Raw genomic sequence first — 41,389 nt, forward strand, 5'->3', positions numbered from 1 at the left:
CACGAAGGTTTTCAAAACATATAGCTAGGCATAACTGCAATTATACCTAGCTATAAAACATGTTACATTCTAACAACAAACATGGCATGTTCCAGGTTTTCACGTGAGCACATAACATATTTAAACAATCGTTTATTTATGTAAGTAAAAAAATATTAAGACAGGTATTCTTTTAGGAATCCTATAAGATCATTCTTTTTAAATGGCTTTGTCAGGTGTCCATTGAAGCCGAGTTGATGATATTCATCTAATTGTTCTCTAAAAACATTGGCAGTAAATGCGTAGACTGATGTTGGCCTAATCCCATTCATTTTCTCAAATTCTCGAATTTCCTTTAAGGCCTGGACACCATCACAGTCTGGCATCTGAATATCCATGAGAACCATATCGTAAGTATTTCTTTTGACCAGTTTAATTGCCTCATGTCCATTGCTGGCAATGTCTGGGCTAATACCTAGCTTCTTCATATAGAGTTCAATTAATTGCCTATTACTTTCTTCATCATCCACAACAAGAACTCTCTTGTCCTGGTACTCTCCCTCAGTTCTAGCTTTCGCTTGAGAGGTATCTTGCTCAGGGGCCTGGACCACATCAAAGCGAAGATCAAAATAAAAGAGTGATCCCTTGCCGTATTCTGATTCCACATGAATACTTCCATGCATCAGCTCAACCAGTTTCTTTGTGATAGAAAGTCCTAGACCTGTACCACCAAACTTTCGACTAATTGAATTATCGGCCTGGCTAAATTGGTCAAAGATTTGTGAGACCTGATCTTTCTTTAAACCAATTCCCGTATCCTTTACTGAGAAGCGAAGTGTTTGCGAGTCAACACCTTCTTTTCTCATCTCAACATCACAATGAACAGAACCGACAGAAGTAAACTTTATCGAGTTTCCAATGAGATTAATGAGAATTTGACGGATACGTATTTCATCACCATTAACATAGTCACTCACATTATCTGCGATCTTTACACTAAAATTGAGGTTCTTTTCTTTGGCCTGAAAGCGAAAAATCTCTTCAACACTCTTGCACATCTCTTTAATTGAGAAGTCCGTCATCTCAAGCTTGAAGTCCTCTGATTCAATCTTAGAATAATCTAGGATATCATTAATTAGGGCCAAGAGATTCTCACTTGAGTTAAGTGCGGTCTTAGTGAATTTATCCTGGCTCTTATCCAGAGATGTCTCAGAGAGTAAGCCTAGGAAACCAATAATTGATGTTAGCGGAGTACGAATCTCATGGGACATTGTGGCCAGAAATGAAGTCTTGGCCTGAGAAGCTTTACGGGCCTCGAGAGTTCTTTTTTCCAATTGTTCCTTGAACTTCTTCTCTTCATTAGTATTAATCGCAATAGTACAATAGAGATTCTCTTCCTTTTCGTTAATCGAATCGATCTCAAAAGAGATTGTTGAAAAGTGATCTTGATGATGTCCGTCGAGGAATTTGAATTCTTTCTTGACGACTCCGCTCCCCTTTTCAAGCATATTATCTATTTCGTAGAAGGCCTTATTCCATTGTGAGTGATAAGACTGCTTAGAGATTTCAGCGATTGGCACCACATTGAATTTTGTATTGAAACTATTACTCGTCTCAACGATATCACCATTTTTCTTTCTAATAACAATTCCCATAGGAGCATGCTCTAAGAAACTCTTAAAGATAATGGCCATACTTCTAATTGGATAAGATAAATTGTTGGCCAGTAGGAAGATAAGCAAGAGCCCGACAAAGGCCGCCACAATTCCCACCAGTGATATGAGAACAGAGTTCTTCTTCAGCTGATTAGCAGTTGAAAAGGTAGAGATGCCGGCCACGATAATACCGTTCTTTGAGCGATCCACGCTGACTTTGTAAGGCATTACGATTTCGTTAAATTGAATATCTGAACAGCAAGTCTTCTTCGTTATTTGATAGCTATCTTCTGTTAAGCGATTAAAAATATGACGATAGTTTTCGACATCAAATTGAAGTTCCTTTTGAAGATGGGCCCTTGTACTCTTGGCCACCGCACGACCTGTATCATTAATAATATAGATGTAGAGAAGACTCTCTTCCTTTTCTAGGAGACTATCGGCAAAGACTTGTGCATGATACTTACCCGAAAAAGAAATCCTATTGATTGAAATCTTAAGGATATTAGTAATACTTCGCGAGAGCTCTTTTTCCGAATGACCAAGAGTCTCTTTAAATAGAGAGCGGTTCACAAGTAGGATCACGAGAATAATAGAGATCAACAGTATGAAAAAGGATACTGCGATTTTGACGTTGATATTGTCGAATTCTCGGGTACTAAGTTTATTCATCTCTAGTAGGTCTTATAATTATTATTCCAGAAAACACCGCGTTTCCATGGTTTTTCGAATGCCTTGGGAACCTTTCCCATCCAACCGGGATAGCGAGACATTGTTTCTTTAGTAATTGGGAAGGTCGGGATCAGGATCTTGCCTGGAATCGATTTCCCAAGAAGCTTATCATAGGCCACGGCCATACTCTTTCTTCCAATATCCCCACAAAATTGAGCTGAATCTATTATAGTATTTCTTGAGGCCTTGATATTCTTGACAGATTTAGGATCACCATCAATTGTCGCGACTAAGACCTCATCTCTGCCCGCATTTTGTAGAGCATCTACGATAGGAAGACCACCGCCATCATTAACTGTGAAGATCGCATCAATACTTCCTTTCTTAGAAAAGTCATTGAGGATATCATTTCCGGCCTTACGGCCACTGATAGGCTCGACTGCTTGATAGGCCTTAAGAATCTTATAGGCCTGTTTATTATCGTTAAGAGCATCAAAGAAGCCATCAACTCTTTCAACTGTTGAGGAGACAAGAGGATACTCAACAAGGAGTAGTTTTATCATATGCTTGTTGGCAAACTTCGAAGCGAGATACTCTCCTGCAAGATAGCCGGCCTGGTAATTATTCGAAGTTATATAGCTGTCTAACTTTCCTGCAATGATATATTGGTCATAGGCAATGACAGGAATCTTTTTTCGGTTGGCCTTTTTTAATGGTTTAACAAGAGCGGCGTTATCAGTTGGCTGAACAATAATGATATCGACATTATCGTGATCAATCATTTTATGCATTTGCTTAACTTGCTTATCAACACCGGCACTACCATCACCAGCAACATATTTAATGAGCTTGACCATAGGCTTTCCGGATTTCTTAGCTTCAGCATTAATTCTCTTGGCCTCGGCTTCAAGCCCTCTGGCCATTTTGACTTGGCCCTCTATATTCATTGACCAATAAAGAACACCAACACGATATTCTTTCGCAAAAATAAATATTGGAAGTAGTAGTACTAGAAAGTACTTAAAAAGATATTGCATGCCTTATCCCTATATATGAACATTTCCATAATTATAGACTAAGACTAATATTTAAGCAGTAAATTTATTTAGCTGACCGCCAGTTCTCTTCCAAGCCCTACACCAGGGTAAAGCCTTGAATTTGCACCAGGATAGGCATAACCATTGATCAAAACTCGCCTTGGAGAGTCACTAAGATTCACCGATGAGCTATGGATTGTATAAGGGCCAAAAAGGGCCAAGTCACCAGGTTGAAGATTTAACGAGACCTTCTCCATTTTTTCAATCTTTTGAAGAAGCTCTTTATTATTTTGAAGGTCTAGGTGACCCTCTTGATTACTATGGGGAATGAAGACCAGTGGCCCATTATTTTCATTCATCTCATCTACGGCCACAACTGTTTGAACGTAACTTCCACGTCCATCTACATCCTTCCACATCTCAGTTCCATAACGTCGATGTTCACTATCTTGATGCCATTTAAATTCGATTCTTTCTCCAGGCATCTTGAAGTGGGCCTGATTGATAATTTGATTGAGAACCCCAGTGTTTAAAATATCACTGACTGGATTTAAAATCCTTTCATCCTTAGAAAAATCCAACAGATATTTTTCTTTCCCACCACACCAGACGATACGATTGAGCCCGCCTTTTTCAAAGACAAAGTGGCTTCCTTCTATCTCTTGAGTATTTCCATCCAATCCCTTGGCAAGGTCGTAGAGATTTTCAAAAGAAGACTGAACGCTCTTCATTTCCTCGGCCTTAAAGACACCTTTAATAATTAGAAATCCCTTATTGTAGAATTCCTGGACTTGTTCTTGTGTGAGTGATTTTAATTCCCAATTCTTTTTCATAGGGAAATTATAACATTCACCCTAGGCCAAAGCTTAGGGTGAAAAAATTGACATATTTTTTATTGGACTTAACCTACTATAACAGTATGTTAAGCATTCTTCTTAGAGGCTCTGCCGCCCCCCAAAGAAGCTGATCCCCAGAAGTGAAGATATTCAGGTATTCATCACCAAGATTCATTTTTCTAATTCTACCAACAACTGTCTTAAGACTTCCCGAGACATAGCGAGGACAGAGCTTTTCTCTTGTGGCCTCTGGTGTATTTTCTACAACTTCAACCCATTCACTTGAGCTTTGAATCATTTCTTCAATAGTCTTAATCTCAACTGACTTATTAAGTTTAATTGTTAGGGCCTGAGAGTGAGATCTCAGTGCTCCAACACGAACACATGTCCCATCAATAGGAATTGGATTCTCTTGTCTGCCTAGAATTTTATTCGTCTCGCTAAAGGCCTTCCATTCCTCTCTGGTCTGACCATTTTCAAGGGCCGAGTCAATCCAAGGAATAAGATTTAAGGCAAGTGGTGCCCCGAAACAATCAGTGTTGATCTCATGGGAAGAAAGTAACTTACTCATGGCCGCATCTAATTTTAGGATATCTCCATCCATCATATGAGCGGCGTTATTTCCGATCACTTGCATTTGAGTCAAAAGCTCTTTCATATGTCTTGCGCCTCCACCTGAGGCCGCTTGGTATGTCATTGAAGTCATCCACTCAACAAGATTTTCATTAAAAAGTGATCCCACTCCCATAAGCATTAAAGAAACGGTACAATTTCCTCCGACAAAATCTTTAATTCCCTTTTCAATGGCCTGATCAATCACATTTCGATTCACGGGATCTAGAATAATGACAGCATCTTCATTCATACGAAGAGAGCTAGCAGCATCGATCCAATATCCATTCCAATTAGATTGTCTCAGTTGTGGGTGAACTTGTTTTGTATAGTCGCCACCTTGACATGAAATGATAATATCCATTTCTTTAAGTGACTCAATTGAGTTAGCATCGAGAAGTGTGTAATCAACACCATCAATTGATGGCCCTTTTTGACCGGCCTGAGATGTCGAATAGAAATGTGGAGTGATTTTCTTAAAGTCACCTTCAGTCTTCATTCTGTCTAGAAGTACTGAACCAACCATTCCTCTCCATCCGATAATACCAACATTCTTCATTTTTCTTCCTTATTTAAAATAGTCTTAATGAGATTACTCTTTATTAAAACTCTAAAGCTATTTGAATGGCAAATGGAAAGTTGACGCATTCTGAATTGTCCCTTAGACTTATATTGTTCCGAAGGGGTGCATCTTTCAGATAACTGTGTCGAGGAATGTAAAGCATGTTTAGAACATGTTCTTAAGACACACAGTAAGGGGAAAGTTGCCGAAGCTTAATTTTGAACTTTACACAGAATCGAGCTGGTTACCAAGGGAGAAACCTTGGGACTGTCACTATTAAAAATAGTGGAGCACTTCGGGAATTGATTCTAATTTCGATTAATTCCCATACCCTTCACAAACATTTATTTACAAATTATTTCTTTATATAAAGGAAGTTTCGATGAGCGAAAAAATCATTGTTGCCAAATTTGGTGGAAGTTCTATGGCCGATCTCACGGCCATGAAAAGAAGTGCCTCTGTCTCACGTGATCAGAAGGCCAATGTCGTCGTTGTCTCTGCAGTCTATGGTGTCACAAATCTTCTCATAGCTTTATCTGAGAATGCTTGTAAACATGCCTGGGAAAATGTCGAACAAGTCTACGATGAAATCGTCCTTAAGCATCATAGCATTCTTGAACAAATGCAAGCTGATGATACCCTTTACTCGCAAGTTGATGAACTTCTCAAACAAGCAAAGACTCTCGCACACGGAATGTTTCTTTTAAGAGAGTGCTCACTCAAGGCCTATGACTCGCTAGTCTCACTTGGTGAGAGACTATCATCGACGATCTTTGCTCAGGTATTAGCTAATGAATATACTGGTAAAGATGTACAGTGGTTTGATGTTAGAAAGGTCATGCGTACAGATGATGACTATACTAAGGCAAAACCACAGATTGAAGAAATAGCACAACTTTGTAATAAGCATCTTATTGACGCTAAATATGGAAATACTGTCTTTGTCACTCAAGGGTTTATAGGTTCTACGAGTGATGAAATGACAACAACTCTTGGTCGCGGAGGAAGCGATTACTCTGCAGCACTTCTTGCTGAAGGACTCGGTGCGGACATTCTCCAAATCTGGACTGATGTGGCCGGAATCGCCACAACAGATCCACGCATTGTTCCTGAAGCAAGGCTCTTAGGAGAGATTACATATTCAGAAGCAGCTGAGCTTGCAACTTTCGGGGCCAAGATTTTACATCCAACAACTCTAACACCGGCCTTAAGAAGTAATGTCCAAGTCTTTGTAGGATCAAGTTATGAGCCAAATGAACCTGGGACATGGATTAAAACAGAAACAGAGTCGACACCACTAGTAAGGGCCATGGCCATGAGAAAGGGTCAGTCACTCCTAACGTTATCAACACCAAAAATGCTACATTCTCACGGTTTTCTCTATGAAATCTTCAAAGTTTTTAATGATTTTAAGGTCAGTATTGACTCAATCACGACTTCCGAAATCTCAGTGGCCCTTACATTAGATGATTCAACACTTTTAAATAGCAAAATCATAGAAACTCTTGGTACACTTTGTGATGTCAAAGTAGAAGAAGGGTTAAGTTTAGTGAGCCTTATTGGAAATGATATCAACCATACGCCAAATCTCGCCGCTAAAATTTTTAATTCACTCGAAGGCATCAATGTAAGAATGATTTGCCTTGGTGCTAGTAAGCATAATTTCTGCTTCTTAGTAAAAGAATCCGAAGCCACGGAATGTATTCAAAGGCTTCATAAGGAATTCATCGGATGAAAATAGCATTACTTGGTAAAGGAAAAACAGGTTCAAAGGCCTTAGAGTTAATCTCACAAAGAGATGATCTAGAAGTCACAATTTTTGACTCTAAGAACACTCCTACTAAAAGCAAATTAGAAGGTCATGATGTGGTCCTCTCATTTTTGACTGGAGATATATTTCTTCAATATATGGATGAAATTAGCCAGTCAGGAATATGCGTAGTATCAGGTTCTACTGGTTTTGAATGGACTCCTGAAAGACTAAAGCTAGTTGCTGATTCAAAGGCCGCTTGGATACATTCTAATAACTTCTCTTTGGGGATGAATCTCATCAAGCAGATGATCAATATACTCTCCAAAGCTGATGCCTTATTTACAAACTCTAACTTCTCTATTCACGAGATTCATCACACTAAGAAACTCGATGCACCAAGTGGAACAGCAAAGGCATGGCAAGATTGGCTTGGCCATGACTCACAGATGACATATGAGAGAATTGGTGATGTTGTCGGAACTCATGAGTTAACTCTAGAAACAGATAATGAAAAAATATTTCTTCGACATGAAGCCCTTGATCGCAAGATTTTTGCCGAAGGTGCACTTTGGGCCTGTGATCAAGTTCTAAGACTTGAGCCTGGACTTCATGACTTTTCAAACGTAGCTCTCAAAGCTTTAAGCGAGGATAAAAATGACTAATATTAATTCAACTCCCCTATGGACGGCGGTTATCACGCCAATGAACGAAGACGGAAGCGTCGATTACTCATCTCTAGAGAATATCCTTAAAGCGCAAGATAGCGCAGGTAATGGAATCCTCATTCTTGGATCTACAGGAGAGGCGCTCAATATTGATGAAGAAGAGGCCAGAAGTGTTCTTGAATTCACTTGTAAATTTGAAAGAAAAGTTCCCCTTATGTGTGGGATTGGTGGAATAAATTTAAGAGAAACGCTTAAATGGACAGACTACCTAAACACATTGGAAATCGACTGTTATCTCGTAGTGACTCCACTCTATGCAAAACCAGGAGATGAAGGACAATATCAATGGTTTAAGGCCATCCTCGATCGTGCGCAAAAACCATGTATGCTCTACAATGTTCCAAGTCGTACAGGAAAAGATATGTCATTCTCGGCGGTAGAAAGACTTAATTCCCACAAGAATTTCTGGGCCATTAAAGAGGCCTCAGGATCAGTCGAAAGATTTGCAGAATATGTTAAGGCAGCAGGAGAGAATCCTCGTGTTTATAGTGGAGACGATGGAATGCTACCAGACTTTGCAAAAATTGGGTGTGTTGGACTTGTTTCAGTGGCCGCGAATGTATGGCCAGAGCAAACTCATAAGTACACTCAACTTGCTCTCACACAAGAATTAAAAGAGATTGATCTTTGGGTAAGCGCTACTAATAATCTCTTCGTGGCCTCAAACCCAATTCCAGTGAAATGGTTAATGGCACAGGCAGGACAAATTAGTAACGGAACTCTTAGAGCTCCCCTAACACTAGATGATATGTGCAAGAAAGATGAGGTCTTGGCCTCTCACAATGAAATTAATAATTGGTTTAAGAATTATAAATAATCGGAGTAAATAATGGATTGGAAAGAAATTTTAAAAGGACTTGAAGAAGGAACTCTTAGAGCTGCAAATAAAGTTGACGGGAAATGGGTTGCTAATACTGAAGTTAAACAAGGTATTCTAGAGGCCTTTAAAAATGGAAATAATATTAATCAAGATGAATTCTCATGGCCTGGTTTTGTCGATAAACACAATATTCCAGCGAGGAAATTTACAACGGAAGATGGCGTAAGAATGGTACCGGGTGGCTCAAGTGTGAGAACAGGAGCCCACGTTGCAAAAGGTGTTATTATCATGCCACCGGCCTATATTAATATCGGGGCCTTCGTAGATGAAGGAACAATGGTTGACTCACATGCCCTAGTTGGATCATGTGCTCAGATAGGAAAGAATGTTCACCTCTCTGCAGGAGTTCAAATCGGAGGTGTTCTTGAGCCAATTGGACTTGCTCCCGTTATTATTGAAGACGGTGCTTTCATTGGGGCAGGAGCCGTTATTGTTGAAGGTATTCAAGTTCTAAAAGAAGCTGTTATCGCTCCAGGAGTTATCCTCTCTAAAGGTGTTCCTGTCTATGACTGTGTCCACGGAAGAATTCTCGATAAGGGAGAGCCAATCCCAGAAAGAGCAGTTGTTGTTCCAGGAACAAGACCTGTAAGTGATAAGCTTCCTTGGGCAAAAGAGATGGGGCTCAATATGAACTGCGCGATGATTATTAAATATCGCGATGAAAAATCAGACGCCTCACTAGAGCTTGAAAGCTTTTTAAGATAATTATAAGGATTTAAACATGCCAGAGTTTACTCAATTTCTAGCTAAGCACAAAGAAGACCTGCAAAAGATCATCAAGAGACTCGACTCTTCTTTTTACTTCTATGACTTAGATGAACTAGAAAAACATCTCACTTATATGAGAGATCATAAGGACGATGATGTGAAACTCTGGTTTGCCTGTAAGGCAAATCCCCTCTCATCTATATTAAAACTCATTCGCAATCTCGGCCTAGGTGTCGATGTTGCCAGCCTTGGCGAGCTTGAACAAGTTGTCAGCGCTGGAGTGAAATCAGAAGATATTATATCTACTGGACCAAGTAAGTCTCGCAAGTATATTAGAAGTCTCTTAAAGAATGAGATTAATAGTGTTGTTGTTGAAAGTCTCTATCAACTTGAATGGCTCGAAGAACAAGCGCGAGAAGAAGGTGTTAAGGCCAAGGCCCTTTTAAGGGTTCAACTTCCTTGGGATGAAGGGAAATCAGTTCTTGGTGGAAATGAGATTACGGCCTTTGGGATGGATAAGGCCGCTTGGGAAAAAGTAAATCTTAAGCACTACCCCAATGTTGAAGTTATTGGCTTCCACGTCTTTCAGTGGGGAAATATTCTCGAAGTATCCCAGCTAGAAAAGATTTGGGACAAGACCTGTCTCGAAGTCAAAGATCTTGCTCAAAAGATGGAGGCCTCGCTCGAGGTTATCGATCTTGGTGGTGGTCTTGGAATCCCTTATCAAAATGAAAGTAAGACAATCGACTTTAAAGATATCAACGATGTCTTAGTTAAGCTTAAGGCCAAGCACGGATTGAATAAGATCTGGATGGAACTTGGTCGCTTCGCAGTTGGAGAATGTGGATACTACCTCTCTCAGGTTATCGACAGAAAGACCGTGAGAGGGAGGGAAATTCTTGTCTTAGATGGTGGAACAAATCACTTGGCAAGACCTGCTCTTACTGGTCAGGCCTTTCCTTGTCATGTTCTAAAAGAAGATCCCTCAACTGAGACCAAGGAGTTTCATGTTCACGGCCCTTTGTGTACAGCGATAGACAAACTCGGAGTTTTCAAACTTCCAGAGAACGTCGACTATGGAGACTGGCTGATATTCTCACAGGCCGGTGCCTATGGCTTCACAGAGGCCATGCCGTTTTTCCTATGTCACAACCTCCCTGCTGAAGTCGTAAGTTATAAGGGAGATATAATGACTCCACGAGGAATAAAAACGAGCTCCGACTGGTTAGTTTAGAATTCTGTGCTATCATATTGCTATGAAATTAAAATTATTTCTTAGTCTCTTCTTAGTCTCGCAATTAAGCTGGAGTCTCACTCTAGCGGTTGAGGACTCATGGCCGCCATTTTCTGATAAGAATGGTAATGGTTACTCAAAGCAGATTATTCTGGCCGCCTTTAAAACAGTTGGTTTGACTCCAAAATTTAAGGTTGCCCCTTATTCTAGGGCCCTTAGCATGGCCAAAAATGGCGACGCTGACGGTTGTTTTAATGTGACGAAACAACATACAACTTCCCAGACCTATATCTTTGGTAAGACGCCTATCTTAAAGGCCAGTGCATCATTCTATGTTAGGGCCGGTGAGTTTTCGCAATTCTCTAAAATGGATGCGATTCCAAAAGACTTCAAGATTGGTGTCATCAATGAGTACGAATATGGAGATGAGTATGAGAAGCATCGCCACCGCTTAGATGAGATCAAAGTCAAGAACCAGGCCCAACTCATTCAAATGTTACTAAGAAAGCGTATTGATGGCGTCATCCTCTTTGATGAGGTGGCCAAGTACACTTTAAAGAAAATGAATCTTAAAAAGAGTTTGATTGAACCTAGGTTTACCAATCACACTTCAGAGATATTTGTGGCCTTCTCAAAACTCAATCCAAGAGCGACAGAATATGCTAGGAAACTTGATATGGGCCTAGAGAAGATTATTAAAGATGGAACTTATCTCGCAATCTTCTCTAGAAAAAATGATTATATTGATTAAACTTCTTCCATCCAAATAACATTGAGAGTTTTCTCATCATGGCAATTTGCGACAGCGTCCTTTGGGGCCTTCTTTACTTTGATAACTTTAAACTTCTTTTTAGGAGGAAAGAGAACTTCCTGCTCTGATTTATAAGCCGAAATCATTCCAATGAATTTTCCCGTTTTAGACTTGATCCTGAATTTAACATTGCCCTTCCAGCAGAAGTCTTTTTTCTTAGAAGTTGAAGTATAGGCCTTAAATGTTTTGATTTTTCCAACTCCAAATCTCGAAATAGACTTCTTCTTCTCAAATCTTACAACCTCACCTTTAAAGTTAGGAAGTTTATCAAGACCTGTATTGATAACATCAATAAGCTTTCCATACTTCTTCTTGTCGGCCACTTTCCCCGATCTCAAGGTTCTATTCAAGTGCTTATAAAAATCATTCGTCGTATAACCGTAGATTCCCAAAACCTCTTCAACTAAGAGTGTATTGTAGAGCTTCTTTGAGTAGTCTTCTAAGCTATCGCAGACAGAATCTTTTTTGTAGTTATAGTAACTATCAGCAGTACTCTCACTTAGGGCTTCATAAAAAGCTTCCTGCCCTTCGTTTGTCATATCATAACAAGCTTGAGTACTCGTAATTGCGCTCAAACCTAATAAAAGAATGATGAAGATTTTTTTCATTGTGCTCTCTCTATTGTTTCTCTGTTGTTTCTTAATTTTTTTTGATTTGCAGGGATATAACATAAATAAAAACCTGATGGATTTTTTTGCAGGATTTTGTAAAAGTTACTTCCACTATGCACTTCAAGACCGTAAAATTAATGAGTTCTAGGAGATAAAATGAAGAAGGAAATTATTAAGATCGATGAAGTCGTGAGCTCACCGCTGAATTTATATAAGTATGAACTCACAGGAATATCCGAAGGTAAAACAGTCTATATTCAGGCCAATGTCCATGGGGCCGAAGTTCAAGGAAATGCTGTTATTTACAAGCTCATTGAAAAACTCAAGAATATTTCATTTTCTGGAAAGATTATCTTCGTTCCCCAGGCCAATCCCTATGGCATCGGACAAAAGGCCGGAACATATACTCATGGTCGCTTCAACCCAGTCACTGGTGATAATTGGAATCGTATGTATATCGATTTCTTCAAATTGGATAAGGGTGCTGGTAAAATAAATTTAGATCAATTTGTCCTAGAGCACGGCCACAAGAGCGAAGAAGAAATTGTCTCACTCTACAAGGACCTCATCGCACAAAAAGTCTCTGAATACCGTGACTTCCATATGGCCTATGGCCCAAATGAGAATAAGAATGTCTTTATTAAGTTACAAGAGTTAGCAAGTCAGGCCGACATTGTCCTTGACCTACACACAGCACCAGTTGGCACTCGCTATATCTACTCCCCAGAATACTTACGCGACAAATGCGTTGATATTAATTTTGCACATTATATTATTATCCCCAATGAATTCGGTGGCGCCATGGATGAGGCCACATTCAATCCTTGGATAAAGCTCTACGATAAACTTAAAGAAAAAGGTAGAGTCCTCACTCACCTCTTTGAGGCCTATACAGTCGAGCTAGGTGGAGAAGAGTATATTAGTATGAGTGACGCAGAAGATGATGCCGACAATATCCTCAATCTTCTTAGTGCAAGAGGAGTTTTAAACGATTACAAAAGCACAGTCACAAAACCAAAGATGCACTTTTGTCCGCTAAAGGATTACAAGATGTATCGCGCTCCTCATGCAGGTCTAGTCGAATACCATGTTGGGCCAGGACAAGAGTTTAAGGCCAATGACTTACTCGCCACACTCTATCGCTTTGATAGACTCGAAGATCTTGAGGCCTCAAAAACAGAAATCAGGGCCAATACTCGTGGGATTGTCATTAACCATATTCCAACCAGTAATGTGAAGATGGGAATGGACCTTATCGAGTGTTTCACCTATCTAGACTAAGGTTTATTGAATTGCGTCAGCGACATTTACATTTCTTTTACAAAAGGATTGCCTTCATTTTGCTACCATAATTTTGGAGGCAATTATGAATGCAAAATATAATTTAAAGAATATTAACTGGCTCAACTCTATCTTTCTCCTAGGTAGTCCAATAGTCGCGATATTGGGAAGCTGGTATTGGCTGGCAACAGATGGTTGGTCATGGAGTATCTTCGCTCTGGCCTTTATCTTCTGGGTCATCACAGGACTTGGTATCACAATGGGATATCATAGACTCTTTTCTCACCGTGCCTACAAGGCCCATCCAATATTAAGGGCACTCCTACTCATTGCAGGAGGCTGCGCTGTTCAAAACTCCGCTCTAAAGTGGTGTAATGATCACAGAGTACATCACGGTAAGGTTGACACTCCAGAGGACCCTTACAATATCAATGAAGGCTTCTTCTATGCTCATATGGGCTGGATCCTTCTCAAGGAAGAAATTGGCGATTACCGCTATTCTAAAGACCTTCTCAATGACAAGATGGTGATGCTGCAGGATAAGTACTATATGCCCATGATCATCTTCTTTAGTTTCCTTCTACCAGGAATCATTGGACATTTTGTGGCCGATTCATTCTTAGGAGGATTCTTCTTTGCTGGATTTGCACGAGTCGTCTTCGTTCATCATGGAACGTTTTTTATTAACTCTCTTTGCCACGTTCTAGGATCTAGACCTTACGACAGAACCCAAACCGCAAGAGATAGTTGGTTCACAGCACTCTTTACCTTTGGCGAGGGTTATCACAATTATCACCACGCCTTTCAAAGTGACTATAGAAATGGAATTCGTTGGTACCACTTCGATCCAAGTAAGTGGTTAATCTTCTCTCTCCAATACTTCGGGCTAACATCTTCACTTAAGAGAATGAAGCCAGAAGATATTATGGCCAAGATGATTGCCGCCAATGTTGACAAGGCCACGGCCAAAGATAATTTCGCCACAGAGACGGCCCAGTACCTGTTAGAGAAATCTAAGGATCTTGTTAAGAAGATTAAAGGTCAACGAGGAATCGACAATTCAGAACTTCTAGAGCAACTTAGGCTCCTTCTTAATCAGAGCCGATACTTACATACTTAATATGCATAAATATGGTTGGCGGCCTCTCCCTGCCAACCATTCTTGCTAAAAATCTGTACCTTTACTCGCGTTTTCAACATTGAAAATTTCTTAAAACTCACCTGATTTCATCAAAATATTCACCAAGAAAACGACTCTTAATATTTTCAATCAAATTCAATTTAGAATGAATTCATTAATGGACATAGGAGAGAGTATGAGACTAACAAGAGCAATTATAAAGAAAGTTTTAATCACATCACTCATTGGGTCATTTACCTTTGCTCAATGTATCGTTCACTACAAGCGTGAGGCCTGTGGAGGGCAACACCGAAATGGTAAAACAAATCAAGTGATGAGTTTTAAGAAATGTGGGGGAACTGCTGAGTGTGACAAGGAAAAGGCCGCAACAAGTTTGAGTGAGTGTCAGGCGGCAGCGCTTAAGGCCTGTGCGAATAAGCGTTATGATATTACTAAACTTAAAGTCATTACTGCCACTTGGAACGGAGCTGCTATTCAGGATGCTCATGGTAATAGCGATTTCTGTTTAAAGTATGCCAATAGAGATAAGGAATTCAATCGTTGCTCTCAATAACATTTAAAACTGCTCCACTTCTGTGGTGTTAAAAATTTATCAGAACTAATCAAATATAAACAAGGAGCTTGAGAGCTCCTTGTCATTTTAAGTAGATACTCAAAACTCAAAATACACACCTTGCATAAAGCAGTTATGATTTATAACTGCCCAATTTCTACCTGTAATTCTTCCACTAAAACAAGCTTGTCATCAAAGATGGCCGCTACAAACGAGCCTGTGACTCTCGAAAAATTCAACGCTTCAGATGCAAGGCCTGTGGTAAGAAATTCTCTCGAGCGACTTTCAGTTTTGAAAGGTATCAAAAGAAGCGACGTGTGAATCACCGAATTTATCGCATGCTCTGTGATCGCTCCTCCATGAGAAGTATTTCTCGCGAACTCAATATCAACTACAAAACAGTCGCAAGAAAAGTTCAGTACCTAGCGGAAAAATCACGTAGAAGGCAGAGAAAGTTTTTGAAAAAACTAGAGAAGTCCCAAGTTCAAAATATGCAATTTGATGATCTGATAACTTTAGAGCATACCAAGATGAAGCCTCTAAGTGTAAGTCTTGCAGTAGACAAGAAGCGCCGCCTTGTCCTTGGGGCGGAGGTTTCAAGAATTCCCGCCTTTGGTCACCTAGCCAAAAAATCAAAGAAGAAATATGGATTTAGGGAAAATCACCATGAGCGAGGGCTCAATCGTTTGATGGAAAAAATTTATCGAACAATTGATAGAGATGCTTTGATTGAATCAGATGAGCACAATACTTATCCAAAAATAGTCGCAAAATATTTTAGCTCACAAGAGCACAAACGCTACAAGGGAGGGAGATCTTGTGTGGCTGGGCAAGGTGAACTCAAGCGCCAGCACTTTGATCCACTTTTTACACTGAATCATACGTGCGCCATGTTTCGTGCTCATATTAACAGGCTATCAGAAAGAGTTGGTGCTCAACAAAGAGAGTCGATATGCTGCAAGCGCATTATCGACATTCTTTATTTGTTTTTATAATCTGGATTATCTGGGTGGGCTGAACCCCACGTAAGTGGAGCAGTTTAAAAGCCCTTAATTAGTTTGAAGGCCTTCTGGGCCAAGCGCTCCGGTCGCCCTCCAACCGCGAGGATCTCCTGAGAGTCTTCAGACTCCTGAATAATCACAGGCCTTAAAAGACAGTGATAGTGTTGCTGAAGCCAAACAACCTTCTGCTGATCACTCAATTTATCAAACTTCTTCTTATTCTTTTTAAAGAGTGAGCTTCTATAATTGATAGGATACTCCTCTCCTTCAAACTCTCCCCACTGCTCAAGTTGTTCTTCACTTGGTGGATAATCGCGAAAGTCAAAGAATTCGTACTCGACTTCTGCCTCATCGAGAATTTCGAGGAGCTTTTCATTTTGCTCACAATTTCTAATGCCATAGATTTTATAAAATTCTTCCATGCCTTAGATTTAACATGACTTCTCAGAAGAAATCAAAACAAAAAAGGGAGGACAATGTCCTCCCTTCTTGGAATTTATTAGCACTTTCGATTCTAATTAGAATCTGAAACCAACACCAAGACCGATAATGTATGGGTTGATATCAACTTCTGCAGTTACAGTTCCATTTGAGAAAGTTTCTACTTCTACGTCAGTTGATAGGAATAGTTTCTTAACATCAACGTTGAAGTAAATATTGTCTCCAATCTTATAGTCTGCACCAACTTGTAGAGCATAACCTAGAGAGTTATCATAAGTGATGTTCTTTACAACACCTTGAGGCTCCTCTCCGTAGAAGATTGTGTAGTTTAAACCAGCACCAACATATGGCTTAAAGTTCCCCATTTCGTGGTGATACTGAGCTAGAAGAGTTGGAGGAAGTAGTGAAACATCTCCAAGATCTAGTGTATTAAGTGACGTGTTATACGCGCTTGCTTCATGAGTTGCTGTTGCAAGAATTAACTCAAAAGCAAAATTCTTATTAACAAAGTATGAGATATCAATCTCAGGAACTGACTCATTGTTTAGCTGGACTTCTCCACCAATAGCACTTGGTGTTCCTTCTTCATCTGGCATTACCTGGATTGCTCTTACTCTGATCATCATGTTTCCATCTTCAGCAGCAAGTGCAGATGGTGCGCTAGCAAAAAGTGACGCTGCCGTCATTGCTAAACAAAGTAGTTTTTTCATGTGTACTCCTTTTTTAATTTTCCTTGATTAGAAATTAATTCTTTGGAGTCGATTGCGATATTTGTTCAATCACAATCAAACATGATTTAAAACAGTTTAAGAACTACTTGAAAATAGCTTCAATCAGCGGCGCTTGATATATATCTCTTTCCCTAAACAGATCATGCTTAGCCCCTTTTAAAAGACGTTCATGACAATTGGGAAGCTTATCACAAAAGCTTTTCATCACTTCGATATCGACCACTTCATCATGACTTGCTCTAAAAATCATAATGGGCATCCTTAAGTTTTCCACTTGATCAAGATTTTTGGCCACTCTTTGATAGGCAGCTTCTACCCATGAAAAGGTATTGCCGTAGGATCTAAGCTCAGGTCTTCTTTGATAAATATACTTAGCATAATTATACCAACTCTTAGATGTCGTTGATTGATTTGTCGAACTAAAGGGCGGATAGTTATTACTGCCCTGGCCAAAAGCAAAGGCCTTAGAAAAACCAAGCCAATTAATAAATCTCACGGTTTGATACAAGAGGCTATCGGGAAGCTCTGGCCCCAAGAAGCGAAGCATTGGTGAGCTAAGAATGATTTCTCTTATATTAACAGTGCCACTGGCGGCTACCTTTTTGGCATAATCCAAGGCAATGAGACCTCCCATGGAGTGGGCAATGAATCGAACCCTCTTTTTCTTCAAATTTTCCTTATTCAAAAAAACCTGGTTTAAAACGAGATCTATTGTTTCTAGGTAGAGATCAAAATCTTTGATATAAATCTTCTTCTGATCGAGTTGACTCTTGTTAAGAATCCTTTGCGACTCTCCCTGATTAAGATGATCAATGACAAGAACACTTTCTCTTGTTGAGACTTTCTGCGCTAACTCTAGATACATAAAGAGTGGTTCTTGATTACCGGGTAAGATAATCGTTAAATCATCACCTGCTCTTTCAAAAAAGCAGTAATTTATTTTATAGCGAGTTTTTTTATCAGGTTTTAAAAAGGCCTGCCTTTGGCAAGTCTTGTAAAGCTCATTATTCTTTTCAAATCGTTGCTGATCATTATCGCTTGCAAGAACAGTTGCTGAAAAACTCAATACCATGACACCTATGGCGCCAATAATCAAAATCCCCTTCATAGGCCGCTTTCTCCGATGTGTAGCAAGTGAAAGTTCTTCCTACTTTTACCCCATATAATAATAGTGGACAATAGAGAGGTGGAAAACTTTCAAAAATCACAAAATGGACATAGCTTCTTACTCGATGATGAGTTCTTCGAAAACTTTACTTCTATTCACACTCGAAAGAATTATCTCATTGATATCAACCAATTTCTAGAATGGGTTGAGTTCTATTTTAAAGTCAGTGATTATGCAAAGATTCAAAGAATTCACGTCATTAAGTATCGTAACTACCTGGCAGAAGCTGGCTCATATGCAGGAGAGCCATGCTCACCAAAGACCGTCAACAGAAAGCTTGCCAGTCTCTCGACATACTTCAAATATCTAGTTGAGAGAAATTATTGCAGTTTCAATCCAGTCTCTAGTGTTAAAAGGCCAAGGCCGGAAGTCAAAAGCCCCACTAACGCTTTAAAGAAAGAACAGGTCTTAGAGATCTTTCACGAAATTTCAAAGAACCAAAACTCAGGTCCACTCCATATGGCCTTACTGGTCACCTTTTTTACGACAGGCCTTAGAAAGAGCGAGATACTCAATTTAAAGTTTAAGGACTATCAACGCCTAGGCGACAATATGGTCTTAGAATACCGCGGAAAGGGTGGAAAGCTTGGAAAGAAGCTCTTAAATCCTACCTGTATCAAGGCCCTTAATGACTATATTGAATGGATGGCCGAAAAAGAAAGAGCTCACACTGAAAATGATTGGCTCTTCCAACCGACTCGCAACCCTGCCAATCCAGAGCATCTAAATAAGCCTTTAAACCCCAAGACGATTAACGAGATGCTTGAGCGCTATGGAAAAAAGATTGGACTAGGCTTTAAAATCACCCCTCACTCGGCCAGGGCGACATTTATTAGTGAGCTTTTAGAGATTGGAGTTGATATTTATACCGTGGCAAGAGAAGTTAATCACGCCTCAGTTAAGACCACACAAGAGTACGATAAACGTAGAAAGAAGCTACTTGAGTCTCCTGTGATGAAAATTGATTGGGAATAATTAAGCGGCCTTCTTATCGGCCACTAACTCATGAACAGTCTCCAAGAAATAGGCTGATTGAAGATCTTCCTTTGTGAAAATATGTAAGAATCCAAGCGTCATTAGCTTCATTCTATCTAAATCATTGAATTTCTCAGAACTCACCATAATGAAGTTGCAATGCTTAAAGAGACATTCTTGCGATGATTTCACAATCATTTCATCCCCTCTAAGATCGGGCATAATATAATCGAGAATAACACAGGCCGGTTTTTTAGCGACAATAGCATCATGACCTTCATGAGGATCGTGATAAACTTCATACTTAAGACCTGTGTCCTTAAGAATCTTATCAAATACTGTTTTCATGAATTTATCGTCATCTACAACAATTATGTCCATACCTTCTCCGTTCACATAGGCTTTTCGGATTTTTGTGGGAAATCATGAGCTTAAAAAAGTAGATTTGTGTCATAATTATCATGCGCCTCGCACAAAATTACAATATCTTGTACCGTCATTTTTATGTCATACACTATATCTGGTATAACCACACCGCACAAAAGGGCTCTTTGACCCTTCTAAAAATTATATGTAAGAATTTTTAAGATGATAATTTTTGAGTATTCCTAGATTTGACAATGGCTAAAGCCCCTATCCATAAGGCTTTTCGATTTTCACGTTTTTTTTCTTCAAATTTTACGCTGTGCATGATATAACAAAATATCCCCTCTTTGACCTGTTGTATATTGTCTTTCAAGTTCTCAGGGCCTACTATTTTAATAGAACAACACACACAACACAGAAACCGTAAAACTTGATATTTTTAATTGACTATCACTCTTTGAAGAGACGTTTTTGCACGATGTAAGGAGGAAACTCGTGGATCCTATTTTAGCCCCAAATGAAGACAGATTCGTTCTATTCCCAATCAAATACCACTCTGTTTGGGAAATGTACAAGCAACACATGGCAGTGTTCTGGACAGCAGAAGAAATTGACCTAGTCCCTGATTTAGCAGACTGGGAAAAATTAACTGATAATGAGAAGCATTTCATTACTCACGTTCTTGCTTTCTTTGCTGCAAGTGATGGGATTGTAAACGAAAACCTAGCTCAAAGATTTTATAACGACGTACAAATTCCAGAAGCGCGTTGTTTCTATGGATTCCAAATTGCTATGGAAAATATCCACTCAGAAACATACTCTCTTCTTATCGATACATATGTAAAAGACGCTGTCGAAAAAGATAAGCTCTTCCACGCAGTTCAACACTTTGACTGTGTTGCGAAGAAAGCGAATTGGGCCCTTAACTGGATCTCATCAAAGAACTCTTTTGCTGAAAGACTTGTTGCATTTGCTGCCATCGAGGGGATCTTCTTCTCTGGTTCATTCTGCTCAATTTTCTGGCTTAAGAAACGTGGACTAATGCCAGGACTATGTACTTCAAATGAATTCATTAGCCGTGACGAAGGTCTACACTGTGAATTCGCAGTTCTAATGCACTCTCTTCTTTCTGATGAAGAAAAGGCCAGCAAAGAGACAATTAGAAATATCATGACTGAAGCTGTAGAGATCGAAAAAGAATTCATCACAGAAGCACTTCCTGTTTCACTTATTGGAATGAACAAAGATCTTATGGTTCAGTACATCGAATACGTTGCTGACTTCTGGATGGATAGACTAGGAGTTGAAAAAGTTTACAATAGCGACAACCCATTTGATTGGATGGAGCTTATTTCTCTAGAAGGTAAGACAAACTTCTTTGAAAAGAGAGTTTCTGAGTATCAAAAACCGGGTGTCCTTTCAGATAAGACACTTAACACATTCACACTGGACGCGGAGTTTTAATCATGTACGTAATCACAAGAAGTGGAGACAGAGAGCCAATCAAATTTGACAAAATTACAGATAGAATCAACGGCCTGGCCTTTGGTTTAGACAAGAACCATGTTGACCCAACTCTTATCACTCAAAAGGTAATTGAAGGGATTTACGATGGTATTACAACTAAGGAGCTAGATAATCTTGCAGCTGAAACAGCAGCATATCTAGCAACAAAGAACCCAGACTACACTGTGCTTGCAGGTAGAGTTGCAGTTTCAAACCTTCACAAAGAAACGAAGGGATGTTTTTCTGAAAATATTAAGGAAATGTACCACTGGGTAAACCCAAAAACAGGAGAGCATGCTCCACTTGTTTCTAAAGAACTTTATGAAACAGTAATGGCCAATGCTGAACGACTTGATAAGTCTGTTGTTGATAAGAGAGATTTCAACTACGACTACTTTGGATTTAAAACTCTTGAAAAATCTTATCTTCTAAAAATGGATGGAAAGATTGTAGAGAGACCAGGTCAGATGCTCATGAGAGTTTCTGTTGGTATCCACATGAATGATATGGATGCTGCGATTGAAACGTACAATCTGATGAGTCAGAAGTACTTCACACACGCGACACCTACTCTATTCAACTCGGGAACAACTAAGCCTCAGCTTTCAAGCTGTTTCCTACTAACAATGAAAGATGATTCAATTGAAGGAATCTACGATACACTTAAGCAAACGGCCCTTATTTCTCAGTCAGCTGGTGGAATCGGACTTTCAATTCACAATATCAGAGCGAAGGGTTCTCTAATTAAGGGAACGAATGGAACTTCTAACGGAATCGTTCCAATGCTTAGAGTATTTAACGATACGGCGAGATATGTTGACCAAGGTGGTGGAAAGCGTAAGGGTTCTTTCGCAATCTATCTTGAGCCATGGCACGCAGATATTTTTGACTTCCTTGAAATGAAGAAGAACACAGGTAAGGAAGAACAAAGAGCAAGAGACCTTTTCTACGCTCTATGGACACCTGATCTGTTCATGAAAAGAGTTGAAGAAGATGGACAGTGGTCACTATTTTGTCCACATGAGTGTCCAGGACTTGCTGACACTTACGGTGCAGAATTTGAAAAACTTTACACAAGTTATGAAGCTGCAGGAAAAGCAAAGAAGACAATTAGAGCACAAGACCTTTGGTTTGCTGTTCTTGAATCACAAGTTGAAACTGGTTCTCCATATATGCTCTACAAAGATGCAGCAAATGAGAAATCAAACCAGAAGAACCTTGGGACGATCAAGTCTTCAAACCTTTGTACAGAAATCCTTGAGTACACAGCACCAGATGAAGTTGCTGTTTGTAACCTAGCTTCAGTTGCTCTTAACATGTTTGTTAAGGAAGAAAACGGAGAAATGGTTTACGATCATGAGGCACTCTACAAAGTTGTTTACAGAATGACTCAAAACCTTAACAGAATTATCGACGTTAACTACTATCCAGTTATTGAAGCTAAGAACTCAAATATGAGACATAGACCAATTGGACTAGGAGTACAGGGACTACAAGATACATTCTTTAAGATGAGACTGCCATTTGAAAGTGAGCAGGCCCTTAAACTAAATAATGATATCTTCGAAACAATCTACTTCGCTTCCGTAACAGCTTCAAAAGATGCTGCAAAAATTGAAGGAACTTATGAGACTTACGAAGGTTCTCCTATTTCTCAAGGACTTCTTCAATTTGATCTTTGGAATCACAATGATCACTCAGGAAGATGGGACTGGGATGCACTTAAGGCAGAAATTAAAGAGCACGGTGTGAGAAACTCACTTCTCGTTGCTCCAATGCCAACAGCATCAACTTCTCAAATCCTTGGAAATAACGAGTGTTTTGAGCCAATTACTTCAAATATCTATGTAAGACGTGTTCTTTCAGGAGAATTTGCAGTTGTTAATAAGTACCTTGTTAAGGATCTTATCGATGCTGGAATCTGGAGTGAAGATCTAAGAAACGAGATCATCGCAAATAATGGATCAATTCAAAATATCCAAAGAATTCCAGAGGAACTTAAGGCCCTTTATAAAACAGTATGGGAAGTTAAGCAGAAGGCCGTTATCGACATGTCAGCAGGACGTGGGCCATATATTGACCAAGGTCAATCTCTTAACGTTCACATGGAAGCACCTAACTTTGGAAAGCTTTCTTCAATGCACTTCTACGCATGGAAGAAAGGTCTTAAGACTGGTATGTACTACCTAAGAACAAGAGCTGCAGTTAACGCTGTTCAGTTCACTGTTAAGAACCCAACAGCTGATAACTCAGCAGAGCTAGCAAAGAAGGCCCAAGAAAATGTTGAGGCCATGGTTTGTTCTCTAGACAATCCAGAAAACTGTGAAGCTTGTGGATCTTAATTAGAGCGTAGATTTTACGATTTAAAATATTTTGCGAGGACCCAATGTGGTCCTCGTTCTATTTGTGCGACATGAAATAGAGAAAGGACTTACGATGGAAAAAGAATTTTGGATGCAGGCCTGGGAAGATAGAAGAATTGGATTTCACCAATCTCAATACAACCCGGTGATGACTGAACACTATAAGGATCTTGAGCTAAAAGATAAGAATGTCTTGATACCGCTTGCTGGAAAATCAAAGGATATTCTCTACTTCATAGAAAGAGGCGCAAATGTCACGGCAATAGAGCTTAGTGAAATGGCCGTAAAAGAGTTCTTCGAAGAAAATGGTATTGTGCCACAGCTCTCAAAGACTGCGACCCATACTATATATGAATCACAGGGCCTTAAATTCGTCTGTGGAGACTTCTTTAGTTATAGTCCTGATCAAGGTAAGCACTTTGATTACTATTATGACAGGGCCTGTATTGTGGCCTTACCGATGGAGATGAGACAGAGTTACTATAAGAAAATTGAGTCACTTATTGCTATTCACACAGATATCTTCATTATCACCTTTGCCCACAATGGCCCAAAAGATTTTGGACCTCCCTTCTATGTTCCAGAAGAAGAGATTCTCACGGCCTACAAGAATATTGGATTTGACCTGAATTTCACTGTCTTCAATGAGAGCAAAGCTGAAGGTCGATTTAAAGAGGCCGGTATAGATAAAATGAAAAGACTTCATTGGAAGAAGCAAATATAAAAAAAGGGCCATTTCTGGCCCTTTCTTATTTTTAATATCTCAATTAGAGTTTGAAATTTGAAGGTAGTGCTTGGATCATTCCAGGAATCATCATTGGAGTCACAAAACTCTTCTTAGATGGCATATCGAGAATATCAATCTTGGCCTGATTAACAGAATCAGCAACATTCATCTTTAGAGAAAGAGTCGCCGCTCTTACCGCTCTATCAGTATTCACAATCCCAGAAGTTGTCACCTTACCAAGAAGGAAGTCCTTCTTATCAACAGTACCTTTAAGAATCATTTTGACCTCAAGTGGAGTCAATTCAGGATTAATATCAAGAATTCTTCCGGCAACACCGGCCACAAATGGTGCCGCCTGAGATGTCCCAGAAACTTCAATATACTCATTTCCTGGCGCGGCAGATCTGATAGCAACACCTGGTGCCGCAATATCTACCATCTTCTTCCCGTAGTTAGAAAAAGGGGCCAGTCCATCATAGTCGATAGTCGCAGCAACTGTGATAACATTGTCACCTTTTAAGTTTGCTGGAGAAGTTCCAAAGACATCATTATCTAAACCATCGTTACCTGCAGCAAAGACAAAGAGAGTTTTTGGAGCGGCCTTAAGCATTTTAGAACCATGCTTAACAAGTGAAGAAATAAAGTAAGTTGCATACTTCTTTACATCCTCTTCAGATGGATCTTTTCTAAGAACTTGCTTATAAACTGTTTCAACAATCATTTTCGCCTGTGGATAACCAGTACCAAAAGATCCATTTGCCACAGTCATTTTGTGAGAGTCAACATAAGCTGCAATCTCTTCCATCATCGTCATTTGTTGAGAAGCAAGAAGATCAATTCCCTTCTTAACGAGCTTTTCAATAAAACCCTTATTGCTTGGATTCTCCCCTAACATAAACGGTAATTTGACTTCTGTAGGAATGAGTTTTGCCGCAAGAATCTTCGATTCATCAGACATTCTTGCAGAGATCCCAGCAACGTGAGTCCCGTGCATAAAGTTTCCATAAATTGAAAGTTTCTTAATGAATTCTTGATCCTGAACCTTCGCTCTCATCCAAGTTAACTCTTCCTCACTAACAGTTCCTCTAATGGCCTTGGCCTGCACTGAGAAGAACTTCTTAATATCGTCATTAAGAGTTCCTAAGTAGCTATAGTCGATAACTTGAGAGTTAGATTCAGCAAAGTTCCAACCGTGAATATCATCTTGATATCCATTGCGATCTTCATCTCTACCATTGTCAGCGATTTCTAATGGGTTAATCCACGCCTTTGGTGCAATTAACTCATGTTTCATATCTGTTCCAGAGTCAATAATTGCAATATTCGCAGCATTTACTTGAAGAGCTCCCATAACCAGGGCACTTGCTAGTAGCTTTAAAGTCATCTTAGCCTCCTTGCTAAGCTAGTTTTGATTTACTATTATTTTTATCAATATTTAATCTTCCCTATTTCTATTTCAAAAGTAAATAGCTGAGAAAGTAAGAAAAATAATATTTTCTATCACGACTAGAGGACTCAACTTTATGGCAAAGATATTCTGCACTAAAACAATTCCAAAAGAATCATGGACAAAGCTTAAAGAGCAAGGTCATGAAATTAATATTTGGGATGATAAAATCCATGGACCCATTAGTTATGAGGAACTTCTCAAACAAGTGAGTGACTGCCAGGCCCTGGCCTGTATGCTGGGTGACAGAATAGACCGAAACCTCATTGAGCATGCTCCACAGTTAAAAGTAATCTCTCAATATGCCGTGGGACATAATAATATTGATACCAAATATGCCAATGAAAGGGGAATTATTGTCACAAACACGCCAGACGTTCTCACTCATGCCACGGCAGAGCTGGCCTTTGCCCTACTTCTTAGTTGTGCTCGAAAAATTATTCCTGCGGCCAAGAATGTAGAAGAAGATCAGTGGCTAGGTTGGGAGCCACTTGGTTTCTTAGGAAAGAGTCTTAAAGATTCTACTGTGGCAATCATTGGAGCAGGTCGAATTGGACAAGAATTCGCTAAAATGTGCCATGGGGCCTTTGATAGTAAAATCGTCTATGTCTCACGTAGCACAAAAGAGGGTTTTGAAAAGTCCTTCAACGCTCAAAGAATGGAATTAAAAGAAGCTCTCTCCCGAGCAGATATTATTTCACTTCATTGCCCCCTAACTGAGCAAACAAGGGAGCTTCTTAATAATGAAACACTCTCCTACTGTAAAGATGATGCCATTATCATTAATACCGCTCGTGGAGAGGTCATCAACCAAGAACATCTGATTGAGAATTTAAAAGTGGGAAAATTTCACAGTATAGGCCTGGATGTCACAACACCTGAGCCACTGCCTGAAAACCACCCCCTCAGACAGTTTGATAATGTCCTCATCGTGCCTCATATCGGCTCTGCCACCGAGATCGCGCGTAAGGAAATGGGCAGATTAGTTTGTCAAAATATTGAAAACGTTCTGAGCAAGATCTCCCCTATAACTCCCGTAACCAATTGAAAATATACAATTAACAAAAAAAAGGTAGCGTAAAAAGGAAATAGGCATATAATTTTAGTAGGTAAATATAAAATTTCTTTAATTAAATAGGGGTCAATTATGAAGCAAACAGTACTTATTGTAGATGATTGCGAGGATATGAGAGAGCTAGTGGCCAAAATCCTTGATGGTCAATATGACGTTGTGACAGTGGGAACAGCAGAAGAAGGACTTAATAAGGCCTGGCAACTTAAGCCACACCTCATTATCCTAGATATCATGTTAGATGATGCTTCTGGATACGAACTATGTAGCCAAATCAAGTCAATGGACGAGTTAAAGAATACTCCGATTATCTTCATCTCATCTAAGACTGGTTCAAACTCAAGAATTACAGGATATAAGCTTGGAGCTGTCCACTATCTTGAAAAACCATTTGAGCCTGAGGAGCTAAGAGCAATTATTCAGACCGTTCTCTCTAATTTAAAAACTGAGTCTGTGCTTGAGACAATTGACTATACTGATATTTCACTGAATATCCCTTCTCAAGAAGTGGCCATTCGCGGTGAAAAAGTTCACTTTACTTCAAGTGAGTTTAAAATCATTCACCTTCTTTTAAAGAATTCACAACGTGTTCTTTCAAGAGAATCAATTCTTAATCATATTGCCCCAGATAACCACAAAGTTAATGACCGTATGATTGATACATATATCAGCTCAATTCGTAGAAAGATCAAACCATCAAGCTATGCTATTAAGTCCGTCTACGGCGAAGGATATAAGATTATACAGCTTAGCTAAATGTGAATCAATTTTAGTTTAAATAAACCCCAATTAAATATCTTAAAAGAAGGACTGTTTTTAGACAGTCCTTTTTTTGTTTCATTATGTTCTTATCTTCACAGTGTTTTATAGTTTATTAAGCTTGTCTCTCGATAATTAGGTATGAAAACAAAACACGTCAAAAACCAAATTATAGTGATTGATGATAGCCACGACATTGGAAGACTTATGCTCCACTGCCTACAAGAAAGAGACGATAGCAATATCCTCTATTTTCAAGATTCTGTTTCAGCACTAGACTTTCTAAGCTTTAATAACTTTGAGGGAAATAAGTGGCTCATTGTCGATATCATGATGCCAAAGATCAATGGCCTTGAGCTTATCGTTAGGGCCAAGGAAATTGATCCGAGTTTTAATATCTGCGTCCTAACCAATAATCATGATGAAAAGACAATTAACGATGCCTTTAGACTCGGCATATGTGAGTATATTTTTAAGGACCGATCAAGAGATGAAATTATCTACAAGGTCAATTCACTCATTGATAATGAAATTGAACAGACACCTGAATATATAGAACTCTACGAGGTCAGTGAGGTGATCAATAGTTATAAAGTCAAAAATAGAATTGGAAAGAAATTAATTTTAGAAACCAAGGAAGAGCTTCCTCTACACTCCCTAGTCAATATCCCAGACCCAAAGGGAAGAGGACACTTGTATCGAGTTGAAAAATGCGACCTCATTGATCACGGCGCCCTCATCACCTGCAAGGGTGTTAAGAGTGCTTGAGCCTCATACGAGTGACAAAGCGGTGAACAAAGAAAACTGCGAGTAAAACAAAGAGAGCACCAGGGTAATTGCGATGGGCCTTATTAACATCCTCAATTGTCCCACAAGCTCCACCACCACCATTAGTGACCTGAACACGTGATTCAACATTTGAAGTCCCACCAGAGAGAACTGTGTCTTGATACTCAAAGCTAGCATCAGGAACTTCTCTACGGGCCTCTAAGACGGCCTCATAGGCATCAACAGTCCCCTTAGAGCAATTAATATTACGACAGTAAACCGACTGGGCCGTCCTCACCATAATATCTTTCACCTGATCAACATAGAGATTAGGATTAATAGAGAAGATCATGGCCGCGGTAGCTGAAATAAATCCCGCCGACATAGATGTCCCACTCATTGTCTTATAAGACTCTGATGAAGCAGTTGTATAACCACCATTAACCGTTGAATAGATAATATCACCAGGGGCCGAGATATCGATAATAGAGCCATAATTGCTATAGGTAGACTCTCCTCGATAAGTATTGACGGCACCAACTCTAAAAACACCACGACAGTTGGCTGGGGTATATTCTAGAGAGTCCACATTTGCCCCATCATTTCCAGAAGAAACAACAACAAGTGCTCCTCGAGAATTGGCAAAATTCACCGCCTCTTGCATATATTGACTACAGCTTCCACGACCACCAAGACTTAAATTGATAACTTTAGCAGGGCTCTGGTTTGTTCCCACACCAGAGACACTACCACCTGCGGCCCAACGAATAGCATCTGCAATATCTGATGTTTTCCCACCACATTGTCCAAGAACACGAATAGGTTGAATTTGAATATTTGTTCCAGCACCAGCAACACCGACACTATTATTAGTTTGTGCTGCCACAATACCTGAGACGTGAGTCCCATGCCATGAAGATGAGCTCATGCTTCCACAATTAGAGCCAAACCTAGCATAATCTCCTGTATCAGTAGGATCAGAATCTCTTCCATCACCATCTTGTGAGTTTGTTGAATCAGAAATAAAGTCATGCCCTTGAACATAAACCGCATTGAGATCACTGTGAGAAGTTCTTCCCGTATCAACAACTGCAACAGTTATGGTCTGAGCACCACTGACCTCTTGCTTGGCCATCTCAAAAGAGTCGTTCAAGTAATTCACCATGGCCCACTGCTGAGAGTAAAGAGGATCATTAGGAGAAGAATGAAGCTGTAAGTAGCGATCTTCCTCTACATATTCAATTTGATCATCACTATCACTAGTGGCCAGCGCTGAAAGTGTCGTAGGATCGATCTTACTCGTCACGACCTTCCCCGATCTGTATTTTACAATGAAATCAGCAAATACATGCTGTGTCCCTAATAGACATAATAGAAAAATCCATTTTCCCATTTCGCTCGTCCTTGATCTCTCTACCCTAGAACATCCTATCCCAGGGCCTTATCAAACATCCTGTCTGACACTGTTATATTAGCATATCTCATGCCAAGAATTGTTAACGTGATATCGGGGCACTATCTTCCGACTGGCCGATCTACAGGCCTTTTTGGCACTACTGGCGACAGCATTTTGACGCCAATAAGTCTTAACTATCTGTTTTCATGTGGAGTGGAAAATCTCAAAGCTGGAAATAAAAAAAGGCCGTCATTTTTAAGACGGCCTTTAATTATATATTCTATTTTTGTTTTTGATTAGATTCTAGTTAGCTAGGCTCATTAACTCAGTTACGTTAGTGATTCTTGTTACGTCCTCACCACGACAACCTTCATTTGTACACTGCTTAGGAACTCTACAACCTTTTGACCAGTCGTAAACATAGTCTTGCTCACCTCTTACTAGAATTCCTTCTACAACTCCTGTATCTGCGTTAAATACCGCTGATCCAGAGTTTCCACCGAAAGTATCTAGGTTAGCTGAGAAATAAACATCACCAGAATTATTTCTTACCCATGCATTGTCAGCAATCTTAGTTGGTAGCCCTGTTGGGTGACCAATAACAACGATCTTTTGACCGTTTTCAATCTTTCCTTCAGTTCTAAACTTTAGAGGCTCTCTATCAGTAACTTTTCTATCAAGTCTAATAAGTGCGAAGTCCATTTTATTTGTTCCGTTCAGTTCTTGTTGAACGATTTCTTTACACCCGTAAACAGCATCTTTATCAACAGTGATATCCTTAGTGATCTCAGCTGTTTCATAAGCGTAACCAAAAACCCACTTAGACCCACTACAGTCAGCTTGACTTCTCACACAGTGTCCAGCTGTTACTAACAGATCGTCTCCAACTAGGAATCCTGAACAATTCGCTGCAGTTGCATGGTTTGCAAATTTTGCAGAAGAACAAATCCCTCTATCTTCTAGAGTAGAACCTTGGATCGTTACAGAGTTATCCTGAGTTGTCATTTTAGGATTAGGAATCATTGCCGCAGTTGATCTAGCAAGATTTAAAAGATGTGGATTAGACTCTTGGTATGGGTCTCTTCTGTCATCTGATCCGTAGATTACCTTGTTGATAGCTTGAACTGGCGCAGAGAAAGTTAAAACAAGTAGCGCTAAGCTTATCATTCCTAATTTTGTCATTACATTTCCTTTTTAGTGCGTGTGAGATTTTTGACTCATGCATTAAACTACTGTCAGAATCGATTGACAACTGACATGATCTTACATCTGAGCGTGTAAGAACTTGTAAGACAATGATATAAAAGGGAAATTATTTAGAAAAAGTACTAACCTTCCAGCGACGGCCATCTGGGTCAGTCATGAAGAAGAACTTAACCTCACCTAAGTCTTTAATTTCAGGCTTCTTCATTTGCTGAAGAAGCTCTTGTGACTCTCCAGCGCTCTCTAGGCGATAATTTAAAAACTCAATCTTATTGTTGAGCTCTTCTAACTCTTCAAAGTCATTAACGTAGAAATCAATAAGAGTACTTGAGCCACACTCTGCCAAGCGCGGGCGTTCAATGATGAGGAAGTTGATATGTTCATGGGCCAAAGAGATAGAATCACTGTGAATCTCCATCTCCAATTCAAAAAGATCACATAGAAATGATGCGAGTTTTTGTTTGTCTTTACTAAATAGAACGATTTGACCTAAACGAACCATGGCAATATTGTATTAATGAATGGCCCAAACGCGCAAGGGAAAAGTTTTTCTAACTGCTACACAGAAATGGGGTTGCTCAAATAGGATTTGGGTAAAAAAACAACACCTTGCTTATTAACTTTATTAACAGTTAAGAAAATTACGATAATTCAAAAATGATTTCATGGAGATGAGTGAAGCTCACCCCCACTAAAGAGGAGCAGTTTCTACGCCCTGCCTTTGAAGATCTTCTAGAATACTCTCAATTTTGACTATATCTTCTCCACGACAATCATCATTATCGCAAACTCGAAATTCAAAGCACTTGTCCTCGTCATTCCAAACAAAGTCTTCTTCACCACGAACAAGCATTCCCGTCAGCTTATTATCACTCTTTCTAAAAACAGGAGCTCCACTATTACCCGCAAATGAATCAAGATTTGCCACATAGAATTGATCTTCTTCAGCTCGAATATTTCCAACCTCTGAAGTCATACTTGCTAAACCGAGAGGATGGCCAATCATGAAAATGTCATCGCCAACTTGAGAAGATCTAGCTAGGGCCAGAGGCAATACTGGTCTTTGGGCCTTTCTATCGACTTTAATAATGGCATAATCCAGACCTGAATTGGCATCGACATTATGAGAGATAATCTCCTTACAATGGAGGATTTGATCATCTGTGAAATATTGAAAGCTCGTTTGTGTAAAGTACTCTTCTCTCGCATTGAGAATCCATGACTTTTGATCACAGTCCCATTGAGCATGGGAGAGACAATGTCCAGCAGTTAAAAGTGTGTCATGATTTATAAGAGTTGCACTACATGAACCAAGGGCATTGAATTTACTCCAAGGATTTCCCTTACAAATAGGGGCCTTATTCCCAAGAAGAACTGAGCGCATTGTAAAGAGCCCACTCACGAGTGCCGGTTGGATAGCATAGCGCTGAACTTGCATGGCAACTGACTGGGAAAGAAGTTTAATTTTTACGTCCTTAACCTGGGTCGTTTGACGAATATTTTGATCAGCGTAAATGACCTTATTCTTACTCGAAGGCAGGCGAATATCAAGAATTGCCTGGGCCTGAGTGGCCAGAAGGACTGAAGTTAATAGAAATAAGAATTTTGATTTTACCTGCTTCATATATGCGTCGTCTCCCAAGGCCCTAATATGCCCTGAAGCCGCGTCAGATGGTAGTAATTTGAAATCTTTATATGAGTTTTTGGGCCTTTTTTGCGTCCATAAAGACACTCAAGTCATGAATTCGATAATAGATATTGTATTGAGAGTACTTTTTCATCCAATTAGCTAGGATAAGAAGGTGAAATCTCTCACTATACTCCCTCTTTTGCTCTTTATCGCGACCACAACTTAGCTGCTGTAAAAAAGACTTCTTAGAGACACCGAGAACCCATCTCTTATGACAGTGAATATAAGTGTCACTTTCTTTTAACAACTGCCAATTATGCTCAGAGCTCTTTGAAAAGCCAAAGCATGGATCCAATATAATGCGCTTAAGATCAATATCATGAGAGGCCAATTTTTCTAGCCCCTCTTCGAAGAAGAGCTTGAGATGATCTTCAATAGCGTACTCTCCATCATAGATATAATCCATATGAGAGCTAGATTGTTCTCTGTCAGGGGCCAGGTTATGACAAAAGACATAATCAAGTTCTGAGTTCTTCTTTAAAAGAGAGATCGCTTGCTGATCAATCACACCACTGATGTCATTCCATATGACTCTCTTCTTTGTGACTTGAACTAAGAGAGGGAGAAGTTTTTCAATCGTTTGCGGATGATATGAGTCGATTGAAAATTGCGCTTGTTCTAGAAGTTTTAATACCTCAGCATTTTCTAATAGAGGGAGCAAATATTCTTCATAGCGCTGCCACTCTTCAATAGCTGTAATGGCCTGATTGAATGGGGCCGTGCTCTCTGCACCAAAATCCAAACAAAATGGAGTAAGCTCATTGGAAGAAGTTTGATGATAAGCTCGAAGGGTTGCAATTAGCTGTGAAGGATCAAAGTACTTACCTCCATCAGAAAAAGAATTGGGAGTGAGGTTAATCACTCCCATTGGTATTTGTTTTGAATTCATTATGCTAGTGAAGGATCCTTGTCACCTTGTGACTCAGATGATTCTGGTGTCGAAGAAAGAGTATCTTCAACATTCTTTTGCTCTTTAACCATTTCTGATTCAAAGCTTGCTGGCTTCTTCTTGCTATCAACAAGAGGAGCTCCAATATCTTCACCCTTGACTAGGGCCTGAACTTGTTTGAAGTCTAGCGTTTCCCAAAGGATAAGTCCCTCGGCCAAACGATCTAGAGCATCTCTATTATCAGTTAGAATCTTCATCGCATGCTTATAGTTCTTATCGATAAAGTGGTGAATTTCAGTATCAATTTCCTTGGCCGTATCATCAGAGTAACCAATCCCCTCACTTGGTGCCGAAGAACCAAATGGAGAAGCACCTGGCTTCTTATAATTACGAGGTCCAAGCTTATCACTCATTCCCCATGAACAAACCATGCTACTTGCAAGACTTGTGGCCTTTTCAATATCGTTACTTGCCCCATTAGAGATCTCATTAAAGATTAACTCTTCAGCACATCTTCCCCCCATGAGGAAAGCGATATAGTTCTCACCCTTTTCTTTTGTTAGGTTGAGCATATCTTCATTTGGAAGCGTTTGTGTGACACCGAGCGCTCCCCCACGAGGCATAATAGAAACCTTGTGAATAGGATCTGCTTTTGGAAGATTCATTCCAACAAGTGTATGCCCGGCCTCATGATAGGCCGTCACTCTCTTTTCTAAATCAGAAATGACCATCGACTTTCTCTCTGGCCCCATTAGAACCTTATCCTTGGCCATTTCAAAATCAATCATCTCAAGAGCTTTCTTTCCATATCTTGCAGCAAAGAGTGCTGCTTCATTAACAAGGTTGGCAAGATCTGCCCCAGTAAATCCTGGAGTTCCCTTTGCGATAACTTCGAGATCAATACCATCAGCTAAAACTGTCTTGGCCGTGTGAACTTTTAAAATACCTAGTCTCCCTCTAACATCTGGAGGTCCCACAGTAACTCTTCTATCAAAACGACCTGGTCTTAAGAGGGCCGAGTCAAGAACGTCAATTCTGTTAGTCGCTGCAATAAGGATGACACCTTCATTAGATTCAAACCCATCCATCTCAACAAGAAGCTGGTTAAGAGTTTGCTCTCTTTCATCGTGTCCACCACCCATACCGTGTCCACGGTGACGACCAACGGCATCGATTTCATCGATAAAGATAATACATGGAGCATTCTTCTTTCCTTGCTCAAATAGGTCACGGACTCTTGAAGCCCCAACACCTACGAACATTTCAACAAAGTCAGAACCTGAAATTGAAAAGAATGGTACATTGGCCTCACCGGCCACAGCTCTTGCAAGAAGAGTCTTACCAGTCCCAGGAGGACCAACGAGAATAACACCCTTAGGGATTTTACCTCCAAGTGATGTATACTTCTTAGGATCTTTTAGAAAGTCGACAACTTCCTCTAGTTCTTCCTTGGCTTCTTCAACACCAGAGACATCATCAAATGTCACCTTCTTATCATGAGGAGAAAGCATTCTCGCTTTTGACTTTCCAAAGCTCATGGCCTTTCCACCACCAGATTGAAGTTGCTTTAAGAAGAAGATCACAATAACAAATAAGAAAATCATTGGACCCCAATGAATTAACATTGTCGTCGCAAATGATTGCTTCTCTTCTTTTTCATATTCTGGAGTGATTCCATTTTCTCTTAAAATTTTAAAGGAATCAGAACCAGTGTCACCAGTTGTTTCAAACCAACCAGTCTTGTTGGCAAGATTATCCTTATACTTTCCAAGAATAACGTCCTTACCTTTAAAAATAACTTTGTCTACTTCCTTATTCTCAACTCTTTCAATGAGTTGTGGATAAGTGATTTTCTCATAAGTCGTCTGTCTCTCGCTTGAAAGCTTTGCTACAGCGGCAAATAAGAGGATGGCCACAATCCATAATAATAGTGTTTTTTGCTGACCTTTCATTACAATCCTTTTTGGGGTTAAGTTTATGAAATTTATAAGTTTTAATTCTAGAGTCCCGAGCACAAACTTTCAACAAGACTTTAAAATAAAATGGTACCATCTTAACTAATGTCAAGCCTAGTAAATTAGAACGGGAAATTAAATCCAAAAGAGAACAGGACCATTTTCTAGACGCCAAGCAAAATGAAAGAGAACCCTTTCATCAAGTAGCTCCTGGCTTTGACGCTCCACCATAGCAATGGCCGACTTTAAAGACTCCTTCTGCTTACTCGCTCTTGAAATAAAGGGAACTGGATCAGGAATCTGCGAAACACTGTACTTTGAAAGAAGTTGAATTTCATGATCGGGTTTTAAAATAAATAAATATCGACTTGTACAATAAACCTTAAGTCCGCCACTAAAACTCAATGGGCCATTTAGACCTGGGCGCTGAATAAGTTTTGCCAACTCAATAAGCTGATTATGAATCTTTCCTCTCTCCACTTGAGAGTACTGTGAGATGAGACTTCTTAAAGGACCAAGATTATCACTAGAAATAGTGACACGAGGATTCAGTGTCACGACTGCTCCCCACTCTCTCTTATGTGTCTTTAAAATAAGACGGGCATAACTCTTTGAACTCTTCTGATGGAAGTCTTTTGCAAGCTCAATTTTAAAGGCACTCTTGTTGGCCCTTCTCGCAAGCTCATTATGTTGCCTCACATAGTGCTTGAGATATTGTGGGAACCTTGGAGCAATTTGCTTATTAATAAGATTTCTCAAATAGTTTCTTTCAAAGTTAAGATTCTTATTTGAGCTATCTTCAAACCAAGTCAGATTCTGCTCTTTAGCAAATCTGAGAATATGCTTCTTAGACATACACATTAATGGTCTTCTTATATTTTGCGAGCGAACCGCAATACCGAGCGAGGCCTCGAGATTTGATGACTTAAGTTTTTGCATTAAGCTCCACTCAAATGAATCATCTATATGATGACCCATTAAAAGAATTTCATCGTCACTCATCTTTTGCTTGAAGATACGACGACGCTCATCTCTGGCAATCTTTTCAAAATTTCCTTGAGATAAATCCATTTTCAATGAATGAGACTCAAAGGACATCTCTAAATGTTTTGACCATTCATAAAGATAATCGACTTCCTTCTTAATCTCTTTTCGAGTGCCATGATCGATATGAATAAGTCGTGGTCTATGGGTCAGTTTTATAAGTCCCATTTTTAAACTTAACGAGATGGCCTGTGTTAGAACAACAGAATCAACTCCACCACTAAGAGCTATGACTATCTTTGAATTATGAGAAAAAAGAGCAGTCTCTAGAATAAATTTGTTGAGAAATTTAAGGAACTCATAACTAAAACGCGGTTGCTTAAATGGTTGAAATTTTTCTGTCATAAAAGTAAATTATGCCATTGACATAACAAACGCAAGCCATTAGTATCCTAAAACACAGTAAGACATGGCAGGGTAGCTCAGTTGGTGAGAGCGCCGGATTCATAACCCGGAGGTCGGGAGTTCAACTCTCCCCCCCGCCACCATTTCACACTTCTTTTTATCCCACTACTTTTTTAAACTATGACTCGCAGGACTCGTAAGATTCGCAGGATCAAGATCGCGAATGATTCCTTTTGTGATCACCTGAAAATCTAAGATTGGTCTTAGCGCAAAACCTCGTCCACTCACTTCAATATTTTACTGAATATTTCAGAAGACATCTTAACAGAGCTTGCTTGTAATAAGGTAAGGCCCTATCAATAAAATAAACATGAAACTCATATTTAAGATATACTATTTCTATGAAACTTATACTTGGTACAATTGCACTTTTAACTCTTATTTCTTGTTCTTCTCCAGCAGAGCTTAGCGAATCTGATATTAATCAGGCCCTCTACTACAAGGTGGCCAATCTCAATAGCTTTGGAAGTGAGCTCCAAGACACTATGAGTATAGTAAAAATCAAGCGCCTAGGAGAATTTGGTCTAACAAGAATTAAACGTTTTCACAGACGCTACGACTTTGAAGTCCAAATTAGATTTAATCAAAAGTGCTATCAACTTGGCCATGTTTGTCTTAAGCAGAGAGTCTTTAATACCGTCAATAATCCGGATGTCTTTGTCAAAAGAGATAAGAATGAGACAGTCACACAGAACTACTTTATCTCCTTTGTAAAAACGAAAGAAGGATGGAAAGTTGTCGATGAAAATATCCAATGGCCAAAGAAGCCCGAACTCTCAAAGTAAAAGAGCGACCTTACCAATAGGAGTCTCTTTGGTAAGAGCGAAGCTTCTTTAAAAGTCTTCTTCTTTGGGCCGCCTTAATAGATGGAAGATGCTTTAAAAGTACAAGAGGGTTCATCACTGCCCCTAGGACTTCGGTTAGAACTTTGCCTCCACGCTCAACGGGAGTCTTTCCTCCATAGGCCTGACGATAGAGATACTTTGAATGAGAAAGACCATGATTGTCCTTTCTAAGCTCTGTTGTCAGATCAAACTCAACGATCAACTCCACCACCCCAGTATCTTTCTTAGTTAGTATACGATTGTCCCTAAGACATTTTCGAAGGAGTCGTCTCATATAGATTTCCAGATATTTAGATTTTGAACTGAAGTAACTTAAAGACTCATCGAATTGCCCCTTGCGATCGATGACAATCTTGATTTCAACGATTCCCTCCAGCCCAATTTCAGAAAACTCAGAAGGATAGACTAATTGCTCATCTATAAGCTCAACAACTTTATAGTGCTTGGAAGAATCCTCTTGCTCAAAATTCTTAAGCTCTCCCCTAGCGTGTGAGAAATCTAGCCCTTGCCAAATCTCTCTTCTTCTTGAATTTAATCTTGAATTTAATCTTGAAACTTTCTTTCGTTTGTTCGAAGGCCTTTGATATCTTTTGATCTTAACTCTAGATGATCTCTTGGCCACGTTTACAAGCTTCTTATTATTGAAATTTTGATTTAAAGAAATACGGGTCTTAAAGATGATTAAGACATGAACCAGTAGCGAAAGAATGAGTGCGAATAATAATGAGAATCTCAAAAGCATAACAAATGGTAGAAATTAAAAATCTAACCATTGTTATGCTTTTGTTAAGTTTAGGAAAAATTTATGATTTACTTGGCCACTAATGTGAGAATTGTTGCGAGGGCCACTGTTTCACCAGTCTCATCAGTCACATCAACTTGCCACTTAACAACACCTCTTGGGATTTCATCTTCCTTAACTTCTTGGTCAATCTTTTCTTTACATGTTAATTGCACCCCAATAGTTGCACCAACATAAACAGGCTTAATAAATCTCAATTCATCAAGTCCATAATTAGCAAGAACAGGCCCCTTCTTTGGCTCTACAAAGAGTCCCGCAGCAGCAGAAATAACAAAGTAGCCATGGGCCACGCGACCTTCAAAGAAAGTTCCATCAAGTGATGTTGTATCTGTATGCGCATAGAAGTGATCCCACGAAATATTCGCAAAATTGACAATATCAGCTTCCGTAACAGTTCTCTTCGCTGTGGTATAAGTATCTCCAACCTGGAGTTGTCCAAAATTCTTTCTAAAAGGATGGATTCCTGATTCTGGTCTCTGTGCTCCAGGAATAAATTTATTAACCACCTTTGTTAGCATAGAAGGATGTCCCTGCAGGGCAGTTCTTTGCATATAGTGATAAATTCCTCTTTTACCACCCATCTCTTCACCACCTCCTGCTCGTCCAGGTCCACCGTGAACAAGATTAGGAAGAGGAGAACCATGCCCAGTTGATTCCTTGGCACAAGATTCGTTGAGAATAAGAATACGACCATGACTCGAGGCCGTTTCAAGAACCATCTCTCTTGCAAATGTCGTATCACTTGTCACAATAGAGCTCACAAGTGAGCCCTGTCCCATATGAGATAACTCTTGCGCCTCTTCAGGACTCTTATATGGCATAATCGTCGACACTGGCCCAAAGGCCTCCACGTTGTGGACATCAGTTTTATCAAATGGAGAATCGCAGTAAAGAAGAGTTGGGGCAACAAAAGCTCCCTTGTCAGCATCAGCTTCCAAGAGATTCTCCCCAGTATGTCCACCAGCGATAAGCTCACATGATTTTCTAAGCTCAGCAATCTTAGCAAGTACTTCCTCTTGCTGATCTTTTGAAGCAAGAGGTCCCATTCTCACATCTTTTAAACGAGGATCACCAAGAGTGGTTTTTTCAAGTCTTTTAACAAGGGCCTTTTGAACATCCTCAACATAGTCTTGTGGGACAATCGTTCTACGAATGGCCGTACATTTTTGACCGGCCTTAACAGTCATTTCTCTGGCCACTTCTTTAATGAAGATATCAAAGTCAGCTGTTCCCGGGGCCGCATCTGGCCCAAGAATAGAACAGTTGAGAGAGTCGGCCTCAACATTAAATGGAATATTATTATCTAAGATATTCTGATGAGACTTGAGCATCTTTGCCGTGTGGGCAGAACCCGTAAAAGTCACCACATCTTGAGAATTAACATGATCGAGAATCCCATTCGCACTTCCACAAAGAAGTTGGATAGCACCCTCAGGAAGAATTTTTGAAGCAATAATTTCTTTAACGACTGCTTCAGTGAGATATGAAGTTACAGTGGCCGGTTTTACAACACAGGCCACTCCGGCCACGATATTAACGGCTATTTTTTCTAACATTCCCCAAACAGGAAAATTGAAAGCATTAATATGAACAGCACATCCCCTCTTAGGAGTCCAAATATGCTGAGCAGAGAATCCTCCTTGGCGAGAGATTGTGTCAGGTTCACCGTCTAGGCAATAAACCTCATTAGGCATTTGCCTTCTACCTATTGAAGAATAAGTGAAGAGATTCCCAATTCCCCCTTCAATATCAATCCAACTATCGACCCTCGTCGCACCTGTTGCGGCCGAGACTTTATAGAAGTCTTCCTTCTTCTCCATCAGATGCATGGCCAGGGCCTTGAGAGCACGGGCCCTTTCATGAAAAGTCATCTTTCGAAGCTTCTTTGAACCCACACTTCTTGAATAATCAAGAACTTCACCAAAATCTATTCCAGCTGTTGAGGCAATCCCAATTAACTCTCCATTAGTCGCATCTCTAAGCTCAGATCCCCCTTCACTACCGGCATGCCACTTCCCGACAACATAAGATTCAATATTCATATATTTTCCTTTTATTAGATATTTAAGTTCGAAAAATATTCTATAGGAAGGCACTTCATCGTGACAATCGCAGAGCGTCCATTTTGGAAAATGAATTTATTTATTATCGTCAAGCAAACACACACTGTCTAAAAACTAGTCGATATAGGAAACTCATTTTGATCAATAAATAGACGTTAGGATTGTGTTGGCCCTCAATATATCAATAAGTTACACCATGACACCCCATGTAATTATGACACACAGTGTGGCACGCAAAGTGCATTAATAGTACTGTACTACTTATAAACACTATTAGATTGGACTTATGTAATGCAAAAGAACTGGGGAAAACTCTTACTTTTATCGGTCACGGCCCTAACGGTTAGTGCCCAATCCATTAAAGAACAGGCCAAACAGCTTGGAATTGATGATTTAAACCTGCATATTGGTTCTAAATTCGCAAATCTCCAAGGCTCACCAGACAGGGCCACGAAGTATTCTCTAACAGCAGCATTAGAGTCGAAAATCACATTAACTAATGACTTAAAATTCCTATCATATGTTGGGTTTCGTTATGAGACAGGATCTTCTCGAGTTGATTTCAACGAGAAGAGATATACTCCATCATCAAAGCTAGTCTATGACTATGCTTATATGAACTACAATCTCTTTGATATCATTGATCTTCAGGCGGGAGCACTTGATAATACAGACTCACGTGCCACATCTTCTTTAGTAAACTCTTATGTTTCATTTTTAGGA

General features: G+C 39.7%; 39 protein-coding genes, 1 tRNA gene and 1 riboswitch. Of the genes, 20 read left to right on the plus strand and 20 right to left on the minus strand.

The window, feature by feature from the left end; translation table 11 throughout:
• Positions 1-155: 155 nt before the first annotated feature.
• From M901_RS16615 to asd, 4 genes are all read right to left on the minus strand, one after another.
• Positions 156-2,306: an ATP-binding protein gene (locus tag M901_RS16615; RefSeq protein ID WP_081653437.1), complete on the minus strand. Its 2,151-nt coding sequence runs from the start codon at positions 2,304-2,306 to the stop codon at positions 156-158.
• 2 nt (positions 2,307-2,308) lie between these two features.
• Positions 2,309-3,343 carry a sugar ABC transporter substrate-binding protein gene (locus M901_RS11465; RefSeq protein WP_021278373.1) on the minus strand — a complete coding sequence of 345 codons (1,035 nt, stop codon included), beginning with the start codon at positions 3,341-3,343 and terminating at the stop codon, positions 2,309-2,311.
• A 68-nt stretch (positions 3,344-3,411) separates the two neighbouring features.
• Positions 3,412-4,176, minus strand: a complete 765-nt coding sequence (locus tag M901_RS11470) for a phytanoyl-CoA dioxygenase family protein (protein WP_021278392.1) — start codon at positions 4,174-4,176, stop codon at positions 3,412-3,414.
• Between the two features lie 76 nt (positions 4,177-4,252).
• Complete coding sequence (gene asd, locus M901_RS11475) at positions 4,253-5,350, minus strand: aspartate-semialdehyde dehydrogenase (RefSeq protein ID WP_021278385.1); 1,098 nt, start codon at positions 5,348-5,350, stop codon at positions 4,253-4,255.
• A gap of 113 nt (positions 5,351-5,463) precedes the next feature.
• A riboswitch (Lysine riboswitch) is annotated at positions 5,464-5,657 on the plus strand.
• A 78-nt stretch (positions 5,658-5,735) separates the two neighbouring features.
• On the opposite strand from asd, the gene lysC reads away from it, so the two are divergent.
• From lysC to M901_RS11505, 6 genes are read left to right on the plus strand one after another with little or no spacing between them, the layout of a single operon-like run.
• On the plus strand, positions 5,736-7,088 hold the full coding sequence (gene lysC / locus M901_RS11480; protein ID WP_021278371.1) for a lysine-sensitive aspartokinase 3: 1,353 nt from the start codon (positions 5,736-5,738) through the stop codon (positions 7,086-7,088).
• Positions 7,085-7,768 (plus strand): 4-hydroxy-tetrahydrodipicolinate reductase, encoded by a 684-nt coding sequence (locus M901_RS11485; RefSeq protein WP_021278391.1) that lies wholly within the window; start codon positions 7,085-7,087, stop codon positions 7,766-7,768. The genes lysC and M901_RS11485 overlap by 4 nt, the downstream gene beginning before the upstream one ends.
• Entirely contained in the window at positions 7,761-8,648 is an 888-nt protein-coding gene (dapA, locus tag M901_RS11490) for a 4-hydroxy-tetrahydrodipicolinate synthase (protein WP_021278366.1), read from the plus strand. The genes M901_RS11485 and dapA overlap by 8 nt, the downstream gene beginning before the upstream one ends.
• Before the next feature lie 12 nt (positions 8,649-8,660).
• Entirely contained in the window at positions 8,661-9,416 is a 756-nt protein-coding gene (locus tag M901_RS11495) for a 2,3,4,5-tetrahydropyridine-2,6-dicarboxylate N-succinyltransferase (protein ID WP_021278396.1), read from the plus strand.
• Between the two features lie 16 nt (positions 9,417-9,432).
• Positions 9,433-10,653: a PLP-dependent decarboxylase gene (locus M901_RS11500; protein ID WP_021278379.1), complete on the plus strand. Its 1,221-nt coding sequence runs from the start codon at positions 9,433-9,435 to the stop codon at positions 10,651-10,653.
• A gap of 22 nt (positions 10,654-10,675) precedes the next feature.
• On the plus strand, positions 10,676-11,404 hold the full coding sequence (locus M901_RS11505; protein WP_021278383.1) for an ABC transporter substrate-binding protein: 729 nt from the start codon (positions 10,676-10,678) through the stop codon (positions 11,402-11,404).
• On the opposite strand, the gene M901_RS16620 is transcribed toward M901_RS11505, so the two are convergent.
• Positions 11,401-12,072, minus strand: a complete 672-nt coding sequence (locus tag M901_RS16620) for an ADP-ribosyltransferase (protein WP_021278364.1) — start codon at positions 12,070-12,072, stop codon at positions 11,401-11,403. The genes M901_RS11505 and M901_RS16620 overlap by 4 nt on opposite strands.
• A gap of 159 nt (positions 12,073-12,231) precedes the next feature.
• Between M901_RS16620 and M901_RS11515 the strand changes: the two genes are divergently transcribed.
• The 4 genes from M901_RS11515 to M901_RS11535 all read left to right on the plus strand — a co-directional run bounded on the left by M901_RS11515 (position 12,232) and on the right by M901_RS11535 (position 16,045).
• Positions 12,232-13,356, plus strand: coding sequence for a succinylglutamate desuccinylase/aspartoacylase family protein (locus tag M901_RS11515; protein WP_021278380.1), 1,125 nt, complete (start codon positions 12,232-12,234; stop codon positions 13,354-13,356).
• A gap of 85 nt (positions 13,357-13,441) precedes the next feature.
• Positions 13,442-14,476, plus strand: a complete 1,035-nt coding sequence (locus M901_RS11520; protein ID WP_021278386.1) for an acyl-CoA desaturase — start codon at positions 13,442-13,444, stop codon at positions 14,474-14,476.
• Between the two features lie 196 nt (positions 14,477-14,672).
• A complete protein-coding gene (locus M901_RS11525; protein WP_021278387.1) occupies positions 14,673-15,050 on the plus strand; it encodes a hypothetical protein in 378 nt (125 codons plus the stop codon).
• Positions 15,051-15,367: 317 nt separating this feature from the next.
• Positions 15,368-16,045 (plus strand): hypothetical protein, encoded by a 678-nt coding sequence (locus M901_RS11535; protein WP_021278388.1) that lies wholly within the window; start codon positions 15,368-15,370, stop codon positions 16,043-16,045.
• 44 nt (positions 16,046-16,089) lie between these two features.
• Here the strand turns inward: M901_RS11535 and M901_RS11540 are convergent, their stop codons facing one another.
• The 3 genes from M901_RS11540 to M901_RS11550 form a co-directional block, all read right to left on the minus strand.
• Positions 16,090-16,473 carry an ArsC/Spx/MgsR family protein gene (locus M901_RS11540; protein ID WP_021278372.1) on the minus strand — a complete coding sequence of 128 codons (384 nt, stop codon included), beginning with the start codon at positions 16,471-16,473 and terminating at the stop codon, positions 16,090-16,092.
• 96 nt (positions 16,474-16,569) lie between these two features.
• Complete coding sequence (locus tag M901_RS11545) at positions 16,570-17,202, minus strand: OmpW family protein (RefSeq protein ID WP_021278367.1); 633 nt, start codon at positions 17,200-17,202, stop codon at positions 16,570-16,572.
• 103 nt (positions 17,203-17,305) lie between these two features.
• Positions 17,306-18,331 carry an alpha/beta fold hydrolase gene (locus M901_RS11550; RefSeq protein WP_021278389.1) on the minus strand — a complete coding sequence of 342 codons (1,026 nt, stop codon included), beginning with the start codon at positions 18,329-18,331 and terminating at the stop codon, positions 17,306-17,308.
• 78 nt (positions 18,332-18,409) lie between these two features.
• On the opposite strand from M901_RS11550, the gene M901_RS11555 reads away from it, so the two are divergent.
• Entirely contained in the window at positions 18,410-19,366 is a 957-nt protein-coding gene (locus M901_RS11555) for a tyrosine-type recombinase/integrase (protein WP_034721916.1), read from the plus strand.
• On the opposite strand, the gene M901_RS11560 is transcribed toward M901_RS11555, so the two are convergent.
• Positions 19,367-19,747 (minus strand): response regulator, encoded by a 381-nt coding sequence (locus tag M901_RS11560; protein ID WP_034721918.1) that lies wholly within the window; start codon positions 19,745-19,747, stop codon positions 19,367-19,369.
• Positions 19,748-20,227: 480 nt separating this feature from the next.
• Between M901_RS11560 and M901_RS11565 the strand changes: the two genes are divergently transcribed.
• From M901_RS11565 to M901_RS11575, 3 genes are all read left to right on the plus strand, one after another.
• Positions 20,228-21,196: a ribonucleotide-diphosphate reductase subunit beta gene (locus tag M901_RS11565; protein WP_021278376.1), complete on the plus strand. Its 969-nt coding sequence runs from the start codon at positions 20,228-20,230 to the stop codon at positions 21,194-21,196.
• Positions 21,197-21,198: 2 nt separating this feature from the next.
• Positions 21,199-23,580: a ribonucleoside-diphosphate reductase subunit alpha gene (locus tag M901_RS11570; RefSeq protein ID WP_021278397.1), complete on the plus strand. Its 2,382-nt coding sequence runs from the start codon at positions 21,199-21,201 to the stop codon at positions 23,578-23,580.
• A 94-nt stretch (positions 23,581-23,674) separates the two neighbouring features.
• Positions 23,675-24,325 carry a thiopurine S-methyltransferase Se/Te detoxification family gene (locus M901_RS11575; protein WP_021278399.1) on the plus strand — a complete coding sequence of 217 codons (651 nt, stop codon included), beginning with the start codon at positions 23,675-23,677 and terminating at the stop codon, positions 24,323-24,325.
• A gap of 43 nt (positions 24,326-24,368) precedes the next feature.
• Here the strand turns inward: M901_RS11575 and M901_RS11580 are convergent, their stop codons facing one another.
• The gene (locus M901_RS11580) at positions 24,369-25,712 is read right to left on the minus strand and encodes a S8 family serine peptidase (protein WP_021278377.1); all 1,344 of its coding nucleotides are present in this window, start codon (positions 25,710-25,712) and stop codon (positions 24,369-24,371) included.
• 139 nt (positions 25,713-25,851) lie between these two features.
• Here M901_RS11580 and M901_RS11585 point away from each other — a divergent pair, with 139 nt between their 5' ends.
• The 3 genes from M901_RS11585 to M901_RS16625 all read left to right on the plus strand — a co-directional run bounded on the left by M901_RS11585 (position 25,852) and on the right by M901_RS16625 (position 28,374).
• The gene (locus M901_RS11585) at positions 25,852-26,823 is read left to right on the plus strand and encodes a D-glycerate dehydrogenase (RefSeq protein ID WP_021278369.1); all 972 of its coding nucleotides are present in this window, start codon (positions 25,852-25,854) and stop codon (positions 26,821-26,823) included.
• Between the two features lie 99 nt (positions 26,824-26,922).
• Positions 26,923-27,603 carry a response regulator transcription factor gene (locus M901_RS11590; protein ID WP_021278375.1) on the plus strand — a complete coding sequence of 227 codons (681 nt, stop codon included), beginning with the start codon at positions 26,923-26,925 and terminating at the stop codon, positions 27,601-27,603.
• 144 nt (positions 27,604-27,747) lie between these two features.
• Complete coding sequence (locus M901_RS16625) at positions 27,748-28,374, plus strand: response regulator (RefSeq protein ID WP_081653439.1); 627 nt, start codon at positions 27,748-27,750, stop codon at positions 28,372-28,374.
• Here the strand turns inward: M901_RS16625 and M901_RS11600 are convergent.
• The 7 genes from M901_RS11600 to tilS form a co-directional block, all read right to left on the minus strand.
• Positions 28,361-29,767: a S8 family peptidase gene (locus M901_RS11600; protein ID WP_053335871.1), complete on the minus strand. Its 1,407-nt coding sequence runs from the start codon at positions 29,765-29,767 to the stop codon at positions 28,361-28,363. The genes M901_RS16625 and M901_RS11600 overlap by 14 nt on opposite strands.
• A 306-nt stretch (positions 29,768-30,073) precedes the next feature.
• Positions 30,074-30,952, minus strand: a complete 879-nt coding sequence (locus M901_RS11605) for a serine protease (protein ID WP_021278390.1) — start codon at positions 30,950-30,952, stop codon at positions 30,074-30,076.
• A 130-nt stretch (positions 30,953-31,082) separates the two neighbouring features.
• A complete protein-coding gene (locus M901_RS11610) occupies positions 31,083-31,475 on the minus strand; it encodes a glyoxalase/bleomycin resistance/dioxygenase family protein (RefSeq protein ID WP_021278384.1) in 393 nt (130 codons plus the stop codon).
• Positions 31,476-31,664: 189 nt separating this feature from the next.
• Positions 31,665-32,597, minus strand: a complete 933-nt coding sequence (locus M901_RS11615; RefSeq protein WP_021278362.1) for a serine protease — start codon at positions 32,595-32,597, stop codon at positions 31,665-31,667.
• 67 nt (positions 32,598-32,664) lie between these two features.
• Complete coding sequence (locus M901_RS11620) at positions 32,665-33,552, minus strand: dihydropteroate synthase (protein WP_021278393.1); 888 nt, start codon at positions 33,550-33,552, stop codon at positions 32,665-32,667.
• Positions 33,552-35,504, minus strand: coding sequence for an ATP-dependent zinc metalloprotease FtsH (ftsH, locus tag M901_RS11625; protein WP_021278378.1), 1,953 nt, complete (start codon positions 35,502-35,504; stop codon positions 33,552-33,554). The genes M901_RS11620 and ftsH overlap by 1 nt, the downstream gene beginning before the upstream one ends.
• A 138-nt stretch (positions 35,505-35,642) precedes the next feature.
• Positions 35,643-36,896 carry a tRNA lysidine(34) synthetase TilS gene (tilS, locus tag M901_RS11630; protein ID WP_021278382.1) on the minus strand — a complete coding sequence of 418 codons (1,254 nt, stop codon included), beginning with the start codon at positions 36,894-36,896 and terminating at the stop codon, positions 35,643-35,645.
• A gap of 66 nt (positions 36,897-36,962) precedes the next feature.
• Here tilS and M901_RS11635 point away from each other — a divergent pair.
• Positions 36,963-37,039: transfer RNA gene (locus M901_RS11635), tRNA-Met, on the plus strand.
• A gap of 22 nt (positions 37,040-37,061) precedes the next feature.
• Here M901_RS11635 and M901_RS18230 read toward each other — a convergent pair.
• A complete protein-coding gene (locus M901_RS18230) occupies positions 37,062-37,184 on the minus strand; it encodes a hypothetical protein (RefSeq protein WP_255345244.1) in 123 nt (40 codons plus the stop codon).
• 113 nt (positions 37,185-37,297) lie between these two features.
• Here M901_RS18230 and M901_RS16630 point away from each other — a divergent pair, with 113 nt between their 5' ends.
• Positions 37,298-37,741: a hypothetical protein gene (locus tag M901_RS16630; RefSeq protein ID WP_021278363.1), complete on the plus strand. Its 444-nt coding sequence runs from the start codon at positions 37,298-37,300 to the stop codon at positions 37,739-37,741.
• A 10-nt stretch (positions 37,742-37,751) separates the two neighbouring features.
• On the opposite strand, the gene M901_RS11640 is transcribed toward M901_RS16630, so the two are convergent.
• Together M901_RS11640 and paaZ are read right to left on the minus strand one after the other, a co-directional pair.
• Positions 37,752-38,543: a hypothetical protein gene (locus M901_RS11640; protein ID WP_021278381.1), complete on the minus strand. Its 792-nt coding sequence runs from the start codon at positions 38,541-38,543 to the stop codon at positions 37,752-37,754.
• 68 nt (positions 38,544-38,611) lie between these two features.
• Positions 38,612-40,645, minus strand: a complete 2,034-nt coding sequence (paaZ, locus tag M901_RS11645; RefSeq protein ID WP_021278368.1) for a phenylacetic acid degradation bifunctional protein PaaZ — start codon at positions 40,643-40,645, stop codon at positions 38,612-38,614.
• Positions 40,646-40,957: 312 nt separating this feature from the next.
• Between paaZ and M901_RS11650 the strand changes: the two genes are divergently transcribed.
• A partial coding sequence (locus M901_RS11650; RefSeq protein ID WP_021278394.1) for a hypothetical protein occupies positions 40,958-41,389 on the plus strand: 432 nt, incomplete at its 3' end.

Source organism: Bacteriovorax sp. DB6_IX, assembly GCF_000447775.1.
In the GTDB taxonomy this organism is placed as follows: Bacteria; Bdellovibrionota; Bacteriovoracia; order Bacteriovoracales; family Bacteriovoracaceae; genus Halobacteriovorax_A.

Excerpts from the sequence above, each read along its gene's own strand:
- M901_RS16615 (WP_081653437.1), bottom strand. The coding sequence starts at position 2,306 with ATGAATAAACTTAGTACCCGAGAATTCGACAATATCAACGTCAAAATC.
- M901_RS11465 (WP_021278373.1), bottom strand. The coding sequence starts at position 3,343 with ATGCAATATCTTTTTAAGTACTTTCTAGTACTACTACTTCCAATATTT.
- M901_RS11470 (WP_021278392.1), bottom strand. The coding sequence starts at position 4,176 with ATGAAAAAGAATTGGGAATTAAAATCACTCACACAAGAACAAGTCCAG.
- asd (WP_021278385.1), bottom strand. The coding sequence starts at position 5,350 with ATGAAGAATGTTGGTATTATCGGATGGAGAGGAATGGTTGGTTCAGTA.
- lysC (WP_021278371.1), top strand. The coding sequence starts at position 5,736 with ATGAGCGAAAAAATCATTGTTGCCAAATTTGGTGGAAGTTCTATGGCC.
- M901_RS11485 (WP_021278391.1), top strand. The coding sequence starts at position 7,085 with ATGAAAATAGCATTACTTGGTAAAGGAAAAACAGGTTCAAAGGCCTTA.
- dapA (WP_021278366.1), top strand. The coding sequence starts at position 7,761 with ATGACTAATATTAATTCAACTCCCCTATGGACGGCGGTTATCACGCCA.
- M901_RS11495 (WP_021278396.1), top strand. The coding sequence starts at position 8,661 with ATGGATTGGAAAGAAATTTTAAAAGGACTTGAAGAAGGAACTCTTAGA.
- M901_RS11500 (WP_021278379.1), top strand. The coding sequence starts at position 9,433 with ATGCCAGAGTTTACTCAATTTCTAGCTAAGCACAAAGAAGACCTGCAA.
- M901_RS11505 (WP_021278383.1), top strand. The coding sequence starts at position 10,676 with ATGAAATTAAAATTATTTCTTAGTCTCTTCTTAGTCTCGCAATTAAGC.
- M901_RS16620 (WP_021278364.1), bottom strand. The coding sequence starts at position 12,072 with ATGAAAAAAATCTTCATCATTCTTTTATTAGGTTTGAGCGCAATTACG.
- M901_RS11515 (WP_021278380.1), top strand. The coding sequence starts at position 12,232 with ATGAAGAAGGAAATTATTAAGATCGATGAAGTCGTGAGCTCACCGCTG.
- M901_RS11520 (WP_021278386.1), top strand. The coding sequence starts at position 13,442 with ATGAATGCAAAATATAATTTAAAGAATATTAACTGGCTCAACTCTATC.
- M901_RS11525 (WP_021278387.1), top strand. The coding sequence starts at position 14,673 with ATGAGACTAACAAGAGCAATTATAAAGAAAGTTTTAATCACATCACTC.
- M901_RS11540 (WP_021278372.1), bottom strand. The coding sequence starts at position 16,473 with ATGGAAGAATTTTATAAAATCTATGGCATTAGAAATTGTGAGCAAAAT.
- M901_RS11545 (WP_021278367.1), bottom strand. The coding sequence starts at position 17,202 with ATGAAAAAACTACTTTGTTTAGCAATGACGGCAGCGTCACTTTTTGCT.
- M901_RS11550 (WP_021278389.1), bottom strand. The coding sequence starts at position 18,331 with ATGAAGGGGATTTTGATTATTGGCGCCATAGGTGTCATGGTATTGAGT.
- M901_RS11560 (WP_034721918.1), bottom strand. The coding sequence starts at position 19,747 with ATGGACATAATTGTTGTAGATGACGATAAATTCATGAAAACAGTATTT.
- M901_RS11570 (WP_021278397.1), top strand. The coding sequence starts at position 21,199 with ATGTACGTAATCACAAGAAGTGGAGACAGAGAGCCAATCAAATTTGAC.
- M901_RS11575 (WP_021278399.1), top strand. The coding sequence starts at position 23,675 with ATGGAAAAAGAATTTTGGATGCAGGCCTGGGAAGATAGAAGAATTGGA.
- M901_RS11580 (WP_021278377.1), bottom strand. The coding sequence starts at position 25,712 with ATGACTTTAAAGCTACTAGCAAGTGCCCTGGTTATGGGAGCTCTTCAA.
- M901_RS11585 (WP_021278369.1), top strand. The coding sequence starts at position 25,852 with ATGGCAAAGATATTCTGCACTAAAACAATTCCAAAAGAATCATGGACA.
- M901_RS11590 (WP_021278375.1), top strand. The coding sequence starts at position 26,923 with ATGAAGCAAACAGTACTTATTGTAGATGATTGCGAGGATATGAGAGAG.
- M901_RS16625 (WP_081653439.1), top strand. The coding sequence starts at position 27,748 with ATGAAAACAAAACACGTCAAAAACCAAATTATAGTGATTGATGATAGC.
- M901_RS11600 (WP_053335871.1), bottom strand. The coding sequence starts at position 29,767 with ATGGGAAAATGGATTTTTCTATTATGTCTATTAGGGACACAGCATGTA.
- M901_RS11605 (WP_021278390.1), bottom strand. The coding sequence starts at position 30,952 with ATGACAAAATTAGGAATGATAAGCTTAGCGCTACTTGTTTTAACTTTC.
- M901_RS11610 (WP_021278384.1), bottom strand. The coding sequence starts at position 31,475 with ATGGTTCGTTTAGGTCAAATCGTTCTATTTAGTAAAGACAAACAAAAA.
- M901_RS11615 (WP_021278362.1), bottom strand. The coding sequence starts at position 32,597 with ATGAAGCAGGTAAAATCAAAATTCTTATTTCTATTAACTTCAGTCCTT.
- M901_RS11620 (WP_021278393.1), bottom strand. The coding sequence starts at position 33,552 with ATGAATTCAAAACAAATACCAATGGGAGTGATTAACCTCACTCCCAAT.
- ftsH (WP_021278378.1), bottom strand. The coding sequence starts at position 35,504 with ATGAAAGGTCAGCAAAAAACACTATTATTATGGATTGTGGCCATCCTC.
- tilS (WP_021278382.1), bottom strand. The coding sequence starts at position 36,896 with ATGACAGAAAAATTTCAACCATTTAAGCAACCGCGTTTTAGTTATGAG.
- M901_RS16630 (WP_021278363.1), top strand. The coding sequence starts at position 37,298 with ATGAAACTTATACTTGGTACAATTGCACTTTTAACTCTTATTTCTTGT.
- M901_RS11640 (WP_021278381.1), bottom strand. The coding sequence starts at position 38,543 with ATGCTTTTGAGATTCTCATTATTATTCGCACTCATTCTTTCGCTACTG.
- paaZ (WP_021278368.1), bottom strand. The coding sequence starts at position 40,645 with ATGAATATTGAATCTTATGTTGTCGGGAAGTGGCATGCCGGTAGTGAA.